Genomic DNA, 57,671 nt, shown 5'->3' with positions numbered 1-57,671 from the left:
ATCGATCGACGGTCCCAGGTGCTGCTGTGTGCCGACATGCTGACGTCCTTGTCTGGTCGAGTGCGGCTACGGCTCGCACGCCCGGTGCCCGAGGGCCGAAGGGGGTGTGGTGCGGGACGCTAACCTTCGCCTAAGGCTTCGGCAAGGGGTTGGACGAAGTGCGCGCGAGTTGTTGCCCGTCGTTCGGGATCGCGAACACCCTTGTCGCACAAGGGAGATGGAGTGCGGCGCGACCGACGGCGCCCGGCTACGGCACGGAAGCCGCCGGACCGGGGGAGCGGCCCGGCGCCACGGGCCGTGTCATGCCGGCGGCGCCGTGCGGCTGCCCGCCCGCGGGTTCCGCACCGTCCGCTGCCCGACCGACCGCAGCGCCCCCTCCAGGGCGAACGTGGCAGCGCCGAGGGACACCGGGTCGGTGGGGATCGGGGAGAGGACGATCTCGGTGGCGGCCAGCGGCCGGCGAAGCGCGTGCCGGGCGACCGCCCGGCGGACCTCGTCGAGCAGCGGCTCGCCCAGCCGGGCGGCCACCCAGCTGCTGAGCACGACCACTTCGGGGTTGAGCAGATTGATCAGGTCGGCGATGCCCGCGCCGAGGTAACGGGCGGTGTCCTGGACCACCTTGAGCGCCACCGGGTCCCGCCCGGCGACCGCGCGGGCCAGCGCGTCGATGGTGGCCGTCTGGTCCTTCGGGTGCAACAGCCCGGAGCCCGGGTCGAGTTCGCTCAGGTTCCGCATGATGCCGGGCGCCCCGACGTACGTCTCCACACAGCCGTGGTTGCCGCAGTGGCACGGCCGGCCGTCCAGGACGAGCGTGGTGTGCCCCCACTCGCCGGCGCTGTTGCTCACCCCCCGGTGCAGCCCGCCGCCGAGCGCGAGCCCGGCGCCGACCCCGGTCCCGAGATTGACCACCACGGCGTCCCCGCGGCCCCGCGCCGCCCCGAACCACAGCTCGGCCACCGCGCAGGCTCGCAGCGGATTGTCCAAGTGGAGCGGGTAGGCGATGTGCTCGGCGAGCAGATCGAGCAACGGCACGTCGTGCCAGTCCCAGTTGGGCGCGTACTCGGCGACCCCCGAGTCCCGGTCCACCTGGCCCGGCACGCTCACCCCGACGCCGAGCACCCGGGCCGCCTCGACGCCCGCCTGGGCGACCACCGAGCCGACGGCGGCGGCGACGTGCCCCACCACCTGCTCGGGCCGGCTCTCCCCGGGCCGCATCTCCTCGTCGGCCCGGGCCAGCACGTTCAGCGCCAGGTCGAACAGCTCCACGTGGACGTACGTCTCCGCGATGTCCACACCGATCAGCGCGCCGCCCGAGGCGTTCACGGCGACCAGCCCCCGGGGACGGCCACCGGCCGAGTCCTCGAACCCCACCTCGGTGATCATGCGCAGGTCCAGCAGCTCGCCGACGAGCGTGGCCACCGTGGCCAGGCTCAGCCCGGTGGCCGCGGCCAGCTCCTGCCGGGAGGTGGGGGACTCGGCGATGATCTGGCGCAGCACCTCGTAGCGGTTCGCGGTGCGGATGTCGCGCGATGTGCGCTTCACGCGGCTGCCCCTTTCTTCCCGTCCGGCCCGGCCCAGACGGCATGGCTCCGGCGCGGCGTCAGGCTATGGGGTGGATGTCGGTTCGACAAGGGGTTAGGAAAGGGGGTGGAGAAAGTGAGGCGAGAAAGCGGGGCGGCCCGCCGGGGCAGGTCACCGCGGCGGGCCGGTCTGTTCCTCGCGCCCGGTCGGTCGGCCGAGTGCCGTGGCGGGTCGGCCAGCCGACCGGTCGACCGACCGACCGACCGACTGTCGTGGCGGGCCGGCCAGCCGACCGGTCGACCGACCGGCCGACTGCGGCGGCGGGCCGGCCAGCCTGCCCTGTCACTCCCCGAAGAGGTCCCGCACGAAGCCGTTGGTGAACGTGCCCGCCGGATCCAGCGCGCGGGCCAGCGCGCGGAAGTCGGCGAGCCGCGCGTACCGGTCGCGGAGGTCCGCCGCCGGGATGCCGAACACCTTCCCCCAGTGCGGGCGCGGATCGAACGGGGCCAGCGCCTCCTCCAGCCGGCGCACCGCCGGCAGCACCGCCGACTCGTCGCGCACCCAGGTGAAGTGCAGCGCGACCGAGTCCCGGGCGTGGGCGGGACTGAGCCACTGCGCGTCGGCGGCGATCGTGCGCACCTCGCAGGTCTGGAGCACCCCGGCGACCGTCTCCCGGACGGCGTCCACCGCGTGCAGCGCGGCCGGCGCGGACGCGCGCGGCAGCAGGTACTCCGACTGGATCTCCTCGCCGCTGCTGGGCGTGAACTCGGCCCGGAAGTGCGGCAGTCGTTCGTGCCAGGGCCCCGGCACCCCCGACTGGCGCGTGCAGTTGGCGGCGGGCATACCCGGCACCGGATGCAGCGCCTCGGTCGCCGGCTCGGCCCACGGGAAGTCCACCGCCGGCTGATCGGTCCGGCGCTTGACCCACACCTGCCGGAAGCCCGGCCGCCGCCAGTCGGTGAACAGGCTGACGCTGTACGCGGCCCCGGCCACCGCCTCGAAGTCCAGCCCCTCCAGCGGCAATTCGGTGAACACATACTGTTCGACCTCGTAGGCCGGCTCCAGGTCCAGGGTGAGGGCGGTGACCACACCGAGGGCGCCGAGCGAGGTCACGGCGCCGTCGAAGCGGGCGTCCCCGCGGCCTATGGACACCGTCGAGCCGTCGGCGGTGAGCAGCTCCACCTCCCGCACGGCCACCGCGAGCGGGGCGTTGCCCACCCCCGAGCCATGGGTGCCGGTCGCCACCGAGCCGGCCACCGAGATGTGCGGCAGCGAGGCCATGTTGGGCAGGGCCAGCCCCCGGTCGTGCACCGCCTGGGCGAGTTCGGCGTACCGGACGCCCCCGGAGACCCGGACCGTACGGGCCGCGGTGTCCACGTCGATCACCGGCGGCAGACCGGCGATCGACACCAGCACCCCCTCCTCGCCGGGGTCGGCGATCCGGTTGAAGGAGTGCCCGCTGCCCAGGACCCGCACCTTCGAGCTGCCCGCCACCACCGCCCGCAGTGCCCCCACCGACCGCGGGCGGTGGAACTCCTTGACCGTGTAGGTGATGCTGCGCGCCCAGTTGGCGACCGTCTCCGTCACGTCCGTCATCCCGTCTCCCGCAAGTGGTGATCCATTGACCCTCTCATCGGCCGGGACCTACCGTAGAGAACGGTTGCTGTCCGTGCGTCACCGAGCCGGGAGGCCCCTTCCTTGACCGAGCGGCCCCGCGCCCTGTTCGCCATGACAGCCCGGAACGTGCCGGCGGTGTTCCCGCCCGAGCTGCTGGAGCGGCTGCAGGCGTGCGTGGACATCGATCCCGCCCTGGTGGCCGAGGACTTCACCGGACCCCGGGTGCGGGAAGCGCTCGCCCGGACCGAGATCCTCGTCACCGGCTGGGGCTGCCCCCGCCTGGACCGGGCCGCCCTCGACGCTGCCCCGCGCCTGCGGGCCGTGCTGCACGCGGCCGGCTCGGTCAAGGGGTTCACCACCCCCGAGGTGTGGCGGCGGGGCATCGCCGTCTCCTCGGCCGCCGAGGCCAACGCCCTGCCCGTCGCCGAGTACACCCTGGCCATGATCCTGCTCGCCGGCAAGGACGTCTTCGCGCTGCGCGACGAGACGCGCGCCCGGCGCGCCTTCCCCTACGACGGCGTCCTCCCCGGCGTCGGCAACCACGGCCGCCGCGTCGGCATCGTCGGCGCCTCCCGGGTCGGCCGCCGCCTGATCGAGCTGCTCCGCCCGCACGACCTCGACGTCACGCTCGCCGACCCGTACGTGGACGCCGTCGAGGCCGCCCGGCTCGGCGTGCGGCTGCTGCCGCTGGACGACCTGCTGCGCGCCTGCGACATCGTCAGCCTGCACGCCCCGCAGACCGCCGAGACCCGCCATCTGATCGACGCCCGCCGGCTGGGCCTGATGCGCGACGGAGCCGTGCTGATCAACACCGCGCGCGGCGCCCTGGTCGACCACGAGGCGCTGATCGCGCACCTGCGCTCCGCACGCCTGAGCGCCGTCCTGGACGTGACCGACCCGGAGCCGCTGCCCGCCGGCTCCCCGCTGTTCGACCTGCCGAACGCCTTCGTCACCCCGCACCTGGCGGGCTCGCTGGGCAACGAGGTGGCCCGCCTCGGCCGGGCGATGGTGGAGGAGGCCGAGCGCCTGACGTCCGGCGAGGCGCTGCGGCACGCGATCGACGAGACGGTACTGGACCGCACGGCGTGAGTGTCGGCACGGGCAACGGATTTAGTCGTCTGCCCAGCCGTTCGCGATGGAATCCGAAAAAAATCTGGCCGCACCCAGGCTGTTTCGATAGCTTCCCGACATGGCCACTGATGACCTCCCCTCCCGGCTCCCCGTGACCGACCGCACCCGGCACCGCCGCCTGCGCGAGCAGGGCAGCCTGGAGCGGGCCGACCTGAACGCGATCCTGGACGCCGGTTTCGTCTGCCACCTGGGCGTGGTGATCGACGGCCGGCCGCTCGTCGTGCCGACCGTGTACGGCCGGGACGAGCGGCAGCTCTATGTGCACGGGTCCGTGGCGAGCCGCAGCACGGCCGGCGGCCTCCCGGTCTGTGTGACCGTCACCCACGTCGACGGGCTGGTCCTCGCCCGGTCCGTGTTCGAGCACGGGGTGAACTACCGCAGCGCCATGATCCACGGCGACGCGCGCAGGGTCACCGACCCCGAGGAGAAACTGGAGGGGCTGCGCCGGCTCACCGAGCACGCCACCCCCGGACAGTGGTCCTACGCCCGCCGCCCCAACCGCAGGGAACTCGCCGCCACCACCGTGCTCGCCCTCTCCCTGGAAGAGGCGTCCGTCAAGATCCGCACCGGCGCCCCCGACGACGGCGACGGCCCCGACGCCGCGCTCGGCCTGTGGGCCGGTGTCCTGCCGCTGACCGGGATCTGGGGCGCCCCCGTACCCGACCCCGCGCTGCCCCCCGGCACCGCCGTCCCCGACCACATCGCGCGCCGGGCGGGGACCCGGCACGGCTGAGGCGCGGGCGGGGGCATACGGTGTGGTGCGTACGCCTGAACCGGGAGGAGACAGACGAATGGGCAGTCGTACCGCGCTGGTCGAGGATCTGATGGAGCGGTTCCCGCACGTCCCACGGGAGGCCGTCTTCAAAGAGGATCTGCTGCGGGGCGGTGTCGCCTTCGACAAGTCCGCCCTGAGCGACAATGAGGACGGGGACGTCAAGCCGAAGTCCTACTTCATCTTCTCCTTCGACCACGGCACCCTGCCCGAGCTGGGCGAGGCCGCGCTGCGCCGGCCCCCGGAGGAGATCATCCTCACCGGCGGCCCGTACGACCTGCGGCGCACGGTCGTCTCCGTACGGGTGAACCCCGCCTCGCCGTACCGGGTCGCCGCCGACGAGGAGGGGCTGCTCGGGCTCTACCTCGACGGCACGCGCATCGCCGACGTCGGCGTGCCACCGATGCCCGAGTACTACCGGCACACCCTCTCCAACGGGAAGTCCGTGATGGAGGTCGCACCGACCATCCAGTGGGGCTACCTGATCTACCTGACCGTCTTCCGGGTCTGCCAGTACTTCGGCGCCAAGGAGGAGTGCCAGTACTGCGACATCAACCACAACTGGCGCCAGCACAAGGCGGCCGGGCGGCCGTACACCGGGGTCAAGGACGTCGAGGAGGTCCTGGAGGCCCTGGAGATCATCGACCGGTACGACACCCAGAAGGCGTCCACCGCCTACACCCTCACCGGCGGCGCCATCACCTCCAAGGTGGCGGGCCGGGACGAGGCCGACTTCTACGGCCACTACGCCAAGGCCATCGAGGAGCGCTTCCCGGGCCGCTGGATCGGCAAGGTCGTCGCCCAGGCGCTGCCCAAGGCGGACGTACAGCGGTTCAAGGACTACGGCGTGCAGATCTACCACCCCAACTTCGAGGTGTGGGACCGCCGGCTGTTCGAGCTGTACTGCCCCGGCAAGGAGCGCTACGTCGGCCGGGACGAGTGGCACCGCCGCATCCTGGACTCCGCCGAGGTGTTCGGCGCGCGCAACGTCATCCCGAACTTCGTGGCCGGCGTGGAGATGGCCGAGCCCTTCGGCTTCACCACCGTGGACGAGGCCATCGCCTCCACCACCGAGGGCCTGCGCTTCTTCATGTCCCACGGCATCACACCCCGCTTCACCACCTGGTGCCCGGAGCCCACCACCCCGCTCGGCAAGGCCAACCCGCAGGGCGCGCCGCTGGAGTACCACATCCGCCTGCTGGAGGCCTACCGGCAGACCATGGACGACTTCGGCCTGTCCTCCCCGCCCGGCTACGGCCCGCCCGGCCCCGGCCGCGCCGTCTTCTCCGTCAGCTCCTTCATGGACAGCCTGCCCGCGGACGGGCCGGACGCCGGGCGGGAGCCCGAAGCGGCGACCTCCACGGCGAGTTGAGGGGCCGGAAAAAAACCCTTTGACGCACGGCCCCGCCCGCGGGCTAGAGTCGGACCACACGCCGAGGTGGCGTGCGAACGCGCGAGTGAGGACGAGGAGGTGTCGACCGATGGCTGTCACTGTGCCGGGCGCTGCCCTCATCCAGGAAGTCCTCAAGTCCACCTCCGTGGCCACCGGCTGAACCCACCGCGCGTCGTGCGCGTGTGCCCGGGGCCGCCCTTGCGTCGAAGGGTCTTTCCCTTGTCTTCCACCTCTGCTGTGTTCTCCGCGCTCGCTCCCTACGGCTGGGACGAGGACTGGGCCGCCGCGTTCGCCCCGTACGCGGCCGACGGGCTCGTGCCCGGCCGGGTCGTGCGGGTCGACCGGGGCCAGTGCGACGTCGTCACCGCGGCCGGCACCGTCCGGGCCGACACCGAGTACGTCGTGCCCCGCGACCCGATGAAGGTCGTGTGCACCGGGGACTGGGTCGCCGTCGACCCCGACGGCGACCCGCGCTATGCGCGCGCCTATCTGCCCCGTCGTACCGCCTTCGTCCGCTCCACCTCCTCCAAGCGGTCCGAGGGACAGATCCTCGCCGCCAACGTCGACCACGCCGTCGTCGCCGTGTCCCTCGCCGTGGAACTCGACCTCGGCCGCGTCGAACGGTTCCTCGCCCTGGCCTGGGAGTCCGGCGCCCAGCCCGTCGTCGTCCTCACCAAGGCCGACCTCGTGGCCGACCCGGTCACCCTCGCGCACCTCGTGCGGGACGTGGAGACCAGCGCGCCCGGCGTGCCCGTGCTCAGCGTCAGCGCCCTGCACGGCGACGGGCTCGACGTGCTCGTGGCACTCGTCGGCTCCGGTACGAGCGTGCTGCTCGGCCAGTCCGGCGCCGGCAAGTCCACCCTCGCCAACGCGCTCGTCGGCGCGGACGTCATGGACGTACAGGCCGCCCGGGACGTCGACGGCAAGGGCCGGCACACCACCACCACCCGCAACCTGCTCGCCCTGCCCACCGGCGGGGTCCTCATCGACACCCCCGGGCTGCGCGGCGTCGGCCTCTACGACGCGGAGGGCGGCGTCGGACAGGTCTTCGCCGAGATCCAGGAGCTGGCCGAAGGATGCCGGTTCCACGACTGCGCCCACGAGAGCGAGCCGGGGTGCGCGGTGCGCGCCGCCGTGGCCGACGGCCGGCTTCCCGAGCGGCGACTGGACAGCTACCGCAAGCTGATGCGGGAGAACCAGTGGATCGCGGCCAAGACCGACGCCCGGGTCCGCGCGGAACTCCGCCGGGACTGGAAGCGGAAGGGCGCCGAGGGCAGGGCGGCGATGGAGGCCAAGCGCGGTCGCTGGAGCTAGGCGGTCGCTGGAACCAGGTGTCCGATTCCCGCTGGCCCCGGCCTTCCCGTGCGGCCCACACTGGGACATGTGAAGGACGAAGACAGCAGGTACGAGGCGGTGCGCAGCCGGGACGCGCGGTTCGACGGGGTGTTCTTCTTCGCCGTCGAGACCACCGGCATCTACTGCCGTCCCAGCTGCCCGGCCGTGCCGCCGAAACGGCACAACGTGCGGTTCTTCCCGACGGCCGCCGCCGCACAGCGCTCCGGTTTCCGGGCCTGCCGGCGGTGCCGGCCGGACGCCGTGCCCGGCTCGGCCGAGTGGAACGTCCGCGCGGACGTCACCGGCCGGGCCATGCGCCTGATCGCCGACGGCGTCGTGGACCGGGAGGGCGTCGCCGGGCTCGCCGCGCGGCTCGGCTACAGCGCCCGGCAGGTGCAGCGCCAGCTCACCGCCGAACTGGGGGCCGGGCCCGTGGCGCTCGCCCGGACCCAGCGCGCGCACACCGCGCGCGTGCTGCTCCAGACCACCGGCCTGCCGGTCACCGAGATCGCTTTCGCGGCCGGGTTCAACAGTTTGCGGCAATTCAACGACACCATCCGCGAGGTGTACGCCGCGACCCCGACCGAGCTGCGGGCCGCCGCCGGGGACCGGGCCGCCCGCCGGGCCACACCGGGCACGGGCATCCCGCTCCGGCTCGCCCACCGCGGCCCCTACCAGGCGGCGGCCGTCTTCGACCAGCTCGCCCGGGAGGCCGTCCCCGGCGTCGAGGAGGTGACCGGCGCACCCGGCGCCCGCACCTACCGGCGCACCCTGCGGCTGCCCTACGGCACCGGTATCGCCGCCGTCCGGGAACGCGTCCACTGCGGCCGGTCCCGCGGCGGCACCCACCCGGGCGGCTGGCTCGAGGCCCGGCTGCGCCTCACCGACCCCAGGGACCTCACCACCGCCGTGCAGCGGCTGCGCCGGCTGTTCGACCTGGACGCCGACCCGTACGCCGTCGACGAACGGCTCGGCGCCGACCCCCGGCTCGCCCCGCTGGTCGCCGCCCGCCCCGGGCTGCGCTCGCCCGGCGCCGTGGACCCGCTGGAGCCCGCCGTGCGCGCCCTGGCCGGCACCGAGGGCGCCGGGGAACTGGTGCGCCGGTACGGCAAACCGCTCGACGCGCCGCACGGCGGCCTCACCCACCTCTTCCCCGAGCCCGCCGTCCTCGCCGAGGCCGAGCCCGGCGGCCCGCTGGGCGCGCTCGCCGCCGCCCTCGCCGACGGCACGGTACGGCTGGACCCGGGCGCCGACCGGCACGCCGCCGAGGAGGCCCTGCTCGCCCTGCCCGGCATGGACCCGGACACCGTCGCCACCCTCCGCGTCCGCGCCCTCGGCGACCCCGACGTCGCCCCGCCCGGCACCGCCCTCCCCGGCACCTGGCGGCCCTGGCGGTCGTACGCCGTCCGGCACCTGCGGGTGGCGGGCGAGCGGCCCCCCTGAGCGCCCGGCCCACCCGGGACGCGCCCCGTCACCCACTCCCTCACGAAGCGAGGAGCACCGGTCCGATGACCACCGTGTACTACACCCACCTGGACGCCCCCGTCGGGCCGCTGCTGCTCACCGCGGACCCGGACGGCGCGCTCACCTCGCTGTCCGTGCCCGGGCAGAAGGGCGGGCGCGGCGTGCGCGACGACTGGCGGGCCGACCCCGGTCCGTTCCGGGCCGCCGCCGAGCAGCTCGCCGCGTACTTCGCCGGCGAGCGCACGGAGTTCCGGCTGCCGCTGCGGGCGTCCGGCACCGAGTTCCGGCGGGCGGTGTGGGCCGCCCTGGACGAGGTGCCCTACGGCACCACCGTCACCTACGGGGAGATCGCCGCCCGGATCGGCGCGGCCCGCGCCGCCGTGCGCGCCGTCGGCGGGGCGATCGGCGCCAACCCGCTGCTCATCCTGCGCCCCTGCCATCGGGTGATCGGCGCGAACGGCGCGCTGACCGGATACGCGGGCGGACTCGAACGCAAGCTCCGGCTGCTCACCCTGGAAGGCGCCCTCCACCCCCGGACGCCCGTACACCCGGTAGGGGCGCCGGCCGGTCCCGCGGAGTAGCCCCCCGGTCCTGCGGAGTAGCCCTCCGGACCCGCCCCGGCCGCGGCGGCCCCGCCGCGTGCGCGTGGGGCCGTCAGTCCAGCGCGCGCGCCACCAGTCGCGCCAGACCCGCGACGCCTCGCCCGATCCACCCGGGCAGCCCTGTGTCCACCGCGACTCCGGCGACGTCCGCGGCCGTGCCCGCCCGGTCCCACCCGGAGTCGCACCGGGAACAGGACCGGGGCCAGCGGCGCTTTCGCTCCCCGCACCTCTTGCACACCGCCATCGCCGCGTTCTCCCCTCCCAGGACACCGGCGGCAGCGCGCCGCAAGCGTCGAACGCCCATCCGATCGTGCGCCAAAGGTAACTGGACCGGGCGGCGAACCCGCTGAACGAATCATGAACGCGCCGGGCTCCCCGTTGCGCCGAACGGGTGGATGTGGGGGCGATGGACGGCGTGTCGGTCCGGGTTGTGGCACCTTCGCTGCGAAGGGCGTCCTCCCCGGGCGTGCTTGAAGGGCGGGCACACATGGCCAAGGTCGTACGGGTTCTCGCGGTTCTCCTTCCGCTGCTGCCGGCGGCCCTCATGACACCGGCCACCGCCCAGCCGGCCCCGCTGCCCTGGACCGGCAGCTGGGAGACGGCGCCCTCCGGCACCGCCGCCCCGCTGCCCGGCGCCGCCTTCCGCAACGTCGTCCACCTCAGCGTCGGCGGCACGGCCGTCCGGGTCCGGCTCAGCAACCGGCTCGGCACCCGGCCGCTCCGCCTCGGCGCCGTCACCGTCGCGCTGCGCCGGGCGGCCGGTCCCGATGCCCTCCCCGGCAGCCTGCGCACCGCCACCTTCCACGGCGCCCCCGAGGTGACCGTCCCGCCGGGCGCGGACGCCGTCAGCGACACGGTGCCGCTGCCCGTGCCGCCCGCAGCCGACCTGCTCGTCACCGTCTACACCCCGGACGACTCCGGCCCCGCCACCTACCACCGCACCGCCCTCCAGACCAGCTACCTGGCCCCGGTGGGCGCCGGCCGGGCCGCCGACGAGGACGGCACCGCGTACGCGCTGACCACCAGCCACTGGTACTACGTCACCGGTGTCGACGTCCGCGGGCCCGCCGCCGGCAGCGTCGTCGCCTTCGGGGACTCGCTCACCGACGGCAACGGCTCCACCCCCGACACCAACCGCCGCTGGCCCGACCGGCTCGCCCAGCGGCTGCGCGGACACCGGCTCGGCGTCCTGAACGCCGGCATCTCCGGCAACCGCCTGCTGCGCGACGGCACCGGACCGAGCGCCCTCGCCCGCCTGGACGCCGACGCCCTGGACCGGGCCGGAGTGCGGGCCCTGGTCGTCTTCGAGGGCATCAACGACATCAAGGGCACCCCGCAGGCGCACGACCCGGCCGCCTACGCGGACGCCTACCGCACCCTGGTGGCCCGCGCCCACGCCCGCGGCATCCCGGTCGTCGGCGTCACCCTCACTCCGTACGGCGGTTATCCCGCCTGGACCCCGGCCGGCGAGGACGTACGGCTGCGGGTGAACGCCTTCATCCGCACCGGCGGCGCCTTCGACGCCGTGGCCGACGCGGACGCCGCCGTACGCGACCCGGCCGACCCGACGCGCATCCGGCCCGCCTACGACCCCGGCGACCACCTGCACTTCAACGACGCCGGGATGTCCGCCGTGGCCGACACCGTCAGCGACGCCTTGGCCCGCACTCGTCACTCCGTCGCGGTTTTCCCGCACCTCTCCGAGCCCATCACCACGTCGAAGACCACCGGGTAACGGGTGATCTGCTCGTTCGGTCCCGGCCGGGAGGCGCAGATCCGCCACGCCGCGAGGTCGTCCACCCGGCGGCCCTGACCACTCGCGTCCTCGAAGGTCATCTCCAGTGTGGAGCCCATCTGTTCGTACGCCCGCCCGGCGTTGCCGCCGATGACGTCGGGCATGGTGGCGGTGACCGGCCGGGCGTTCGCCGGGCGGTGCGTCCCGGCGGGCGCCGAGCCGGTCGGGGCGCTCGCCGGGCCGGTCGAGGTGTCCGCCGGGCCGTCCGGCACCGACGACGCGCCGCAAGCGGTGATCGAGGCCAGGAGCACGGCGGCGAGGGCGGGTCTCAGGAACTCGGTGACGGTCATGTTCTCCCCAACGTGACGACGGTCGGCACAGTATTCACGACTCAGGGCGGGAGGGCAGCAAGGGCCGCCGGTGACGGCCGGGGCGGGGGCCGGGTCAGCGGTGTTCCTCCCGGGTCACCCAGCCCCGTTCCCAGGCGTGCCAGCCCAGTTGCATCCGGGTGGTCACCCCCGCCAGTTCCATCAGCCGCCGCACCCGGCGCTGCACGGTCCGCAGCCCCACGTCGAGCTGTTTGGCCACGCTCGCGTCGGTCAGCCCGGCCAGCAGCAGCGAGAGCACCTCCAGATCGGTGGCGTCGGGCCCGCCCGGCGGCTCCTCGGTCACCCCTTCGGCGCCCAGCCGCAGCGGCAGCGCGTCCCGCCACACCGACTCGAACAGCCCGGCGAGCAGCTCCAGCAGCCCGCTGGCGTGCACCACCAGCGCGGCCGGCTCGGCGGACTTCGGGGTCAGCGGCACCAGCGCGAGCGAACGGTCGGCCACCACCAGCTTCGTCGGCACCCGGTCCACCACCCGGACCCGTTCGTCCCGGCCGAGTGCCGCCCGCAGTTCGGTCAGCCCGTGCGGCCGGTCCAGCACCGCGCGCTCCACCACCACCCGGTAGCGCACCCCGCGCCCGGCCGCCTGCTCCTCCGCCTCGTTCTCCATCCCGGACACCACCATCGGGTCGCCGGTCACCAGCGCGCACACCTCCTCGCTCGCGCCCAGCTGGAGCTGGAGGAAGCGCTGGGTGACCGCCGAGGCGCCGGTCACCACCTCCACCAGGTCGTGCACCGCCGGTTCCGCCGCCGTCCCCCGGTACTCCTCCGCGAGCAGCGCCGCCGTCAGCTCCGCCTGCTCCAGCTCGTGCCGCCGCTGGGTGAGCAGGGCGGCCAGCGCCACCCCGGGCGGTGCCGCGACCCAACGCCCCGGCCGGGCCGGGGACTGGGCCGCCAGGCCGTGCCGTTCCAGCCGGCGCAGCGCCCGCTCGGCGTCCTGCTCGGGCAGCGTCAGACGCCGTGCCAGATCGGCCACGTCGGCCGCGCCCACGGACACCAGCGCCCGGTAGGCCGCCTCGTGCGTCTCGTCCAGGCCTATCGCTGCCAGCATTGCCCCGCGTTCCTCCCTGTGCGTCAACCAAGCTGAAAACAAAGCGGCGTGGCGGAAAACGGTCACGGCGCAAACCCGCCGCCGGACATCATCGCCGTAGTGGCGGCGGGTCTGCCAAGGTGACAGCGGCCCCGGAACGCACGGCCGTTCACCTGGTTCACGGGCGCGATACCGGGGAACCCGGCCGGTGCGGTGGCCCGGGTCCGGACGTGTGCGAGCGCGTGCCAGGGGATCCGGGACCGGGCCACCTCGTACGCCGCCGGGCGGTCCTCCTGTGGGGGGTGGGGCCGCCTGGCGGCCAACACCGGCCCAACACCGGTACTCTGACCCCGAGCCCACCGCGCTCCCGCCCGCCGACCCGGACTGCCGCGTCCGGGTCTTCTTCGGCGGCGGCGGGCTGTTCCGGCTGCGGGACGGCGCCTGGCAGGACATCGAGCCATGCCTGACAGCCGACGACAGCGCCCCCGGCGCCCCGCCCGGCGACGACCGGACGGCCTCGGAAGCCGGCGCCCCCGGCCGGGTCCGTCCGACACCCGGCCGCCCCGCGAGCCGTTCCGGTTCCACGCCTCGGTAGCCCGCCCGGGTGATGTGCTGGTGCTGTGCACGCCGGGCCTGGCCGACCCGCTGCGCGACACCGAGGCCCTGCGCGCGCGCCTGGCCCGCCGCTGGTCCGGCGGCACCCCGCCCGGCCTCGCCGCCTTCCTCGCCGACGCCCGGGTCCGGGTGAAGGGGTACGCCGACGACCGTACGGCGGCGGCCGTGTGGGAGGCGTAACCCCGGCCCCTGTGGATTGATGGAAACGGCAGGGCTGTATTCCGGGAGCGAAGGGGCACAAGCGAGCCATGGCCAAACAGAACGTCGCCGAGCAGTTCGTCGACATCCTCGTCCGCGCGGGAGTGCGCCGCCTCTACGGTGTCGTCGGCGACAGCCTCAACCCGGTCGTGGACGCCGTCCGCCGCAACGCCGCCATCGACTGGATCCACGTACGCCACGAGGAGACCGCCGCCTTCGCCGCCGGCGCCGAGGCCCAGATCACCGGCAAGCTCGCCGCCTGCGCCGGTTCCTGCGGGCCCGGCAACCTGCACCTGATCAACGGCCTGTACGACGCCCACCGCTCCATGGCCCCGGTGCTCGCGCTCGCCTCCCACATCCCCTCCAGCGAGATCGGCCTCGGCTACTTCCAGGAGACCCACCCCGACCGGCTGTTCCAGGAGTGCAGCCACTACAGCGAGCTGATCTCCAGCCCGAAGCAGATGCCCCGGCTGCTGCAGACCGCCATCCAGCACGCGGTCGGGCAGCAGGGGGTGAGCGTGGTGTCGCTGCCCGGGGACATCGCCGCCGAGCCCGCCCCGGAGAAGGCGGCGCAGAGCGCGCTCGTCACCTCCCGGCCCACCGTGCGGCCCGGGGACGCCGAGATCGACCGGCTGGCGGAGATGATCGACGCGGCCGGCAAGGTCACCCTGTTCTGCGGCAGCGGCACGGCCGGGGCGCATGCGGAGGTGATGGAGTTCGCCGGGAAGATCAAGTCACCGGTGGGCCACGCGCTCAGGGGAAAGGAGTACATCCAGTACGACAACCCCTTCGACGTCGGGATGAGCGGGCTGCTCGGCTACGGCGCCGCCTACGAGGCCACCCACGAGTGCGACCTGCTGATCCTGCTCGGCACCGACTTCCCGTACAACGCCTTCCTGCCCGACGACGTGCGCATCGCGCAGGTCGACGTGCGGCCCGAGGTGCTCGGCCGCCGCTCCCGGCTCGACCTCGCCGTCTGGGGCGACGTGCGCGAGACGCTGCGGTGCCTGATCCCGCGGGTGAGGGAGAAGACGGACCGGCGCTTCCTCGACCGGATGCTGAAGAAGCACGCCGACGCGCTGGAGGGCGTGGTCAAGGCCTACACCCGCAAGGTCGACAAGCACGTCCCGATCCACCCCGAGTACGTGGCCGCCGTACTGGACGAAGTCGCCGACAACGATGCCGTGTTCACCGTCGACACCGGGATGTGCAACGTCTGGGCGGCCCGCTACATCACGCCCAACGGCCGCCGCCGGATCATCGGTTCGTTCTCGCACGGGTCCATGGCGAACGCGCTGCCGATGGCGATCGGCGCCCAGTTCACCGACCGGCGCCGGCAGGTGGTGGCGATGTCCGGGGACGGCGGCTTCTCCATGCTGATGGGCGACTTCCTCACGCTCGTGCAGTACGACCTGCCGGTGAAGGTGGTGCTGTTCAACAACTCCTCGCTCGGCATGGTCGAGTTGGAGATGCTGGTCGCGGGCCTGCCGTCGTACGGCACCGCCAACACCAACCCGGACTTCGCCGCCGTGGCCCGGGCCTGCGGCGCCCACGGCGTGCGGGTGGAGAAGCCCAAGCAGCTCGCCGGGGCGCTCAAGGAGGCCTTCAAGCACAAGGGTCCCGCCCTGGTGGACATCGTCACCGACCCCAACGCCCTGTCCATCCCACCGAAGATCAGTGCCGAGATGGTCACCGGGTTCGCGCTGTCCGCCTCCAAGATCGTGCTGGACGGCGGGGTCGGCCGGATGCTCCAGATGGCCCGCTCCAACCTGCGGAACGTGCCACGCCCGTGAGCGCCCCCACGGGGGAGCGTATTTCGGCCAGTTTCACCGGGTGTGACGGCGTACCGACCGCGGGTGCCGGGCGGGGCCCGGCCGCCGTCACGGGGCCTCGGTGGCGTCCTGCGGCGTCCGTGGCGCCCGGTGCGTGGCGGCGCAGCGGTGCCCCGGGCGGCCGGGGCGCTGTGCGGACATGGCCGAACCGCCGGTCATCGGGCATACGTCAGGACTGCCCCGGTGTCCGCTGGGCAAGCATCCCCCGTGAACGTGTTCGACCAGGAGGGGCAGGGACCGGCGGCGTGCGGGCGGGGGTCATGAACAGGCAGGCACGAGGGGGCGGCCCGATGACCGTCGAGGCCTACTCGGCGACAGCGGGGGACCAGACGGACACCATCACCGACGACGTGCGACGGCTCCGGCGCAGGCTGGACCGGGCGGACCTCAGAGCGGTGCCGGAGGCTCGCCGGGCGCTGCGCGAACTGCTACGGCACTGGGGCAAACCGGGCCGCTCGGACATAGCCGAACTGCTCACCAGCGAACTCGTCACCAACGCGATCGTCCACACCGACCACGACGCCGTCCTGACGGCCGTGCTGGAACGGGACGGACTGCGCGTGGAGGTACGGGACTTCGTGGCCCGCGGACCCGAGCGGCACACCCCGGCCACGGACGACGACACCCACGGCCGGGGCCTGGTGCTGGTCGAGTCCCTGGCCGACGCCTGGGGCGTACGGCCGCACGGGGTGGGCAAGTCGGTGTGGTTCGAACTGGGCGCCGAGGCGGCGTGACCCACGGGGCGGGACGGGACCGGCGCGGTCAGACCTCGATCCCCGTGGGCCGGTGGGGTCATGCCGCTTTCCTGGTCGGCTAGGGCCGGGTGCGGTCGTGCCTTGGTTCCCGTGGGTTGGTGGGGTCATGCCGCCGGTCTTGTCGGGCGGAGCCGGTGCGGTCACGCCGCCTTCCTGGTCGGCTGAGGCTGGGTGCGGTCACCCCCCGGCTCCCGTGGGCCGGTGACGTCAGGCCCCCGGTTCGCCCGGGCAGGGCCGGCGGTGGTCATGTCCCGGCTCCTGCCGGCCGGTAGGTCACGCCCCGGCCCCGTCGAGCACGGCCGTCGGCCAGGGCCGGTGCGGCACGCCCCGGTTCCGTGGCCCCGGCCGGTGGTCAGCCGAGCTGCTGTTCCAGGTCCTTGAGCTTGCGCTCCAGGGAGTCCAGCCGCGGCAGGGCCATGGTGTCGTCCTCGGCCGTCAGGTCGACCGTCAGCGGTTCAGCGGCGCCGCGGACCGGCTGGAGAGAAGGCCGGGCGCGGACGGGCAGCGGCTCCGGGGTGGATATGGCGGGCTCCGCGGTCGCCGCCGGCGCGGACGCGCGCTCCACCGGCTGCACCTCGACCTGCCGGCCGGTGCCCCGGCCGGCGAAGCCGGGCCGGCCCCGGCTGATCGCCTTCAGCCGGGCCCGCTCCATGCGCCGCTGGTCGCGCCTGCGCCGCCGGGCCTCCTCCTTCTGCCGCCTGTCCTCGCGGACCTCCTCCACCGCCTCGTCCAGGCTGCGCACGCCCTCCAGGAGCATCAGCGACCAGGCCCGGTAGGTCTCGCGGGGCGCCCGCACCCAGCGCACGATCCGGATCTGCGGCAGCGGGCGCGGCACCAGGCCCTGTTCGCGCAGCGCTGCCCGGCGGGTCTGCTTCAGCGCCCGGTCGAACAGCACGGCGGCCGACAGGGACATGCCGGAGAAGAACTGCGGGGCGCCGGCGTGACCCGCGCCGCGCGGCGCGTGCACCCAGTTGAACCAGGCCGCCGCCGCCGCGAACAGCCACACGAGCAGCCGGGAGCCGAGGGCCGCGTCACCGTGGCTCGCCTCGCGCACGGCGAGGACGGAGCAGAACATCGCCGCGCCGTCCAGCCCGAACGGCACCAGGTACTGCCAGCCGCCGCTCAGCCCGAGGTTCTGTTCGCCGAAGCCGACCAGGCCGTGGAAGGACAGGGCCGCCGCCACCGCCGCACAGCAGAACAGCAGCACGTAGGAGGCCGTGCCGTAGAGGGCCTCCTTGCGCCGGCGGCGCTCCTCGCTGCGCTCCCAGGAGTCGTCCGCGCCCGCGTCCTCCCCGGAGGAGCGCTTGCCGCGCGCGAGCACCGCCACTGCCACCAGCATGCCCAGGAGCAGGACGGCGCCCGGAAGCAGCCAGTTCAGCGATATGTCGGTCAGTCTCATCAGGGTCCCTTGCATGGGGATAGGGCGTAACGCCCGCCATAGTGGCCCAGTCCCGACGGCCCTCAGGGGGTTTCGGGGCAAGAGGACGCCAAGGGAGTGCGCGAGGGGTGCCCGGAGCGACGTTCTGCTCGAACTACCGATTGAATGGCGGGAGTTGAGTTCGAACAGACCACCCGTACGGGTGGTCGTGGAGAAGTTTCCGCGCCGGGTGGGGCGGCTGTGCCGGGACGGAACGATTCCTCAGCCGGCCGCGGCCGCCGTGAGCTTGGCGATCCTCTCGCCGTCCCGGGTGCGCGGACACGTCACACAGGTGTCCTGCGGGCGAACGGTGTAGAACATGCAGCAGCTCGCCCGGTCCCGGGTGGGCAGCCGGGTGCCGTCCGGGGCGGTCAGCGCCCGGAACCCGGCCGAGCCGGCGTACGGCGGGGTCGTCCCCGGCAGCAGCAGCTCCAGCTCCCGCACGGCCCGGGCCGCCTCCTCGGCCCCGGACAGCCCGGCGACGTACCACAGCCCCTCCACGGCCTCGTCCGTCGCCATGCCCCACAGCGCGCGCCCGCGCCGCCGCATCCGGGGCCCGAAGGCCGCGAGCACCGGCTCCAGGTGCTCGGCCACGGCCGCGCGCACCTCGGCCCGCAGCGCCTCCTCGTCCGGTACGACGACCGTGCCGGGCAGCGCCGCGGCGGGGTCGCCCGGCAGACAGGCGACGGACACCGGGTGGCGTACGGCCATCCGGCCGGCCGCGCGGTCGTAGCGGACGTGGGTCACGGGCAGCCGGGGCACCCGGCGGTGCCAGAACCACGGGGCGGTGATCAGCAGGCAGGCGGCAAAGGCGTAGCGGTGCAGGCCGAAGCTCGCGACCACGTCCGGGCGGGCCGGGCCGCCGTAGTCCCGCTCCACCTGCGCCGCGTCCCACGCCAGGAAGGCGTCCAGCGCCGCGCCGCCCGCGGCGAGTTCCGCGGCGTCGACCCAGCCGGGGCCGCCGGGTGCCGGGTCCTCCGGGCCCAGTTCGGTCACGGTCAGCCCCGGGAAGGCCGCGCCGAGGCGGTCGTAGGCGGCGGTGAGCGGCGAGGCCGCAGCGGGCATGGCGGAACCACCGATCCTTGGACGCGTCCGCGAGAGCGGACCGAGCTGTACAGGTAAGCCTTACCTTACTCAGATATGGCGGAGTTTGAACTGCCGCCCGGTGCGCCTAAGGTCTTGACGGACAACCGACAACCCGTCGTCAATGACCCCAAGTACCGACAAGCCGCCAGGAGGACCCGTGAAGCAGGGCGTGCAGGGCTCCCCGGGCCGGCCGGTCGCGGCCTTGGACGGGCCGGACCCCGCCGGGCGGCCGCTTCCGGTCCAGCGCTCCTCGGTGCGCGGGCAGATCCTGGACGCGTTGCGCACCGCGCTGGTCACCGGCGAGCTGCGGCCGGGCGAGGTGTACTCGGCGCCGGTGCTCGGGGAGCGCTTCGGCGTCTCGGCCACCCCGGTGCGGGAGGCCATGCAGCAGCTCGTGCTGGAGGGCGCCGTCGAGGTCGTGCCCAACCGCGGCTTCCGGGTGGTCGAGCGCGGGGCGCGGGAGCTGGCCGAGCTGGCGGAGGTGCGCGCGCTCATCGAGGTACCGGTGATGGTACGGCTCGCCCGTACGGTGCCGGCCGAGCGGTGGGCCGGGCTGCGGCCGCTCGCGGAGGAGACGGTGCGGGCGGCGGCCACGGGCTGCCCGGCGGCGTACGCCGAGTCCGACCGCGCCTTCCACGGGGCGCTGCTCGCGCTGGCGGGCAACGAGCAGCTGGTCCGGATCGCCGAGGACCTGCACCGGCGGGCGCAGTGGCCCCCGGTCCGGCGGGGCAGGGCCGCCCTGGTCGCCGACGCGGCCGAACACGTGGCCCTGCTGGACGCGTTGGCGGCGGGGGACGTGGACGGGGTTCGGTCGCTGGTGCGCCGCCATTTCGCAGGCGTGGGCTGAGCCCTCGCGGGCGGTGCGGTCGGGCTGAGCCCTCGCGGGCGGTGCGGTCGGGCCGCGGGCTGTGACGGTGGGGTGCGGACCGGCTGCCGGGTGCAGGTCCGTCGTGGCCGGTCGCGCAGTTCCCCGCGCCCCTTTCGGGGCGCGTCGGCGGCGACGTCCCAGGGGCGCGGGGAACTGCGCGGCCAGGCCCCACGCACCCGCACCCGGCAACGCCCCCGAACCACCCCGCCCCCGCCCCGTCGGCCGCCCCTATGCCGTGGCCACCCCCGGTGCCGGCGGGGCCAGTTGGCGTGCCAGCCAGGTCGGGACGCCGCCCAGGAGCCGGAACAGCCGCCGCGCCTCCTCCCGCAACCGGGACGCCTCCGGTTCCTCCTCGGTGTCGGCCAGGGACACCAGCGCCGGCGCCGTGCCCACCAGATAGCCCAGCTCCTCCCGGATCCGCAGGGACTCGGCGAAGCCGTGCCGCGCGTCGGCCAACTCCCCGTCCCGCAGGGCGAGTCCGGCCAGATGGCGCCAGGTGAACGACAGCAGCAGCGCGTCGGAGTGCGCCCCCGCCGCCGCGTGCGCCCGGCGGTACGCGGCGCGGGCCGCCTGCGGGGAGCGGGTCAGGTTCTCGGCGACCAGCCCCCGGCGGAAGTCCAGCAGCGCCCGCCCCCGCGACCCCGGAGGGAGCAGCGCCGCCGCCCGGCCCAGCGCGGCCCGCGCCTCGTCCGCGCGGTCCCGGACGCCGTGCAGCGTGGCCGTGTAGGCGAGCTGGCCCCGCTCGCAGGCGGCGGCGCCCCGTTCCTCGTCGGTGTGCGCCAGCGCCTCCGCCGTGCGCAGCGCGTCCTCCGCCTCGGCCCAGCCCCGCTCGGTGTACAGACACCGTTCGACCAGCAGCGCGGCCCGCTGGAGGGCAGGGGCGGCCCGGTCGGCCGGCAGCAGGGCCGCCGCGTCGGCCCAGCAGGCCCGGCTGCGCAGCCGCCATACCGCGGTCTGGACAGGATCGTCATCGGTCGTTCCATCACCAGACATGGCGGTATGCGCCACGTTGCCCTCCCCATGCACGCCATCGAGCTGTTGAGTGGTGGCGGCATTCCAGCACCAATCGCCGGGCCCGGCCAAGAGGATGGGTGAAAAATTTCACAAAGTAGGGGGGCGCGGGCGGGGCCGGGCAGGCCGCCGCGCGCCCCCCGCCGGCCTCAGCTCATGCGCAGGGCGAGGAAGAAGTCCAGCTTGTCCTCCAGCCGGGACAGGTCCCGTCCCGTCAACTGCTCGATCCGCCCGACCCGGTAGCGCAGCGTGTTGACGTGCAGGTGGAGACGGGTGGCACAGCGGGTCCAGGAGCCGTCGCAGTCCAGGAACGCCTCCAGGGTCGGGATCAGCTCGGCCCGGTGCCGCCGGTCGTAGTCCTTCAGCGGGTCCAGCAGCCGCGCGGTGAAGGCGCGGCGGACGTCGTCCGGGACGAAGGGAAGCAGCAGCACATGGCTGGCCAGTTCCTGGTGGCCGGCCGCGCACACCCGGCCGGTGCGGGCGGCGGCGACCCGGCGGGCGTGCCGGGCCTCCTCCAGGGCGCCGCGCAGGCCCTCCGCCGAGTGCACGGCCGCGCTGACGCCGAGGGTGAGCCGGCCGTCGTCGTCCAGGCCCGCCGACAGCGGCTCGCGCACCGCCTGGAGCAGGGAGTCGGCGAGCAGCCCGGCCTCCGAGCCGTCGTGCTCGGCGGTGACCGAGGGCAGCGGGACCAGGGCGACCGCCTCGTCCCCGGTGTGCGCGACGGCGATCCGGTCGGACGGCTCCGGGCCGGTCGCCAGCGGGTCGACCAGCACCTCCTCCAGCAACGACTGGGCGACCTGGCCGCCGTCGACCTGGTGGCCGTCCTCCCACTCCACGCGGGCCACCACGACCTGCCAGTGCGGGGCCGCGCCGAGCCCGGGCAACAGCACCGGCGCCGCCACCCGGAGCCGGGCGGCTATCTCGGCGGGCGCGGCGCCGGTCTGCACCAGTTCCAGCACCTCCTGGGCGAGCCGGCGCCGGACCGTGCGGGCCGCGTCCCTGCGGTCGCGTTCGACGGCGATCAGCTGGGTGACGCCCTGGAGCAGGTCCAGCCGCTCCCCGGGCCAGTCGCCCGCGTCCGCCTCCACGGCCAGCAGCCAGTCCGACAGCACCGTCTCCCGCACGTCGCGGGCGGCCTGCGGGGAGCGGCCGGAGGAGCGGATGGGGAACAGGGAGTAGGTCGTGCCGTGCAGCTGGACCCGGTGCGGGCCGCGGCGGCCGGTGCGGCTGGCCGCCAGGTGCTCGGCGGCCAGCCGGGCGCAGGTCTCGGCGGGCAGCGCCGGGCCCGCCACCTTGGCGCCGGCGATCAGCCGGCCGGTGGGGGAGAGCACCCAGGCGCGCAGGTCCAGGTCGGAACCGAGCAGGTCCAGGACCACGTCCGGGCCGCCGCCCGCCGGGCCCGAGGTCATCATCCGCCGGTGCCGGTCCACCACCGCGGCCAGGTCCCCGGCCCGCTCGCCGGAGACCTGCCGGACCACGTGCTCGGTGATCGTGGCGAACGCCACCGACTCGTGCACCGCGAACAGCGGCAGCCGGTGCCGGGCGCAGGCCAGCACCAGGTCCTCCGGCACATCGCCCAGCTCCGCCTCGCCGGCCGCGAGCGCCGCCACCCCCGCCTGGGCGAGGATGCGGACGAAAGGCTCGGAGTCCGCGGCGTCCCTCCGCCAGGCCAGGCCCGTCAGCACGAGCTCGCCGCCGGAGAGGTAGCGGCTCGGGTCGCGCAGGTCGGTGGTCATGACCCCGCGTACCGCGCGGTCCAGCTCGTCCTCGCCGCCGAGCAGCCGCAGGCCCAGCGCATCGGTGTCCAGCAGTGCGCGCAGCCGCATCTCGTCGCCGCCGTTCTTTGTCTCGAAACCTACGATGAATCTTGGAAGGTGGGCCCGGGGCCGTCCCGGGGCACCCGGAACCGGACGCCCGGGGAGGCGTGGTGCGGTCCTCCGCGCTGTTTCCCGCGTTTCCCCAGGAAATCGGAGAGGTTACCGATGGCCTCCGTTCATACGAATCTACAAGATGCCTGCCCTGGCCAGCCAACTCCTTCATGGTTTCGGTGACTGACCGGGCCGGAGCGCCGGGCGGTCTACTGAGTCCACTCCGCGTGAACAGCACATGAACGAGCCGCGCCCGCCGCACACGGATTGGCTCGATCCGCACGACTCACGAGACGAAGAAGAGAGCCGGTCATGGACTTCCTTCGCCCCGCCAGCCGGGAGGAGGCGCTCGCCGCCAAGGCCGAGCACCCCACCGCTGCGCCGATCGCGGGCGGCACCGATGTCATGGTCGAGACCGACTTCGGCCACCGGCGGCCCGGGCGCCCGCTCGGCCTGAACCGGGTCGGCGATCTCCACGAGCGGGAGACCGGCGAGCAGGGCGTGCGGCTGGGCGCCTCCGTCCCGTACGGCGCGATCACGCGGAGTCTCCGTGCCGGGCTGCCGGGCCTCGCGCTCGCCTCGCACACGGTCGCCTCCCCGCGGATCCGCAACCGCGGCGGCGCCGGCGGCAGCCCCGGCACGGCCTCGCCGGCCGGCGACGCCCACCCCGCGCTCCCCGCCGCCGGCGCCGGGGCCGAGGTGGCGTCGGCGGCCCGCGGGACCCGGATGATCCCGGTCGGCGCGTTCCGCACGGGCGTCGAGCGCGACGCGCTCCGCCCGGACGAGCCGGTCCCCACCGTCCTCGACACGCCGGCCGTGCCGGTCGGCGTGCCCGAACTCGCCGACGAGCACGCCCCGTACGGGCCGCGCGGCGCCGGCGAGGCCCCGGCCCTGTCGTCCACCCCGGCCCTGTCGTCCGCCCCGGCCGTCCTCGCGGCGATCCGGGACGCGACGGGTCCCGAGCCCAACCGCACGCCGGTACGTCCCGGGCACCTCACGGGAACCGCGTAACCCCCAGGGGTCGCGACCGGCGCTTTTCCGGGGGGACTCGCGCTCCCCGGCCCCCACTGTTCGTCTCGGGCCGTCCCCCGGGTCGTCTATCCCAAATCCCGTGCCGCACAGGCGTGCACGGGTGTCCCTATGAACCTTGGGAGTTGGCCCATGACCCACCAGTCAGTGGAGCCCAGGACCGCCGCCGAGGACGCGGGCGAAGGCAGCCGCGTCCCCGCAGGCCGGTCCTGGCTCGACCGGTACTTCCACATAACCAGAAGAGGATCCACGGTCGCGCGGGAAGTGCGCGGCGGCATCACCACCTTCATGGCGATGGCGTACATCCTCCTGCTCAACCCCCTCATCCTGTCCGGCAAGGACGCGGCGGGGGACACGCTCGGCCAGAAGGCGCTGATCACCGCGACCGCGTTCGCGGCGGCCTTCACCACACTGCTCATGGGCTTCGTCGGCAAGGTACCGCTCGCCCTCGCCGCCGGCCTCTCCGTCTCCGGCGTCCTGTCCACCCAGGTCGCCCCCGAGATGACCTGGCCACAGGCCATGGGCATGTGTGTGATGTACGGCGTGGTCATCATGCTGCTCGTCGTCACCGGCCTGCGCGAAATGATCATGAACGCGATCCCGCTCGCGCTCAAGCACGGCATCACGATGGGCATCGGCCTGTTCATCGCGTTCATCGGCTTCTACAAGGCCGGCTTCGTCCACCAGGGCAAGGGCGGCCCCGTCACCCTCGGACCCGCCGGCGAACTCACCGGCTGGCCGGTCCTGTTGTTCGCCGGCACCCTGCTGCTGATCTTCATGCTCCAGGCCCGGAACTTCCCCGGCGCCATCCTCATCGGCATCATCAGCGGCACCGTCGTCGCCCTGATCCTGAACGCCGCCGGTGTCATCGACCCCAAGCAGTGGGCCAACGGCACGCCCGAGCTGCACGGCAGCGCGGTCTCCATGCCTGACTTCTCGCTCTTCGGCGACGTCGAGTTCGGCGGCTGGGGCGAGGTCGGCGCGATGACCGTCGGGATGATCGTCTTCACCCTGGTGCTGGCCGGCTTCTTCGACGCGATGGCCACCATCATCGGTGTCGGCACCGAGGCCAACCTCGCCGACGACAAGGGGCGGATGCCGGGCCTGTCCAAGGCGCTGTTCATCGACGGCGCCGGCGGTGCCGTCGGCGGTGTGGCGGGCGGCTCCGGCCAGACGGTGTTCGTGGAGTCGGCCACCGGTGTCGGCGAGGGCGCCCGCACCGGGCTGGCCTCGGTCGTCACCGGCCTGTTCTTCGCGGCCTGCCTGTTCTTCACCCCGGTCACCGCGATCGTGCCGCAGGAGGTCGCCTCCGCCGCCCTGGTCGTCATCGGCGCCATGATGATGATGAACGCCCGGCACGTGGACTGGGCCGACCGCGCCACCGCCATCCCGGTCTTCCTGACCGTCGTGCTGATGCCGTTCACGTACACCATCACCACCGGTGTCGCCGCGGGCGTCATCTCCTACGTCGCCATCAAGGTGGCCCAGGGCAAGGCACGGGAGATCGGGGCCTTCATGTGGGGGCTCACGGTGGTGTTCCTCGTCTACTTCGCCCTCAACCCCATCGAGGGCTGGCTGGGAGTCCACTAGCCCGCCCAGGCCCCCACGCCCCTCGGCGGACCGGCGGTCGCCGCATCGCCGGGGAACCCGACCGGCCCGGCGGCCGGCTCGGTCTGCCGAGGGGTGCGTGGGGCGCCGTACACGCGCTGTGCCGGCAGGCGCCGACGGACGGGCAGGACCGTCCTGAGGCGCTTCCGGTACGGCGACGAGGATGCCCTCGCCACCGGCCTGACCCGTGGCGGCGACAACGGCATCCTCGTCACACCGGCCGGGCGGACGGTCCCGCCCGGCCGGTGTGCGCGACCGCGCCGGCCGTCGCCGCCCATGGGGAGGCGGCGACGGCCGCGCGGATCGCCGAGGCCACGCACCGGGCCCTCCCCCCGAGGCCGCGCATCCGCCGCCCGAGGACCTGTGCCCGAACTCCCGCCGTCCGCTGGGCGGACGGGCTACGTGGTGTCGGGTGCGTACGGCCGTCCCGGGCCGGGGCGGCCGCTCAGGGGCGTTGGAGCAGCCGGTCCGCCGCGCGGCCGAACAGCAGGCGGGAGGCGCCTCGCAAGGCTCCGTCGGAGAACCGGGGCAGGAAGCCGACCCGCAGTTCCTCCCGCCACACCACCCGGCTGCCGCCCCCGGGGCCGGGCCGGACCTCGATCTCCGCCCAGCCCAGGACCACCCGCCCCCGCTTCTCCAGCCGGCACATCCCGCCCGCGTCCCCGGCCGGCGGGCGCCAGAGCGTCACCTCCATCACGTCGTCCACGGCGAACGGGCCGACCCCGGACCGGGCGACGAACCGCGTGCCCACGTGGGTCGGCGGGGGCGTGAGCACCCTGACCCGGGTCAGCGGGACGGCGCCGGCGTGACGCGGCCACTCGGTGAGCCGGCGCCACGCCTCGTCCGGCGGGAGGGGCACCGTACGCGTGAGGGAGAAAGGGGGCACGGCACGATCGTAGGCACCACCGGTCCGCCGTGCCCCGGCGCCGCCGCCGTAGGGGCTACGGGCGGTACACCTTGCCGGGCTCCGCCTTGCCGGGTGCCAGCAGCTGGGGGACCGTCACGAAGACGTAGCCGCGCTGCTTCAGCGCGTCGATGATGCCGGGCACGGCCGGCACGGTCCCGTCGTAGATGTCGTGCAGCAGGATGATGCCGTCCCGGGACGACTGCTCCAGGACGCGCTTGGTGATGAGCGCCGAGTCGTTGGTCTTGTAGTCCTTGGCGGTCACGCTCCACAGCACCTCCGCCAGGCCCAGCTCCTTGCAGATCTCGTGCACGTTGGAGTCGGTGCGGCCCTGCGGCGGGCGCATCAGGGTCGGCTTGTGCCCGATGAGCTTCTCGATCGCCTCGTTGGGCCGGTTCAGCTCCTCGCGTATCTCCTTGTCCGAGATCTTGGTGAGGATCTTGTGGTCCCAGGTGTGGCTGGCGACCTCGTGGCCCTCCGCCGCCATCCGCTTGACCAGCTCCGGGTACTTCTCGATGTGCCGCTTGCCGAGCAGGAAGAAGGTGGCCGGGACCTTCTTCTCCTTCAGGATGTCGAGCAGCCGCGCCGAGTTCTCGCTGGGCCCGGCGTCGAAGGTGAGCGCGATGCACTTGGCCTTGCGGCAGTCGGCGCTGCCGAACTTGGCCGGCGCGCCCTGTGCCGCCTCGGCGCGGACGGTGCTCGGGGCGGTCGTGTCGACCTGGGCGCAGCCGGCCAGGGTCAGCGTCAGGCCGGCCGCGGCCGCCGCGGAGGCGAGGGCCCGGCGACGCAACCTCCGGCCCGTTCCGTGCATCTTCCTGGGCGCGTGCGGCGGCGTGGCGATCGTGTCGGTCAAGAGAGGCATGCCCGGACTATACACTGCGTGTATAGCGCAACAGTTCGAACCCCCTCGGGTGATACCGGGCAAAGTCCCCGTGCACACCAGTAGTACCGACCGGGTACTCCGAGTAACCTCAGGGACCATGACGCGCACGGGGGAGCGAGTCGGCACGGCACGGTTACGGACACCCGCCTGGATCGCGCGCATCGAGACGCCGGACGGGCGGGTCCTCGGCGCGGGGGTGCTGCTCGCCCCCGAACGGGTCCTCACCGCCGCCCACGTCGTCCGGCCCGGCCACCACTACACCGTCCGCCTGGTCGGCGTGCCCGGCCTCGGCCCCGTCACCGCCACCGTCCGCCCCGACGAGTACGTGCCCCAGCGCCAGGACACCTTCGGGGACCGCAGCGGCGACCTCGCCCTGCTGCGCCTGGCACCGCCCCTGCCCGCCGGACACACCACCCGGCTCCACCGCCTCGCCGCCCCGCACGGACCCGTCAGCATGTACGGCTTCCCGGACGGCGACGACGGCGGGCGCTGGCACGGCGCCACCCTGGTCGCCGCCCGCGGCCGGGACAGCCAGGTGCAACTGCGCCCCCTCACCCCCGGCGAACTGGCAGCACCCGGCTTCAGCGGCGGCGGAGTCGTGGACCACGCCACCGACCGGGTCATCGGCATCGTCCTCAGCGTCGACGAGGGGCCGGGCTCCGCGTTCAGCTACATGAGCCCCACCGAGACCATCCTCAGCCACCTGCCCCAGGTCGATGCCTGGTCCGACGGCCCCGAGGCCGTCGACCCCCGGTTGCGCACCGGCACCGGCCCCGCCGCCGGCCGGCTCGACGTGCCCTTCGCCACCGAACTCGCCACCTGGTTCCGCGGCGAGGGCTGGCCGGTGCTCGTCACCGTCGTCCCCGCCGGCGGCGACCGCGCCTTCACCCTCCAGCGCGCCGTCACCCTCGCCGACCGCGAACTGCGCACCCACCGCAACACCAGCGCCGTCAGCCACGACCCGCCCGAGACCGTGCCGCCCGCCGGCGCCCACGACCTCGCGCTCGACGTCGAGGACCTGACCACCGCCCAGGTCATGGACCGGATCGCCGAGCGCCTCGGCATCCGCGACGACCCCCGCCCGGAACGGCTCGGCACCCTGCGCCTGCCGCTCGCCGCCGTGCTGGCCGGCGTCGACGAGGCGGCCGACCCCGACGCTCTGCTCGCCCTGCTGGACCGGCTCGCCCGGCAGGGCGCCCGGCTGCTGCTGGCCTTCCGCAGTCCCGGTGAGCGCGCCGCCCGCGCTTCCGACCTGCTCGTCCACCGCCCGCTGCGCGACCGCTGGGCCCGGCTGCACACCGAACTCGACCGCATCACCGACGACTTGGGCCCGGCCCTGGACACCCGCCGGGACCGCGTCCTGCCCGGACCCGGCACCCGCCCGCTGCTGGACCGGGCCGAGGCCGGCGTACGGCGCACCCGGATGCTGCGCGCCTGGGTCGCCCACACCCCCGACCCGGAGCGCGACCCCGCCGCGGCCGGCCTGCTGTTCACCTTCGAGGACGCCGTCGCCCGCCGCCGGCGGCGCCTGGAGAACGCCATCGGCCTGCTCGACGCCCGGCTGCGCCGCCGCGCCGAACTCCTCGGCCGCGTCGGCGCCGAATGGCCGCTGTGCCGGCAGCGGGCCGCCGCGCACGGCGACCGGGTCATGACGGCGTACCGGCTCTACGAGGAGGCGCTGTCACTGCTGCGGCACACCCCCTGCGACATCGAGCGGGCCGAGACCGCCGTCGAACGGTTCGTCGGCTTCTGCTCCACCACCGCACCGGAGGAGGAGGGCGCCTCGTGACCTCGTGCGTCCGGCCCGGCTGCGCGGGCCGCATCATGGCCACCGGCTACTGCGACACCTGTGGCCACCGGCACGCCGAACCCCGCACCGGACCGCACCCCGGCCTCAGCACCGGACCGCACCCCGGCCCCCGCACCGGACCGCACCCCGGCCCCCAAACCGGACCGCCCGCGCGGCCCACGGGCGCGACCGCCGCCGAGGAGCCGCCCGGACCGGCGGCCGTGCACGCCGTCGCCGGACTCGGCGAACTCGACCAGCACGGACTGGTCGTCCTGCCCGAGGTCCCCGCCCCCGACGACGTCCTCCTCACCGACCCCCGGCCGCCCACCGGGGGCCGCCGCTGCGGCGCCGGCGGCTGCACCATGACCATCGGCGTCGGCTACGGCGGCCAGCCCGCCCGCGCCACCGGCCGCTGCCCCCGCTGCGGCACCCCCTACTCGTTGCTGCCCCAGCTCGCCCCCGGCGACGTCGTCGCCGACCACTACAAGGTGCTCGGCTGCCTCGCCCACGGCGGCCTCGGCTGGATCTACCTCGCCGAGGACACCCGCGCCGACGGCCACCGCGTCGTCCTCAAGGGCCAGATCAACGTCCACGACGTCCTCGCCCGCCACACCGCCGTCGAGGAACGCCGCTCCCTCACCGCCCTGCACCACCCCGACATCGTCCGCATCGTCACCTACGCCGAACACCGAAGCGCCGGCCACCCCGCCACCGGCTACCTCGTCATGGACTACATCGGCGGACGCTCCCTGCAACAGCTCATGGACGCCGACGACATCGAACGGATCTTCCACGGCCGTCCCCGCCTCGACCACGTCCTCACCTACGGCTGCAAGATCCTCGGCGCCCTCCAGTACATGCACGAACGCGGCCTGCTCTACTGCGACATGAAGCCCGCCAACGTCATCCACTTCGGCCGGGCCGTCAAGGTCGTCGACCTCGGTGCCGTCCGCGCCATCGGCGACCGCGCCTCCGCCTACGTCTACACGCCCGGCTTCGCCCCGCCCAAGGAGGAGGTCGACCGCCGTGGCTGGCACGTCGACAGCGACCTCTACACCGTCGGCATGACCCTCCAGGCCCTGGCCCGCGGCACCGAACCCGCCCGCGGCCTCGCCTCCGACTCCTTCCGCCGCGTCATCGCCCGCGCCACCCACGCCGAACCCCGCGCCCGGTTCCGCTCCGCCGCCGAGATGTCCCGCCAGCTCTGGGAGGTGCTGCGCGAGTTCCGCGCGCTCCGGTTCGGCGAACAGCTTCCCGAGAGCTCCACCCTGTTCCGCCCCTCGGGCGCAGGCCTCGACGCCGGGCTCGGCGCCATCCCCGCCCTCGGCCACTGGACCCGCCGCGCCGACGGCCGGCCCGCCGCCCTCGACGTCTCCCCGCCCCACCCCGTCGAGGTGGCCGGCGCCCTGCCCGAGCCCCTACCCGACCCCGAGGACGGCGCCGCGCTGCTGCTCGACTCCTTCCCGCCCGACGCCCCCGACCGGGTCGCCCGGCAGTGGCCCCGCGAATCCCGCCTCGGCACCCCCGAGACCGCCCTGTGGCTGTGCCGCGCCTATCTGCGCAAGGGCGAGCAGCGAGCGGCGGAGAGCTGGCTCGCCGAGGCCGAGACCCTGCTCGGCGAACGCGCCGCCGCCCACGACTGGCGCATCGCCTGGCACCACGGCGTACTGCACCTCAGCAAGGGCGAGGTAGACCTGGCCGGCGTCCGCTTCGACGCCGTCCACCAGGCGCTGCCCGGCGAGTACGTGCCCAAGCTCGCCCTCGGCCACTGCGCCGAGCACACCGCGGGCACCCGCCCGGCCCGCGCCATGCGGTACTACGAGGCCGTCTGGAGACGGGACTTCGCGCACACCGCCGCCGCGTTCGGCCTGGCCCGCGGCCACCTCGCGGCCGGCGACCGGGACGCCGCCGTGCACGTCCTCGACGAGGTCCCCGCCACCTCCCGGCACCACGACGCCGCCCGCATCGCCGCCGTCCGCGTCCGCGCCGGCATCCTGCACGGCACCCCGCCCACCGCGGCCGGCCTGCGCGACGCCGCCCGGCGACTGCCGGAACTGCGCCTGGACGGCGGCGCCGCCGACGGCGAGTCCCGGGCCCGGCTGATCGCCGAGGTCCGCGAGAACGCCCTGCACAGCCGACCCGCCCAGGGCTGGGGACGGGACTTCCCGGCCGGGGACCTGCTGGGCGACGGGGACGAGGACGGGCTGCGCGCCCGGCTGGAGCAGTCCTTCCGGCAGCTCGCCGCGCAGGCCCGCACCGCCGGGGAACACGGCCGGCTGCTCGACCTCGCCCACGCCGTCCGGCCGATGACCACCTTCTGACCCACCCACCAGCTCCGGGAGAGACAGCGATGACCGTGGCCGAGGAGACCGAGGTGACGCTGGAGGTCGGCCAGCGGACGGAACTGCCCGCCCTGCCCGACCCGGCCGGGCACCACCGCGAACGCGAGATGCACGCCATCCTGGAGATCGGGGTCCGCGGCCCGGCGGGCGCGCCGCACGCCACCCCCGCGCCCGGCACCGGACCCGCCCTCGCCGAGGTGCTGATCGTCGACACCTCCCGCTCGATGCTCCACCCGCCGGCGAAACTCCACGCGGCCAAGGACGCCACCGCGGCCGCCGTCCGGATGCTGCCCTTCGGCACCGCCTTCGCCGTCCTCGCCGGACGGTTCGACGCCACCGTGGTGCACCCCGGCCCCGGCAGCCAGGTGCTCGCCGTCGCCCGGCCCGGCGAACGCGAGGCCGCCGAACGCGCGGTCCGCCTCCTGGACGCGGACGGCGGCACCGCCATCGGCGCCTGGCTCGACCTCGCCCGGCGGCTGCTCAAGGACCAGCCCGCGCCCGTCAAACACGTCCTGCTGCTCACCGACGGCCGCAACGAGCACGACCACCGCTCCCACCGGCCGCTTCAGTCCGTGCTCGACGCCTGCGCGGGCCAGTTCGTCTGTGATGCCTGGGGCATCGGCGACGACTGGGACGCCGAACTGCTGCTGGCCATCACCCGGCGGCTGCACGGCCGCGCCCGGGCCGTCCGCCGGGAGTCCGAACTCACCGCCGCCTACGAGGAATTGATCGCCGGGCTGCTCGGCACGGCGGTGCCCGAACTGCGCATCCGGCTCACCCCGACCACCCCCGGCACGGTGATCCGCCAGGTCAAGCAGGTGGTGCCGAACGAACAGGAGCTGCGACCCGTCCCGGCCAGCCCCGGTGGACGGGCCGCGGAGTACGTCACCCGGGCCTGGGGCGACGAGGTACGGCACTTCCAGGTCGTCCTGACCGCCGACCCCACCGGCCGGGAGAGCGGCGAGGAACTCCAGCTGGCCGCCGTGGAGATCGACGTACCCGGCGTCCGGCGCCCGCTGCGGCTGCCGCCGCCCCGGCCCATCCTGGTGCGCTGGACCGACGATCCGCTCGACGCCTCCCGGCAGCACCCCGGGGTCCGGCGGCACGAGCTGTACCAGCGGGCGAGCGCCGCCGTCGCCCAGGCGTACCGGGCCTGGCTGCGCGGCGCGGACGGCCGGGAGACGGCGGACCGCGAACTCGCCCGCGCCCTCGCCCTGGCCGCCGAGCTGGGCGACGCCCAACTGCTCGGCGCGCTCCGCCTCATCGAGTCCGCACCGGGCACCGGCCGCATCCGACCCGGCCTGAAGGACGTCGACTGGCAGCACCTCATCCTCTCCAGCGCCCTGACGACTCCGCCGGAGCGGTACTCGGGGGAGGGCGGCGGCAGGGCGTCTTCGGGTGCGGGGCGTGGGGGTGTCGGAGGGGCGGGGAGTGCGGCAGGGGTGCCGGAACCGGTGGGGGCCGCGGTTCCCGGGAGCCGTGACGACGGCGGCGCGGTTCCGGCCGACGCGGACCCGGGCGACCCTGCGGCGGGCGACCTCGTGCCGGGCCATGCGGCGCCGGGGCACGCGGCTCCGGGTCACGCGGCGCCGGGCAGCGGAAGTCCAGGAGGCGCGCCGCCCGTCCGCCCGGACGGACTGATCGAGTGCCCCGACTGCCGCTGGCTGGGACCGGCCGACTCCCTGTACTGCGGAGGCGACTGCGGGCGCCTGCTGAGAGGGGCACCGGCATGAACCCGGGCAACGCGGGAACACCCGGCGCGGGCGGGCGCGGCACGGCTCCGGGCGCACCCACCGGCTCACCCGTCCACCCACCGTCCCAGCCGCCCCCCGCCTCCCCGCAGTCCCCGTCCTCCCCGCAGTCCTCGTCCTCCCCGCAGTCCCCGTCCTCCCGGCAGCCCCGGTCCGGCCGCCGTACGCCCGGCCGATGGGCGGGCCGCCTCGCCCGGCTCGTCTCCCGGCCGGTCTCCTGGGCCACCGGGGCCGGAACCCGGCCCGCCGACGGCGGCAGCACCACCGCGCGCGACCTGGCCCTCCGGCACCGCCTGCTGCTGGCCCTGTCGGCCCTGCTCACCCTGTCGCTGTTCGTGTCGTACCAGGGCGTGCACGACGGCGCGGACCCGCTGCGCTCCTCCACCGCCCCGGCCGTGCTGTCCCTGGACACCGCGCTGTACGCGCTCGGCCAGGCCCAGCGGGCCGCCGCCCAGCCGGCTCCGACGAGCGACTTCCAGAAGCAGATCTCGGTCGCCGTGCAGAGCCTCGCCGCCGCCGCGGCCGACGACGACCTCGGCGGACCCGGCGGCCGGCAGGCCCTCCAGACGGTGGCCGGTCTCATCACCGTCTACGCCGTCAAGGTCCAGCAGTCCCAACTCCAGCCCGACGGCAGCGTCCTGCGCGAGGCGTACCTCAGCTACGCCACCAGCGTCCTGACCGAGAAGGGCGCCGGCATACAGGACCGGCTGAGGGCCCTGCAACGGCAGGAGCGCGCCGCCGTGCACCGGCAGACCTCCTTCGGCCCGCTGCTGTGGCTGGCCTGGAGCGTCACCCTGCTGCTCGCCCTCGCCCTGACCGCCGCGCTGCTGGAGACCCAGCGCTTCCTGCGCCACCGCTTCCGGCGCCGCTACAACCGGCAACTCATCGCCGCAGGGCTGCTGTTGCTCGCCGGTGTCACCGTCACCGTGCTGTTCACCGTGTGGACGCAAGCGGGGATGACCGACACCCGTACCCTGCTCGACCGCCCGCTGCCCGGGCGGCTCATCCCCGACGCGGGGCGGCACACCGCCTCGTACCTGTCCGGCACCGGCTTCCGCGCGGCGGCGGCGGTGTGGATCCTGATAGGAGGCGCCTTGCTGATGGCACTGGCCGAGACGGGCCTCAGGCGGCACATCAACGACTACCGGTTCAGGCCCCGGTGAGCGCGCGCCCCGGCGGCCCGGTGACGGCCGCCCCCGGCCCCCGGCCCCGCCGCTCCCGCCGTCCGGCCCGCGTCGTCACCGTGGTGGCGAGCTGCCTGGCCGTCCTGGCCGCGGTCGCCGTGGCGGGCGTACGCGCCCTCGGGCACGAGCCGTCCGTCACCCTGCTGGCCAACTGGACCGGCGGCGACGAGCGCCACTTCCGCGAGGCGGTCATCGAGCCCTTCGAACGGAAGTACCGCATCCGCGTCGACTACCAGGGCAGCAACGCCGAGAGCCAGGTGCTCGGCGCCGACGTCGAGGCCGGCACCCCGCCCGACGTGGTGGTGCTCACCGGGCCCGGCGAACTCGCCGAGTACGCACGGCAGAAGCACCTCGTGCCACTGGAAGACCTGGTGCGCCACGCGGACTTCGGACCGTCCTGGGCCACCCCGCTGACGGACGGGCACGTGTACTGGTTCCCGCTGAAGGCCGACCTGAAGAGCATCGTCTGGTACCCGGCCGGCCTCGGCGAACGGGAGTTGCGGGACGCCGTGCGCCGGCCGGCCGCGTGGTGCGTCGGCATGGGCTCCGGCGCCACGAGCGGCTGGCCCGGCACCGACTGGATCGAGGACATCCTGCTCCAGCGCCACGGCCCCGCCGCCTACGAACGCTGGGCGCGCGGCGATCTGCCCTGGCGTTCCCCGCAGGTGAGGTCGGCCTGGACGGCCTGGGGCGACCTCGTTGGCGCCGGCGGCGACCCGGACCTCGTCCGGCGGGCCCTGAAGACCCCGTACCAGTCGGCGTCGGACCCGGTCAGCGCCCGCCCGCGCGGCTGCGTGCTGGAACACCAGGCGTCGTTCATCCGCGGCCGGCCCGCCTGGCGGCAGACCGACGGTCGTTACGTCTCCTCCGCCGAGCTGCTCTTCGGGGCCGCCCCGCGCGCCTGGGAGGTCTCCGGGGACCTCGTCGCCCTGCTGCACGACACCCCGCAGGCGCGGAAGCTGATCCGCCACCTGGCCTCGGCCGGCGCCCAACGGGCCTGGAGCGAGGGGGAGTCCGGCTTCTCCGTGCACGCCGGTCTGCCGCCCGCCGTCGGCGGCTCCGGCTCCGCCTGGCACCGCTCGCTCGCCGCCGCCCTGCGCGACGAGAAGGCGGCGCACTGCTTCGACGCCTCCGACGCCATGCCGCCCGCGGTGCGCGACGCGTTCGCCGAGGCGGCCATCGAATTCCTCGCCCACCCCGACCGCCTGGACCGCCTGCTCGGCTCCCTGGACACCCTCAGCGGCACCCGGGGTCTGACCTGGCTGCCGTCGGTGTGCGACCGGACGTAGCGGGGCCCCGGGGGTCCCGGGGCACTGGAAAGGGGGCGTTGCGGGCCGCTCGTGGTGGCCCGCAACGCCCCCCGGCACATCCCCGAGGGGTGCTCGGGAAGTCTTCCGGGTTACGAGTTGACCTGCGCGGTCACCAGGTCCGAGAAGGTGGTCAGCCGGGTGTAGACACCCGGGTAACCGGCCTCCGCGCACCCCTCGCCCCAGGAAGTGATCCCTGCCAGGACGCCCCCGATGAGCAGGGGACCGCCGCTGTCGCCCTGGCAGGTGTCCACGCCGCCGGAGGAGTATCCGGCGCACACCATGTCGGACTGGACGAAGTCCGACCCGTAGGAGGAACGGCAGCTGGAGTCGGACACGACCGGCACGGTCGCGGTCCGCAGCTGGTTGGAGGAGCTGCCGTTCTCCGAGGTGGTCCCCCAGCCGAGGATGCGGGCCGAGGTGCCGGCCGCGTAGACGCTCGTCTGCGAGGAGGAGACGTACTTGGCCGTGGTGTACGGCATCGACGTCGACAGGGTCAGCACGGCCACGTCGTCGCCGTTGGTGGCGTCCGTGTAACCCGGGTTGATCCAGATCTTGCTGACCCGGCTCACCGTGCCGTTGGTGCCGTTGAGGTAGGTGCGGCCCCCGACCACGCGGACGCTGCTCGTGGTCTCGCCGACCATGCAGTGCGCGGCGGTGACGACCTTGGTGGGGGACACCAGGGTGCCGCCGCAGAACTGGTTCTGGGACGCGTCCGTGACCTGCATGATGAACGGGTACGCGGTCGTCGTGGTGGTCGTACCGCCGACGATGGGCTGGGGTGCGGCGCTCGCCGTGGGGGAGGCGAGCAACGCGGTCGCCGCGGCGGCGGCGGTGGCCACCAGGGTCGCGGCGGTCTTTCTCACACGTCTGTGCCCGAACATGAGTCTCCTCAGTGGGGGTTGCACCGGTGGGGGGTCGCGCGGGTGTCGGTGGAGGGTGTGCACGGGGAGGTCGCAGGACCGACCCCGTGTGCCCGGGCGAGCGGCACGCCCTTTACGCTAGGACCCGGGACCCACGGCTCCCAATGAGGGAACCCCCTAAGGGGCTGGGTGAGGGAAAACCCTCGGTCCGGTTCAGTTAACTAGGGCCTCGCTCAGCGCGCCCGCCGAGCCGCCGCCAATCGGACGATGTCGACCCGCGACCGGATGCCCAGTTTGCGGTAGACCCGGGTCAGGGTCGCCTCCACCGTCTTCACGCTGATGAACAGCCGGGCCGCGATCTCCCGGTTGGTGGCCCCCTCCATGACCAGCGCGGCGACCTGACGCTCCATCGCGGCCAGCACCTCCAGCGCGGCCGGTGCCTCCGCCCGGCCCGGCACCGGGTCCGGCTCGGGGGCGGCGAGCGCGTCCTCCACCTGGCGCAGCCAGGGCAGCGCCCGGCAGCGCCGGAACAGCCGGGCGGCCTCGTCGAAGGCCGCCGCGCCGGGGCCCCGGCCGCGCAGCCGGGCCAGCGCGAACGCGGCCCGCGCCTCCTCCAGGCCGTAGCCGAGCTTGCCGAGCCGGTCCTGAGCGGACGTCAGCTGGGCGACGGCGGCCTCCCGGTCGCCCCGGGCGCGACGCACCAGCGCCTCGGACCGGTCCAGCACGGCGAGCACGCTCTCCCGGCCGAGCCGGAGCGCGTGCTCCCGGCTCACGTCGATGACGTCCTGCGCCTCGGCCACCTCACCGGTACGGACCAGCGCCTCGGCCAGGTCCCCCTGCCAGCGGCCCCGGGCCGGGTCGGTGATGCCGAGCCCCAGCTCCAGGCTGCGCACCCGGCGCAGCGAGCGCACCGTGCCCGCCGGGTCCCCGGCCACCAGCTGGGCGTACCCGAGGGCGCCCAGCGCCCGGGAGAGGTACATCTGGTCGCCGTCCTCCTCGGCGTGCCGCACCGCCTCCCGGGCGAGCGCCAGCGCCCGGTCGACATCGCCGCCGGAGGCCTCCGCCAGCGAGGTGAGCATCGCCGAGGCGGTCTCGCCGATGCCCGAGTCCCGGGCCAGCCGCAGGCTGTCGCGGGCCAGGTCCAAGGCGCGCCCGCAGTGCCCGGCGCGCAGCTCGGTCTCGGCGAGGCCGCGCAGGAAGTGCACCTCGCTCTCCACCGAGCCGCGCCGGCGCACCTCGCGCAGCAGCGCGGTGACGGTGGTGCGGGCCTCGGCCAGCTGGTCGCCCATCACCAGCCAGCGGAACCGGGCGCTGCCCGCGCCGTTGTGATGGCAGGCCACCCGGGGGTCCTGGGGCTCCCGCAGGGCCCGTTTGATGGTGCGCGGTGCCTCCGGATGGCCCATCAGGGTCTCGGTCTGCGCCTGGAAGGCCAGGGCGAGCAGTTCGGTGCGCCGGTCCTGGCCGCGCGCGGCCAGCTCGGCGGCGTGCGCGGCGGCCTGCCGGGCCTCGGTGAAGTCGCCCTCCACGATCAGCGCCCGCCAGGCCAGCTGGTAGTGCACCAGGGCCAGCAGCCGGGGGTCGTCCCCGGCGTCGGCGAGGGCCTGCGGGAAGACGGCGTCGACCTCGGCCATGGTGTGGCCGGCGGTGTCGATGACGATGATCCAGGCCCGCACCCGGTCGGCGGGCACACTCGCCCGGGTGAGCACCTCCCGGGCGATGTCCCGGGCCAGGTCGACCTCCCCGGCGGTGATCGCGTCCTCGGCGGCGGCGAGCCGGCGCTCCTCCGGACCCGGGCTGCCCTCGGCGGGGGTGTGCCGGGCGGCGAGCAGCCCGAGCTGGGCGGCGACCGAGGGCGCCCCGCGGTCCCGGGCGAGGGCGGCGGCCTCGGCGAGCCGGGCGGCCACCTCCGGGTCCGTGCCGGTGGTGGCCAGGGCCAGGTGCCGGGCCCGCTCTATCGGGTCGGAGGCGGCGGTGGACAGCGCCGCGTGCGCCGCCCGCCGCTCGTGCGCGGGCGCCTCCGCGTACAGCGCGGCGGAGATCAGCGGGTGCGCGAACCGTACGGCGGGGGCGTCGGGCTCGGTGGCCAGCAGCCCGAGCTCGGCGGCCTGGGCGCACTCGGCCTCGGCGTTCTCCCGGCCGGCCGCGCGCAGCAGCGCCGGGGTGGGGCGGGCGCCGGCGCTGGCCACCAGCAGGGTGCGGCGGGCCTCCACCGAGAGCATGTCCAGGCGGCTGAGCACCAGGGCGCGCAGCGAGGTCGGCACGGGCAGCGGCTCGCCGGGCCGGGGCGGGGTGGGGCTGTCGGCGAGGGCGCGGCCGAGTTCGAGGGCGAACAGCGGGTTGCCGCCGCTGGTGCGGTGGATCTCGCGGACCGTGGAGCGGGGCAGGCAGCCGTGGCCGCGGTGGTCGAGCAGCTGGGCGACCTGGGCGCGGGTGAGCGGGCCGAGCCGGACGGCGAGGGTGCCCGGCGGGCAGGAGCGCAGCTGACGGTCGTACTCCTGGCTCTCCTGGCCCTCCGTGCGCACCGCGCACAGCAGTTGCACCGGGGTGCCCTCAAGGCGCCGGGCGGCGAAGCCGAGGAGTTCGGCGCTGGCCGGGTCCAGCCACTGCAGATCGTCGGCGACGACCAGCACCGGGCCGTCGGCGGCGAGCGCGCGCAGCGCGGAGAGCACCGCCAGGCGCAGCGCGAGGCCGTCGCGCTGGAGGCTGGACTCGCCGCGGCCGGTGAGCGCCGACTCCAGGGCGGTGCGCTGGGCGGCGGGCAGCCGGGGGGAGACCTCGTCCAGGACCAGGCCGAGCAGATCGGCGAGGGCGAGGAAGGGCAGATGTGATTCGGACTCCGTCGCCGAGCACCGCAAGACCGTGCGCGCGGTGGCGCCGTATTCCTCGGCCAATGCCCGCAGAGCGGTGGATTTCCCTATTCCGGCCGGGCCGTGGAGCAGCACACTGCCCCCCGAGGCGAGTTGCCGACGGGCGCCGGCGAACAGCTCCTCGCGGCCGATGACCAGGTCGGGGCGGCACCTGGCAGACTCCTGGAAGTCCCGTCGCACGGTCACCGCTCCCCTCCTGTGTCGTGTCCGGGCCAAATTCTAGGCAACGATCCCTGAAATTCGGACGGAAGCCGTGGTGAGGGAAATAACAAACGGTCAGGCCGAAGGAAATTCAAAGCGGCGCGGGATGAATGGGCAGGTTTCCCAACCGTCTTCGGGCCACGGCGGCCCGCCCGCCCCCCGGACCGCGCTCACCGCCTCCCCTCGTGTGCGGGCGCCCGGATTCCGCGTCGCCGGACGCGGATGCCTCTCGCCCGTCTCCGGGCCGGTGCCCAACCGCCCTGCCACCGCCGCGTCGGTGGCTCCCACCCCCCAGGACAGCACGTCCGGTTCGCGTGGCGCCAGGGTCACGCCCCCGGCTCATGGCGGCGTGACCGGCGCCCCGCACCCGGCGATCGGCCCCGGTCCGGCGCTCCCGGCCACCGGCACCCGCGACACCGCGCGCGCCGCCTGCCAGACGGCACCCCGCCCGCCCGGACCGGACTCCGGCCGGCGACTCCCGCTCCTCGTCCCCCACCACCAGCGCCTGCCCCACGTCCCGCGCCACCGCCACCGCCGCGTCCAGCGACCGGTAACCGATCGGCCGGACCGGGGCCACCGCCCTGCCGCCCGGCCCGGTGCCGGAGGCCACCGGGAGCGGGCGCGGTGCCGCCCTGGCCGGGCCGCTCGGTTCGCTGACGCGGCAGTGCGGCCGGCCGGGAGCCACCGGGCCGCCGAAGGCGACGGGCGGCCCCGCGGCACGCCGCGGCCGGGCCGGCGTGTCGCGTGTCTCCGTCGCCGCCACGGCCTGTGCTGCCACCTTGACGCTCCTTCGGTGCGGTCCACCCCGTTCGGGGGTAGTGAGACCCGCATCACGGATTAGACGATGCCGGGGAGCCGCCCGGCAATGGTCCGGTACCGAGGAGGACGTGGATGACGGCGACCGAGACGTTCCGCGAAGCCAGGGACTTCCTGCTGGCGCACCGCGAGGACTACGCCACCGCTTACGAGGGCTTCCGCTGGCCCCGGCCCGGCCACTTCAACTGGGCCCTGGACTGGTTCGACGTCATCGCCGAGGGCAACGACCGCACGGCGCTGCACATCGTGGAGGAGGACGGCACCGAGACCCGGCTGTCCTTCGCCGAACTGTCCGCGCGCTCCAACCGGGTGGCCCGGTGGCTGCGCGAACGCGGGGTCGCCGCCGAGGACCGGATCCTCGTCATGCTCGGCAACCAGGCCGAGTTGTGGGAGACCGCGCTGGCCGCGATGAAGCTGCGCGCGGTCGTCATCCCGGCCACCCCGCTGCTCGGCCCCGCCGATCTGCGCGACCGGGTGGAGCGGGGCCGGGTCCGGCACGCCGTCGTCCGGGCGGAGGACACCGCCAAGTTCGACGACGTGCCCGGCGGCTACACCCGGATCAGCGTCGGCGGCCTGCTCGAGGAGGGCTGGGAGCCGTACGAGGACGCCTACGCGGCCCCCGCCGACTTCGTCCCGGACGGCCCGACCCTGGCCGACGACCCGCTGATGCTCTACTTCACCTCGGGCACGACGGCCCGCCCCAAACTGGTCGAGCACACCCACACCTCGTACCCGATCGGCCATCTGTCCACCATGTACTGGATCGGGCTCAGGCCCGGCGACGTCCACCTGAACATCTCCTCGCCCGGCTGGGCCAAGCACGCCTGGTCCAACCTGTTCGCCCCGTGGAACGCGGAGGCGACCGTCTTCGTCGTCAACTACACCCGCTTCGACGCCGGCCGGCTGATGGCCGAGATGGACCGCGCCGGCGTCACCACCTTCTGCGCCCCGCCGACGGTGTGGCGGATGCTCATCCAGGCCGACCTGACCCGGCTGGCGAACCCGCCCCGCGAGGCCGTGGCCGCCGGCGAACCGCTCAACCCCGAGGTCATCGAACGGGTCCGGCGCGCCTGGGGGGTGACCATCCGGGACGGGTTCGGCCAGACGGAGACCGCCGTGCAGGTCGCCAACACCCCCGGCCAGCCGCTGAAGACCGGTTCCATGGGCCGGCCGAGCCCCGGGTTCCGGGTGGTCCTGCTGGACCCGGTCTCCGGCGCGCCCGGTGTCACCGAGGGGGAGATCGCCCTCGATCTGGCCGAGCGCCCGGCCGGCCTGATGACCGGCTACCACGGCGACCCGGACCGCACGGCCGAGGCCATGGCGGGCGGCTACTACCGCACCGGGGACATCGCGACCCGGGACGAGGAGGGCTACCTCACCTACATCGGGCGCAGCGACGACGTGTTCAAGTCCTCCGACTACAAGGTGAGTCCGTTCGAGCTGGAGAGCGCGCTGCTGGAGCACGAGGCGGTGGCCGAGGCCGCCGTGGTGCCCGCCCCGGACGAACTGCGGCTCGCCGTGCCCAAGGCGTACGTCGTGCTCGCCGAGGGCTGGGAGCCCGGTCCCGGCACCGCGAAGGTCCTCTTCGAGCACTCCCGTGAGGTGCTCGCCCCTTACAAGCGCATCCGCCGGCTGGAGTTCGGCACCCTGCCCAAGACCGTCTCCGGCAAGATCCGCCGGATCGAGCTGCGCGAGGCCACGGCCGCGGGCTCGGCCGACGAGTACCGCGAGGAGGACTTCCGCTGACCGCGCGGGCCCCGCGCACGGTGGCGCCGGTCACCTCGCCGGTGAGTGAGCGGCGAGGTGACCGGCGGTGGTGCGGGGCGGTGGCGGGTGTCCGGGGCCCGCGCGATCATCATTCACGGCAACAGCACGAGTGAACCGGCCGTGGCGCGGGACTCGATCGCCCGATGGGCCTGCGCCGCGTCGGACAAGGCGTAGGTACCGCCGAACCGTACGCGCAGTGTGATCGCGGACAGCGCGCCGAAGACCTCGTTCGCGCGCCACAGCACCTCGTCTCGGGTACGGACGAAGTGCGGCAGCACCGGCCGGGTCACCAGCAGCGAGCCCGCTTCGGCCAGGCGTTGCAGATCGAACGGGGGCACTCGGCCGCTCACGGATCCGGACAACGCGAGTGTGCCCCGCGGCCGGAGCGAGGCGAGGCTCGCCTCGAAGGTGGCCGCACCCACGCCGTCGTAGCCGGCGCAGACGCCTTCGCCGCCCGTCAGTTCCCGGACGCGCCCGGCGAGATCGTCACCGTAACGCAGCACGTGCCAGGCCCCGGCCTCCCGGGCGGGCTTCTCCTTCCCGTCGGTGGACACGGTGGTGATCACCTTGGCGCCGCGCGCCGTGGCCCACTGCACCAGGAGCTGGCCCGTGCCGCCGGCACCCGCGTGAATCAGGACCGGCTCTTGCGGCGCCGGCCGGTACACCGACTCCAGGAGGCAGTGCGCGGTCATTCCCTGCAACAGCGCGCCCCCGGCGACCTGCCAGTCGATCCCGTCGGGCACCGGCACGCACTGGCCGGCCGGCACGGCCACGAGTTCGGCGTAGCTGCCCTTGCCTACGCCCAGGCCACTCGGTCCCCGACGGCGACCTCGGCCCCCTCGCCCGCCGCCACGACCTCGCCCGCTCCTTCGAGGCCCGGAACGGGCAGTTCGGCGGGATACTCCCCTCTGCGCACGTACACGTCGCGGTAGTTCACACCGATCGCTCTGGTCCGCACCAGCACCTCGCCCGGCCCGGGAACCGGGTCCGGCGTCCGGCGGTGACGCAGGGCGTCTGGCCGCCGGGCTCGGTCACCACTGTCGCGTGCACCAGGTCTCCCTTGCTCGCTCTCGTCGGTCCGGCCGCATCACGCCGTCCGGGCCTTGTGCCGGCGGCGGAACCGGTACAGCACCGGTTCGGTACAGCCGTTCGGCGCCGTCGCGCCCCGCAGGATCAGTTCGCGGGCCGCCTGCCACGCGAGGGAGGCTTCCCCCGCGGACAGCAGTGGCCGGTGACCCGGTTCGTCGCGGAGGCGCTCGTCCAGGACCGCCGCCGTCCGGCGCAGACCGTCGTCCACGTCCTGCTCGCTGATCACGCCGTGGCGCATCCAGTTCGCCAGCAGCTGGGTCGACATCCGTGCTGTGGCGCGGTCATGGAGCGCGCGACCGCCGGCAGGACGCCCGCGATGACGTAGCCCTCGGTGCCGACGGTGAACGTGGCCGGCGCCAGCACGTAGACCCGGGGGTTCACGCCGGCCCCGGTGCGGTGGGAACCGGCGCGGCCAGCCGCCGGCGGGCGAGGTCGTCGGCGGCCCGCGCTGTCGTGATCTCCATGCGCGCGGCCGTCTCGAACAGGCCGGTCAGGGTGTCGGCGATCGACTCGATGCGCCGGACCGCCTTCTCCGGTTCGTCGCCGAGGACTTCGCGCGAGACCGCGTTGACGACACCGCCGGCGTTGGCGATGTAGTCGGGGGCCCATCGGATCCCGCGCTCCCGCAGCAACTCCGCCACGCCGGGATCGGCCAGCTGGTTGTTCGCCGCGCCCGCGACCGCGCGGCAGCGCAGCCGGGCCACCAGGTCCCGGGTCAGCAGGCCGCCGAGCGCGGCGGGGACGAGTACGTCCACCTCGGCGGTGGCCGCCGCGCCGGGTTCGGTGAACACCGCGCCCAGTTCCGCGCCGAGCGGGCGCTTCGCCGGGTCGGCATCGCTCAGGGTCAGCTCGGCTCCCGCCGCCGCCAGCTGCCGGGCGATCTGCTCCCCGACGTGTCCCAGGCCGATCACCGCGAACCTCCGGCCCGCCAAGGCAGGCGAGCCGAACAGCGCCAGGCAGGTCGAGCGCAGCGCGGCGACGACGCCCAGGGCCGTGAACGGCGAGGGGTCACCGCTCCCGCCGGCGGCCTCCGGCCGGCAGAACACGTGCTCGGTCCGTTCGCCGATGACCGCCATGTCGGCCGGTCCGGTGCCCGCGTCGGGACCGGTCACGTAGGTGCCGCCGAGCTCCGCCACGATGTCGCCGACATCGTGCAGCGCCGCGTGGCGTTCGTCCGCGGTGATGCTCCGCCCGGCCGGCAGGACCACGACCGTCTTGCCGCCGCCGTTCGGCAGTCCGGCGGCGGCGCACTTGCGCGTCATGCCCTCCGACAGGCGCAGCGCGTCACGCAGGCCGTCCTCCCAGCTGTCGTACGCCCACATCCGGCAGCCGCCGACCGCACGGCCGAGAGCGGTGGAGTGCACGGCGACGACGATCGGCAGCCCGCTTCGCCGTCCGCGTCGCACCACGACCGATTCATGACCGAACTCCATCGGAGTCTCCACACGCCCTCCCGCGCACCCGGATGCCTGCGACGCGTCGCCGGGGACCGGGCCCCGCGGCGTCCGCTGTCCAGCCTGCCGACGCCGGGTCCGCCGGACCAGAACCGAATCCGAGAACTTCCCGCCGTTGTCTTTGCGGAGTTCACAAAGGAGCAGCGTGCGCGTTCTTGTTCGCTTATCGTCGAATGCGTGGTCGCAGCGAAGCTGCCCTGGACGCGCGAGAAGGATCACTACGGAATCCACATCGGAGGGGGCCACCGTGGAGCCCGTGACCGAGGGGACCGGGGCGCAGGCCGGCACCGCCGGGGCGTGGCAGCCCGTCGTGGAACTCTGCGAGTCACTCGCCGCGGAACTGCCCACGGTGATCCCGAAGATCGTCGACCGCATACGGCTGGAGATACCGAGCTACCGGATCGTCGACCGCGAGCAGCAGGAACGTGACGTCACCCGCCACTACCAGGGGCTGCTGACCGGGGTGGCCGCACGCCGCTCGCCCACCCGGGAGGAGATCGAGGCCGCGCACGCCCTCGGCGCCGAACGCGCCGCAACCGGTCTGCCGCTGCACGCCCTCGTCGAGGCCTACCACGTCGGCTACCGCGAGATGTGGAACGTGCTGCTCGCCCGCGCCCAGTCGCACGACCCCCGGGCCGTCGCGCAGCTCGTCTCGATCGTCGGGATGGTCTGGACGTGGGTGCAGCATTCCAGCAGCGCGGCCGCCGAAGCGTACGGCGCCGCCGTCCGCGCCGCCGACGCCACGCTGCTGCGGCTGACCCACCAGTTCCTCGACGGCCTGGCCACCGCCGCGCCCGCGGGCGTCGACCTGGAGCAACTGGCCGCCGCCCTCACCTTCGACCCGGCCGGCGAGTTCCAGGCGCTGTGCTCACCGGCCGAGGACTGGCCCGACGAGCGCATGATGGAGCTGCGGCACCACCGGTGGCCGGGCACGCTGCGCTGCGCGACACGCGGCAACCTCATGATCACCCTGGTCCAGGACATCCCGCCGCGGGCCGTGGTCGACGCGGCCCGGCGGCAGAACCCCGAGGGAAGCTTCGGCATCGGCCTGCCGCGGACCGGGCTGCCCGGCGCCGCGATGAGCATGGCGGACGCGAGGGCGGCGCTGCCCCTGGCGGAACCGGGCCAGGTGAAACACTTCGCCGACCACTGGCTGCTCGCCACCCTGGCGCCCACCGCGCAACGCTTCGCGGTGCTGCTGGAGCCGTGCCGCCAGGTCGCGCGGCACCACCCCGACCTGGCGGAGACGGTGCTCAGGTTCGCCGAGAACGGCTTCTCGCTCTCGGCGACCGCCCGGGTCCTGCACGTGCATCCGAACACCGTGAAGTACCGCCTCCAGCGCTGGCAGCAACTCACCGACTGGGACGTACGCACCTGGCAGGGGCTGTCGTCCACCCTCGTCGCGCTCGGCCTGCCCACCCTCTGAGACGGTCCGCCCGACGCCCCCTCCGCCAGGGCCGCCCGTGCCGCACGGGCGGCCCCTTCGTGCTTTCCGGGGGCTGGACGGCTCTTGACGACCTTCGTCCACCCGCTTACATTGCTTCCAGATAGTAGAAGTTACATTCCGCAATACGGAAAAGATTGCGGAGATTGACAATCGGGAGACTGTGCTCACCGCGGGGCGCGACGGGAGTACGCATCCGAGAGGCCGAAGCAGGAGTACTCGATGGCTCGTATGACCGCTGCCCGCGCGGCAGTTGAGATCCTCAAGCGCGAGGGCGTCACCGACGCCTTCGGTGTGCCGGGCGCGGCGATCAACCCGTTCTACAAGGCCCTCAAGGAGGGCGGCGGCATCAACCACACCCTCGCCCGCCACGTCGAGGGCGCCTCGCACATGGCCGAGGGCTACACCCGTACCAAGCCGGGCAACATCGGCGTGTGCATCGGCACCTCCGGTCCGGCCGGCACCGACATGATCACCGGCCTGTACTCCGCCATCGGCGACTCCATCCCGATCCTGTGCATCACGGGCCAGGCGCCGACGAACGTCATCCACAAGGAGGACTTCCAGGCCGTCGACATCGCCTCGATCGCCAAGCCGGTCACCAAGATGGCGGTGACCGTCCTGGAGGCCGCGCAGGTCCCCGGCGTCTTCCAGCAGGCCTTCCACCTGATGCGCTCCGGCCGTCCCGGCCCGGTCCTGATCGACCTGCCGATCGACGTCCAGCTCACCGAGATCGAGTTCGACCCGGAGACCTACGAGCCGCTGCCGGTCTACAAGCCCACCGCCACCCGCGCCCAGATCGAGAAGGCCATCACCTTCCTCCTGGAGTCGGAGCGCCCGGTCATCGTGGCCGGCGGCGGCATCATCGGCGCCGACGCCTCCGACCTCCTGGTGGAGTTCGCCGAGCTGACCCAGACCCCGGTCATCCCCACCCTGATGGGCTGGGGCGCGCTGCCCGACGACCACGAGCTGAACGCCGGCATGGTCGGCGTGCAGACCTCGCACCGCTACGGCAACGCCAACTTCCTGGAGTCCGACTTCGTCCTCGGCATCGGCAACCGCTGGGCCAACCGCCACACCGGCTACAAGCTCGACGTCTACCGCCAGGGCCGCAAGTTCGTCCACGTCGACATCGAGCCCACCCAGATCGGCAAGATCTTCCCGCCGGACTACGGCGTCGTCTCCGACGCCAAGGCCGCCCTGGAGCTGTTCGTCGAGGTCGCCAAGGAGCTGAAGGCGGCCGGCAAGCTGCCCGACCGCGGCGCCTGGGTGGCCTCCACGCAGGAGCGCAAGGCCACCCTGCTGCGCCGTACGCACTTCGACAACGTGCCGATGAAGCCGCAGCGCGTGTACGAGGAGATGAACAAGGCCTTCGGACCGGAGACCCGGTACGTCACCACCATCGGCCTGTCCCAGATCGCCGGCGCGCAGATGCTGCACGTCTACAAGCCGCGCCACTGGATCAACTGCGGCCAGGCCGGCCCGCTCGGCTGGACCATCCCGGCCGCGATCGGCGTCGCCAAGGCCGACCCGGACTCCCCGGTCGTCGCGCTCTCCGGCGACTACGACTTCCAGTTCCTGATCGAGGAGCTGGCGGTCGCCGCCCAGCACAAGATCCCGTACGTGCACGTCCTGGTGAACAACGCCTACCTGGGCCTGATCCGTCAGGCGCAGATCGGCCTGGACATCAACTTCCAGGTCAACCTGGAGTTCGAGAACATCAACACCCCGGAGCTCGGCGTCTACGGCGTGGACCACGTCAAGGTCGCCGAGGGGCTCGGCTGCAAGGCCATCCGGGTCACCGAGCCGGACCAGCTGGGCGCCGCGTTCGAGCAGGCCAAGAAGCTCGCCGCGGAGTACCAGGTGCCGGTCGTCGTGGAGGCGATCCTGGAGCGGATCACCAACATCTCGATGAGCCGCACCATGGACATCAGCGACATCTCCGAGTTCGAGGACCTGGCCACCGAGCCCGGCCACGCGCCGACCTCGATCAAGACGCTGAAGGTCTGACAGGTCTGACAGGAAAGATCCGACAGGTCTGACAGGACCGGCACAAGCCAGGGGCGGCCCGCCCGGGGGGACGGGCCGCCCCTTCGTCATGCCCTCGGCCGGACCCACCGCCGTGGCCGTGACCGGCCCCGCCCGCGTCTCCCGTGGGTGCCGCATCGGTGCGCCTCACGGCCGGTCGCGGTCCTGCGCGGCGTGCTTGCCTGGGCAGGTGCGGTGCCGGCACGGCGACGGTCACGGCGCAGCGGTCGCGCTCCCCCCCGTAGCAGCGCGACCGCGCTCCGGTCCGGCGCGGCGGGCGCCGGCGCCGCACGGCCGTGAGGCCCCCGTACGGGGCCCGCCACCCCCGTGCCGGCGGGCCCCGTGTGTCGGTAGCCTGCCCGGCCCGAGCGGCCCTCGAAGCCTCATCCGCCCTGTTCAGAGCTTGATTTGAGGATTGCGTAGCCGGACTACGACCCCTGCGGCAGGCGGCGCCGTCAGATGTCGTACTCGCCCAGTCCGGGCCAGTCGTCCGGGCCGCCGCCCTGCCATTCGATCAGGTCGCTCTCCTCCACTTCGATCCGGTCCAGGTCGGCCAGCCGCAGGATCTCCACGACGTCGTCCAGGTGCGAGGCGATCCCCAGCGTCACGTCCCCCTCGGTGACCCGCCGGGAGCCGTCCAGGGCGGGGGAGTGGACCACGATGTGCGGGTGCTGTGTCGGGTTGCCCATGCCTTCAGCGTGCTGCGGATGCCGGGGACGCGCACGCCGGGCACCCGGTCGCGGACAGCACGAAAGCGCCCCCTCCGGACCGGAGGGAGCGCTGTGCGCACCGTATGGTGACCGTCCGACGGCGCGAGGCTGGGCGCGACAGGTCATTCGCGCCGCCGGACGGGGCTGGAGTACCTCCGGGGTGGCGGAGGTGGGGCTGGGACCGCGGTGGCCACGACGGAGTCGGACGTCCCTTCCCTCTGGTCGAGAAGGGGGCCCGGGTCTCCTTCACCACCGCACTGGCTCGCAGGCCACCGCGGTCCTCGCCCTGCCCGCCGCACCGGGTGATCACCCCTCATCCGGATCACCCGTGGCGGCGGGGCCTTCGCGTCCGGGGCCCGACCTCCCCGTCGGTCCCGGACGCAGCCTTGGGACTCAGTCCTCGCGCAGGGCGCGGACCGCCTCCTCCACGCGCTTGCCGTACTCGGGGTCGGCGGCGTGGAAGTGGGCCAGGTTCTTCTCGATCACGTCGTCGCGGGAGACCTGCGAGAGGCCGCCGGCGATGTTCGCGACGAGACGGGACTTCTCCTCCTCCGACATCAGCCGGTACAGCTCGCCGGCCTGGAAGAAGTCGTCGTCCTTGGTGTGCGCCGGGGCGACGTGGCTGCCGGTGTACCCGGCCACCGCGAGCGGGGCGGACAGCGGGCGGCCGGTCTCCACCGGGCCGTCGTAGGAGTTCGGCTCGTAGTTCTTGGCGTGCCGGCCCTGGCCGTTGACCGCCATGAAGCCGTCGCGGCCGTAGTTCTGGGCACCGCCCGGGACCGCCTTCGGCGCGTTCACCGCGAGCAGGGTGTGGTTGACACCGAGGCGGTAGCGGTGAGCGTCGGCGTAGGCGAACAGCCGGCCCTGGAGCATCTTGTCCGGGGACGGGCCGATGCCGGGCACGAAGTTGTTCGGGGAGAACGCGGCCTGCTCGACCTCGGCGAACACGTTGTCCGGGTTGCGGTCGAGGACCAGGCGGCCCACGCGCTGGAGCGGGTAGTCCTTGTGCGGCCAGACCTTGGTCAGGTCGAACGGGTTGAAGCGGTAGTCCGCCGCCTCGGCCGCCGGCATGATCTGGACGTACAGCGTCCAGGACGGGTGCACGCCGCGCTCGATCGCCTGGAGCAGGTCGGTCTGGTGCGAGTTGGGGTCCTTGCCCGCCAGCTCCTGTGCCTGCTCGGTGGACAGGCAGCGGATGCCCTGGTTGGTCTTGAAGTGGTACTTGACGAAGAAGGCCTCGCCCTTGGCGTTCGTCCACTGGTAGGTGTGCGAGCCGTAGCCGTTCATGTGGCGGTACGACGCCGGGATGCCCCGGTCACCCATGAGCCAGGTCACCTGGTGCGTGGCCTCGGGGGCGTGCGCCCAGAAGTCCCAGACGTTGTCGGGCTCCTGCTTGCCGGTGAACGGGTCGCGCTTCTGCGAGTGGATGAAGTCGGGGAACTTCAGCGGGTCCTTGATGAAGAACACCGGGGTGTTGTTGCCGACGAGGTCGTAGTTGCCCTCTTCGGTGTAGAACTTCACCGCGAAGCCGCGGGGGTCGCGGACCGCGTCGGCGCCACCGAGGTTGTCGGCGACCGTGGAGAAGCGCACGAAGACCTCGGTACGCTTGCCGATCTCGCCGAGGAAGTCGGCGTGGGTGTAACCGGTGACGTCGTCGGTCACCTCGAAGTGGCCGTACGCGCCGGAGCCACGGGCGTGCACGACACGCTCCGGGATCCGCTCGCGGTTGAAGCGCGCGAGCTTCTCCAGGAGGTGCTGGTCCTGGATCAGGAGCGGGCCGCCGACGCCGGCGGAGGCGGAATTCTGGTTGTCGGCGACCGGTGCGCCGGACTCTGTCGTGAGCACGCGCTTCGACATCGTGGACCTTCCGTGCGGGTGTCAGCGGAAAACTGTTTCCGCTTTGTGGAGCCTAGAAGTGGGGCGATCTGAGCGTCAACAGTTTGTTGAAGCCGATTCCGGACCGCGGCGCCGCCTGGGCGCGACAGGACAGGTGTCAGCGGCGCCGCGGCCCGGAAGTGTGAGGGACCGTCAGACCTGGGCGCCGGAGAGGCGCTCGACGGCCCGCAGCAGGGCCGAGTGGTCCAGGCCGCCGTCGCCCTGGGCGCGCAGGCTGGCGACCAGCTGGGCGACCACGGCGCCGACCGGGAGGGCCGCGCCGACGTTGCGGGCGGCGTCGGTGACGATGCCCATGTCCTTGTGGTGCAGGTCGATGCGGAAGCCGGGCTTGAAGTCGCGGTTGAGGAAGTTGTCCTTCTTCCGCGTCAGCACGGTGGAGCCGGCCAGGCCGCCGTTGAGGACGTCCAGGGCGGCCTTGAGGTCCACGCCCGACTTCTCCAGGAAGACCACGGCCTCGGCGCACGCCTGGATGTTCACGGCGACGATCAGCTGGTTGGCGGCCTTCACCGTCTGGCCCGAGCCGTGCGGACCGCACAGCACGATGGTCTTGCCGAGTGCCTCGAAGATCGGCTTGGCCTGCTCGAAGTCGGCCTGCTCACCACCGACCATGATCGAGAGCACCGCTTCGATGGCGCCGGCCTCACCACCGGACACCGGGGCGTCCAGCACCCGGACGCCCTTGTCCTTGGCGGCCTTGGCCAGGTCCACGGAGGTCTGCGGGGTGATCGAGGACATGTCGATCAGCAGGGCGCCGGACCTGGCGTTCTCCAGGATGCCGTCCGGGCCGTAGGCGATGGCCTCGACCTGCGGGGAGGCGGGCACCATCGTGATGATCACGTCGGCGTCCCGGACGGCCTCGGCGATGGAGCCGGCCGCGGTGCCGCCGGCGGCGGCCAGGCGGTCCAGCTTCTCCTTCTCCAGGGTGTAACCGGTGACCTGGTAGCCCGCCTTGACCAGGTTCTCGGACATGGGGGAGCCCATGATGCCGAGGCCGATCCAGGCGATCTTGGGAAGGTTGCTCATGGTTGAGGGTGCCTCTCTTGCTGCGCGGTACGTCTGTGAAGGGGCGGCCGATGCGCGGGGCCGGCGGCTCAGCGGGCCGCGCGGGCCTCGCGCGGGAGCCAATCGAACGCCTCGGCGCTCGGGCGGTCGCCCGGCTTGTACTCCAGGCCGACCCAGCCGTCGTAACCGGCCTTCCGCAGCCGGCCGAGCAGCTCCTCCAGGGGGAGCGAACCGGTACCGGGGGCGCCGCGGCCGGGGTTGTCGGCGATCTGCACGTGCCCGGTCTTCGCCGCGTAGGCGTCGATGACCGCGGGCAGGTCCTCGCCGTTCATGGACAGGTGGTACAGGTCCATCAGGAACTTGGCGTTCCCGAGGCCCGTCGTCGCGTTCACCTTGTCGACGACCTCGATCGCGGCCGGCGCCGACACCAGCGGGTACAGCGGCGACTCGGGCTTGTTCAGCGCCTCGATCAGCAGGATGGCGCCGATCCGGTCGGCCGCCCGGGCCGCGAGGGCGAGGTTCTCCAGGGCGAGCGCGTCCTGCTCGGCCGGGTCCACGCCCTCGACGCGGTTGCCGTACAGCGCGTTGAGCGCCGTGCAGCCGAGGGAGGCCGCGAAGTCGGCGGCCACGTCGATGTTGGCGCGGAACTTCTCCGACTCCTCGCCCGGCAGCGACAGGGCGCCGCGGTCCGGGCCCGGCAGCCGCCCGGCGTAGAAGTTCAGGCCCGTGAGACGGACCCCCGCGTCCTCGATCGCCTTCTTCAGGGCGTCCAGCTCGGACCGGGCCGGAGTGGGGGAGTCGATCCAGGGCCACCACAGCTCGACCGCGGAGAAGCCCGCCGCGGCGGCGGCCGCGGGGCGCTCCAGGAGCGGGAGTTCCGTGAAGAGGATCGACAGGTTGACGTTGAAGCGCTGGTCTGCGGCGGTGCTCCACTCGAAACCTGGCATTCGGGCCGCGCTCCCTTCCGTTGGTCGAGATTCCGTATTACGGAAGTTCGTTTCTGCGTAATGGAAGATTGCCGTCGGGTGTCGCCGCTTGTCAAGGGGTGTCCGCAACAGCCGCCCGCCAAGGCCCCCTCGCGCGTTAGGTTGACCGGGTGCGATTGAGAGTGGAGTTCACGACCGAGCCCTTCGACCTGGACGAAGCGCCCGCGCACGCCCTGGTGGCGCGCGAGGTCATCGAGACCGCCGAGCTGGACGCCGTGGACGTCGGGCCGTTCGGCAACACCGCCGAGGGCGGCGCCGACCGCGTGCTCGGCGCGGTGGACGCGCTGCTGCGCAAGGCCCTCCAGGCCGGCGCCACCCGGGTCTCGCTCCAGGTCAACGTGATCGGCGACGAGGCTGGGGAGGGTGATAGGTGACCGGGGACGAGCCCTTCATCGCGGCGGTGAAGCCGCTGGTCGACGCCATGGGCGGGACGATGCTCCCGCCCGACGAGGCCGGCCCCGAGGACGTCGTCCTCGCCTGGGAGGGCGCCGACGTCGTCGCCGTACGCCTGCCCCAGCTCGCCGACTCCCTCGACCGCATCCTGGCCGCCATGGAGCGCAAGGAGGGCCGGCCGCTGGCCGACCTGGACCGCAGGGCCAAGCAGGAGGTCGTACGCATCCTGGAGGCGCGCGGCGCGTTCGCCGTGCGGCACGGGGTGGAGACCGTGGCGGGCGCACTGGGCGTCAGCCGCTTCACGGTCTACAACTACCTCAACCGCGAGAAGGGTCTCTGACCGGGGCGGGAGTGAGGGCGCAAGGGCCGTTCGGTCCCCAACCCGGCTTGTTACGCGGAATTTTCAACAAACTGTTGACGTGGTGTTTCCGAGGGCGTTAGCTATCCGCAGCCCGTTCAGCACAACGGCCCGAAGCGGCCACGGAGGCTCCCGTGACTACCACTTCCACGCCCCCGGGCCTGTCCCGGTTCAACGATCTGGAGGAGCGCGAGGCCCTCGCGGCCCTCCTAGAGGCGTGCGCCTCCACCGAGTGGGCCCGGCGACTGCTCGCCGCCCGCCCGTACGCCACCCCGGAGGACCTGTACACCGCCGGCGACGCCGCCATGGCCGAGCTGACCCCCGCGGACCTGGCGGAGGCGATGGCCGGACATCCGCCGATCGGGCGGCCCAAGCCCGGCGACCCGACCTCCGCCCGCGAACAGCGTGGCATGGCCGGTGCCTCCGAGGAGCTCAAGGCGGAGATGCTCGAACTCAACCTGGCCTACCAGGAGAAGTTCGGGCATGTCTTCCTCATCTGCGCCACCGGCCGGACCGGCGAGCAGATGCGCGACGCGGTCAGGGAGCGGATCGGCAACTCGCCCGAGCAGGAGCGGGAGATCATCCGCACCGAACTGGGCAAGATCAACCGCATCCGACTGGCCCGACTCGTCGAAGAGGACGCCTGACACCATGAGCACCAGCACCACCGCCTCCGTGTCCACGCACATCCTGGACACATCGATCGGCCGCCCCGCCGAGGGCGTCGCCGTCCACCTCTCCGCCCGCTCGGGGCGCGAGGCGGACTGGCAGGCGCTCGGCGGCTCGGCGACCGACGCCGACGGCCGGTGCAAGGACCTGCCGGCCCTGCCGGAAGGTACCACCCACGTACGGCTGGACTTTGCTGTCGAGCCATACTTCGAAATTTCTGCGAAGAAGCAAGCCGATGCGCAGCAGGACGCCCCCGCGAATCGGGACAGCGGTGCCGCGTTCTTCCCCGAGGTGGCGATCACCTTCGCCGTGGTGCCCGGGGAGCACTACCACGTACCGCTGCTGCTCAACCCGTTCGGCTACTCCGTTTACCGAGGGAGCTAGCTACATGCCGACCATCCTGGGACAGAACCAGTACGGCAAGGCCGAGAACCGAGTCGTCAAGATCACGCGGGACGGCGCCACCCATCACATCAAGGACCTCAACGTATCCATCGCGCTGAGCGGCGACATGGAAGAGGTCCACTACTCCGGCTCCAACGCCAACGTCCTGCCGACCGACACCACCAAGAACACGGTGTTCGCGTTCGCCAAGGAATACGGCATCGAGTCCGCCGAGCAGTTCGGCATCCACCTCGCCCGGCACTTCGTCACCACGCAGGAGCCGATCCACAAGGCGCGCATCCGCATCGAGGAGTACGCCTGGGAGCGGATCGAGACCTCGGACGCCAACAGCAAGTTCATCGGCGCGGACGACGTCAAGCACTCCTTCGTCCGCAAGGGCCAGGAGGTCCGCCTCACCCAGATCACCTTCGACGGTGAGAAGTGGGAGGTCATCTCCGGTCTGAAGGACCTGATCGTGATGAACTCGACCAACTCCGAGTTCTGGGGCTACGTCAAGGACAAGTACACCACCCTCCAGGAGGCGTACGACCGCATCCTCGCCACCCAGGTCTCCGGCCGCTGGCGGTTCAACTGGACCGACGACGCGCAGAAGATGCCCAACTGGGAGAAGTCCTACGAGCAGGTCAAGAAGCACATGCTGCACGCCTTCGCCGAGACCTACTCGCTCTCGCTGCAGCAGACGATGTACCAGATGGGCTCGCGCATCATCAACAACCGCAGCGAGATCGACGAGGTCCGCTTCTCGCTGCCCAACAAGCACCACTTCCTCGTGGACCTGGAGCCGTTCGGACTCAAGAACGACAACGAGGTCTACTTCGCCGCCGACCGCCCCTACGGCCTCATCGAGGCCACCATCCTGCGGGACGGCTGTGAGGCCCGTATCCCGGTCGACATGACCAACCTCTGACGCGGGACGCCCGCCCCCGGCCCGGCCTGACGGGCCGGGGGCGCGCTACACCGGAGGGAACAAAATGGCACAGCCTGCAAAGGGGCCGGCGAAAGCCCCGTGTTCCACCCCGCCGGTGCACATAGAGGACGCCGTCACGTCCGTGCACCCGGTGGACGAGAAGCTCCACCCCACGCGGCTCGTCCCCGCCGCGCTCCAGCACATCGCCGCTATGTACGCAGGCGTTGTCACTCCTCCGCTCATCATCGGTCAGGCCTGCGGGCTCGACATCGGGGCCCGTACCCGGCTCATCGCCGCGAGCCTGCTCATCGCGGGTATCGCGACCATCCTGCAGACCATCGGCGTCAAGGGCTTCGTCGGCAACCGGCTGCCCTTCGTCAACGCCGCCTCCTCCGCCGGCATCGCCCCCATCCTCGCGATCGCCGAGACCAACGGCCAAGGACACCAACTCCCCGCGATCTACGGCGCGGTGATGGTGGCCGGCGCCTTCTGCCTGGTACTCGGACCGTTCTTCGGACGGCTGCTGCGCTTCTTCCCGCCCCTGGTCACCGGCGTGGTCATCACCCTGATCGGCGTCACGCTGATGCCCGTCCCGGTGGGCTGGGCCCAAGGCGGCGACAAGACCGCCACCGACTTCGGCGACATGCGCTATCTGGCGCTCGCCGGGTTCACCCTCGCCGTCATCCTGCTGATCCAGCGCTTCGGCCGGGGCTTCGTCAAGCAGGTTGCCCTGCTGTTCGGACTGCTCATCGGCACCCTGGCCGCGATCCCCTTCGGCATGGCCGACTTCAGCGGCATCAAGTCCGCGCCCGTGGCCGCGCTGCCCACCCCGTTCGCCTTCGGCTCCCCCGAGTTCCAGCCCGCCGCGATCCTCTCGCTGTGCATCGTGATGCTGGTGCTGATGACCGAGTCCAGCGCCGGCATGCTCGCCCTCGGCGAGATCTGCGACCGCCGCGCCGACGCGAAGACCATCACCCGGGGCCTGCGCACCGACGGCCTCGCCACCCTGATCGGGCCCGTCTTCGGCGGCTTCCCCACCTCCGCCTTCGCCCAGAACGTCGGTGTCGTCTCCCTCACCCGGGTGCGCAGCCGGTACGTCGTCGCCGTCGCCGGCGGCAGCCTGATCGTCCTCGGTGCCTTCCCGGTCCTCGGCGCGGTCGTCTCCCTGGTCCCCATGCCGGTGCTCGGCGGCGCGGGCATCGTCCTCTTCGGCTCCATCGCCGTCAGCGGCATCCGGACGCTCTCCGAGGCGGGCCTGGACGACAGCTCCAACATCATCCTGGTGGCCGTGGCACTCGGCGCCGGCATCATCCCGCTGGCCGCGCCGACCTTCTACGCCGACTTCCCGGCGTGGGCGCAGACCGTGCTCGGTTCCGGCATCAGCGCCGGCGCGCTCGTCGCCGTCCTGCTGAACCTGTTCTTCCACCATCTCGGCACCCGGCGCCGACAGGCGGCCCCGGCACTCGAATCCTCCTAGGGTCCTGCCGTGCCCATCCCGTGGCTCCCCCCTGGTCCACGGGCCGCCATTCGAAAGACAAGGAAGCAGATGGCACCATCGGCAGCCCACCGCGTCGTCATCGAGAACTGCGCGATCGCGACCGTGGACGCGGATGACACCGAGTACGCCTCCGGGTACCTCGTCCTCGCCGGCAACCGGATCGAGGCGGTCGGCGCGGGCGAGGCCCCCGGGCGACTGGAGAACGTGGTGCGCCGGATCGACGGGCGCGGCCACCTGGCCACCCCCGGTCTGGTCAACACCCACCACCACTTCTACCAGTGGATCACCCGGGGCCTGGCCACCGACCACAACCTGTTCGACTGGCTGGTCGCGCTCTACCCGGTCTGGGCGCGGATCGACGAGCGGATGACGTACGCGGCGGCGCAGGGCTCCCTCGCCATGATGGCCCGGGGCGGTGTCACCACCGCCATGGACCACCACTACGTCTACCCGCGCGGCTCCGGCGACCTGTCCGGCTCGATCATCCGGGCCGCCGCCGAGATGGGGGTGCGCTTCACGCTGGCCCGCGGCTCGATGGACCGCGGCGCGAAGGACGGCGGGCTGCCCCCGGACTTCGCCGTGGAGACGCTCCAGGGCGCGCTCCGGGCGACCGAGGAGACCGTCGAGCGGTACCACGACGCCTCCTTCGACGCCATGACCCAGGTGGCGGTCGCCCCCTGCTCCCCGTTCTCGGTCTCCACCGAACTGCTGCGCGAGGCAGCCGAGTTGGCGCGCCGGCTGGGGGTGCGGCTGCACACCCACGGCTCGGAGACGGTGGAGGAGGAGAAGTTCTGCCACGAGTTGTTCGGCATGGGCCCCACCGACTACTTCGAGTCCACCGGCTGGCTCGGTGCGGACGTGTGGATGGCGCACTGCGTCCACATGAAC

General features: G+C 73.6%; 46 protein-coding genes and 3 pseudogenes (2 of these 49 cut by a window edge). 28 read left to right on the top strand and 21 right to left on the bottom strand.

From position 1 onward, the window contains the following. From Srubr_RS21090 to Srubr_RS21080, 3 genes are all read right to left on the bottom strand, one after another. Positions 1-38, bottom strand: the start of a protein-coding gene (locus tag Srubr_RS21090; protein ID WP_189990304.1) for an ABC transporter substrate-binding protein. Its footprint begins 1,225 nt before the window's first position; 38 of the gene's 1,263 nt are visible here — the first part of the coding sequence; the start codon lies at positions 36-38; its stop codon lies beyond the left edge, outside the window. 262 nt (positions 39-300) lie between these two features. After that, positions 301-1,542 carry an ROK family transcriptional regulator gene (locus Srubr_RS21085; protein WP_189990306.1) on the bottom strand — a complete coding sequence of 414 codons (1,242 nt, stop codon included), beginning with the start codon at positions 1,540-1,542 and terminating at the stop codon, positions 301-303. Positions 1,543-1,863: 321 nt separating this feature from the next. Further along, positions 1,864-3,117, bottom strand: coding sequence for an FAD-binding protein (locus Srubr_RS21080; RefSeq protein WP_189990308.1), 1,254 nt, complete (start codon positions 3,115-3,117; stop codon positions 1,864-1,866). A gap of 102 nt (positions 3,118-3,219) precedes the next feature. On the opposite strand from Srubr_RS21080, the gene Srubr_RS21075 reads away from it, so the two are divergent. From Srubr_RS21075 to Srubr_RS21045, 7 genes are all read left to right on the top strand, one after another. Beyond that, the gene (locus tag Srubr_RS21075) at positions 3,220-4,227 is read left to right on the top strand and encodes a hydroxyacid dehydrogenase (RefSeq protein ID WP_189990310.1); all 1,008 of its coding nucleotides are present in this window, start codon (positions 3,220-3,222) and stop codon (positions 4,225-4,227) included. A gap of 100 nt (positions 4,228-4,327) precedes the next feature. Next, positions 4,328-5,002: a pyridoxamine 5'-phosphate oxidase family protein gene (locus Srubr_RS21070; RefSeq protein WP_189990312.1), complete on the top strand. Its 675-nt coding sequence runs from the start codon at positions 4,328-4,330 to the stop codon at positions 5,000-5,002. Between the two features lie 58 nt (positions 5,003-5,060). Beyond that, positions 5,061-6,413 (top strand): radical SAM protein, encoded by a 1,353-nt coding sequence (locus Srubr_RS21065; protein WP_189990314.1) that lies wholly within the window; start codon positions 5,061-5,063, stop codon positions 6,411-6,413. Positions 6,414-6,653: 240 nt separating this feature from the next. After that, a complete protein-coding gene (gene rsgA / locus Srubr_RS21060) occupies positions 6,654-7,748 on the top strand; it encodes a ribosome small subunit-dependent GTPase A (protein ID WP_189990316.1) in 1,095 nt (364 codons plus the stop codon). A gap of 69 nt (positions 7,749-7,817) precedes the next feature. After that, a complete protein-coding gene (locus Srubr_RS21055) occupies positions 7,818-9,212 on the top strand; it encodes a DNA-3-methyladenine glycosylase 2 family protein (protein WP_189990318.1) in 1,395 nt (464 codons plus the stop codon). Between the two features lie 65 nt (positions 9,213-9,277). After that, positions 9,278-9,814 (top strand): methylated-DNA--[protein]-cysteine S-methyltransferase, encoded by a 537-nt coding sequence (locus tag Srubr_RS21050; RefSeq protein ID WP_189990320.1) that lies wholly within the window; start codon positions 9,278-9,280, stop codon positions 9,812-9,814. A 508-nt stretch (positions 9,815-10,322) separates the two neighbouring features. Continuing rightward, positions 10,323-11,570, top strand: coding sequence for an SGNH/GDSL hydrolase family protein (locus Srubr_RS21045; RefSeq protein WP_189990322.1), 1,248 nt, complete (start codon positions 10,323-10,325; stop codon positions 11,568-11,570). Here the strand turns inward: Srubr_RS21045 and Srubr_RS21040 are convergent. Together Srubr_RS21040 and Srubr_RS21035 are read right to left on the bottom strand one after the other, a co-directional pair. Beyond that, entirely contained in the window at positions 11,507-11,920 is a 414-nt protein-coding gene (locus Srubr_RS21040) for a hypothetical protein (RefSeq protein ID WP_189990324.1), read from the bottom strand. The two genes, Srubr_RS21045 and Srubr_RS21040, sit on opposite strands and share 64 nt — an antisense overlap. Positions 11,921-12,014: 94 nt before the next feature. After that, on the bottom strand, positions 12,015-13,004 hold the full coding sequence (locus Srubr_RS21035) for a helix-turn-helix transcriptional regulator (protein ID WP_189990326.1): 990 nt from the start codon (positions 13,002-13,004) through the stop codon (positions 12,015-12,017). Positions 13,005-13,347: 343 nt separating this feature from the next. Between Srubr_RS21035 and Srubr_RS21030 the strand changes: the two are divergent. The 3 genes and pseudogenes from Srubr_RS21030 to Srubr_RS21020 all read left to right on the top strand — a co-directional run. Then, positions 13,348-13,778 (top strand): annotated as a pseudogene (locus Srubr_RS21030) (protein phosphatase 2C domain-containing protein); the annotation flags it as partial. 68 nt (positions 13,779-13,846) lie between these two features. Continuing rightward, the gene (locus Srubr_RS21025; RefSeq protein WP_189990328.1) at positions 13,847-15,589 is read left to right on the top strand and encodes a pyruvate dehydrogenase; all 1,743 of its coding nucleotides are present in this window, start codon (positions 13,847-13,849) and stop codon (positions 15,587-15,589) included. A 329-nt stretch (positions 15,590-15,918) separates the two neighbouring features. Continuing rightward, on the top strand, positions 15,919-16,362 hold the full coding sequence (locus Srubr_RS21020; RefSeq protein ID WP_189990330.1) for an ATP-binding protein: 444 nt from the start codon (positions 15,919-15,921) through the stop codon (positions 16,360-16,362). Between the two features lie 373 nt (positions 16,363-16,735). Here Srubr_RS21020 and Srubr_RS21015 read toward each other — a convergent pair whose 3' ends face one another. Continuing rightward, on the bottom strand, positions 16,736-17,782 hold the full coding sequence (locus Srubr_RS21015; RefSeq protein WP_189990332.1) for a DUF2637 domain-containing protein: 1,047 nt from the start codon (positions 17,780-17,782) through the stop codon (positions 16,736-16,738). A gap of 240 nt (positions 17,783-18,022) precedes the next feature. Continuing rightward, positions 18,023-18,865: a (2Fe-2S)-binding protein gene (locus Srubr_RS21010; RefSeq protein WP_189990334.1), complete on the bottom strand. Its 843-nt coding sequence runs from the start codon at positions 18,863-18,865 to the stop codon at positions 18,023-18,025. A 178-nt stretch (positions 18,866-19,043) separates the two neighbouring features. Between Srubr_RS21010 and Srubr_RS21005 the strand changes: the two genes are divergently transcribed. Next, positions 19,044-19,733, top strand: a complete 690-nt coding sequence (locus Srubr_RS21005; protein ID WP_229926448.1) for a GntR family transcriptional regulator — start codon at positions 19,044-19,046, stop codon at positions 19,731-19,733. A 249-nt stretch (positions 19,734-19,982) separates the two neighbouring features. Here the strand turns inward: Srubr_RS21005 and Srubr_RS21000 are convergent, their stop codons facing one another. Both Srubr_RS21000 and Srubr_RS20995 read right to left on the bottom strand, forming a co-directional pair. After that, complete coding sequence (locus Srubr_RS21000; protein WP_189990337.1) at positions 19,983-20,747, bottom strand: hypothetical protein; 765 nt, start codon at positions 20,745-20,747, stop codon at positions 19,983-19,985. Positions 20,748-20,914: 167 nt separating this feature from the next. Beyond that, entirely contained in the window at positions 20,915-22,591 is a 1,677-nt protein-coding gene (locus tag Srubr_RS20995; RefSeq protein ID WP_189990340.1) for a PucR family transcriptional regulator, read from the bottom strand. A gap of 354 nt (positions 22,592-22,945) precedes the next feature. On the opposite strand from Srubr_RS20995, the pseudogene Srubr_RS20990 reads away from it, so the two are divergent. After that, a pseudogene (locus Srubr_RS20990) lies at positions 22,946-23,434 on the top strand (FAD binding domain-containing protein); the annotation flags it as partial. A gap of 360 nt (positions 23,435-23,794) precedes the next feature. Beyond that, positions 23,795-25,252: an NCS2 family permease gene (locus Srubr_RS20985; RefSeq protein WP_189990343.1), complete on the top strand. Its 1,458-nt coding sequence runs from the start codon at positions 23,795-23,797 to the stop codon at positions 25,250-25,252. A 463-nt stretch (positions 25,253-25,715) separates the two neighbouring features. Here the strand turns inward: Srubr_RS20985 and Srubr_RS20980 are convergent, their stop codons facing one another. Next, positions 25,716-26,156: an SRPBCC family protein gene (locus Srubr_RS20980; protein ID WP_189990345.1), complete on the bottom strand. Its 441-nt coding sequence runs from the start codon at positions 26,154-26,156 to the stop codon at positions 25,716-25,718. Positions 26,157-26,211: 55 nt separating this feature from the next. After that, positions 26,212-26,985, bottom strand: a complete 774-nt coding sequence (locus Srubr_RS20975; RefSeq protein WP_229926484.1) for a polysaccharide deacetylase family protein — start codon at positions 26,983-26,985, stop codon at positions 26,212-26,214. 169 nt (positions 26,986-27,154) lie between these two features. On the opposite strand from Srubr_RS20975, the gene Srubr_RS20970 reads away from it, so the two are divergent. Genes Srubr_RS20970 through Srubr_RS20950 form a run of 5 tightly spaced genes read left to right on the top strand, consistent with a single transcriptional unit; the run spans position 27,155 to position 35,412 of the window. Then, positions 27,155-28,846, top strand: a complete 1,692-nt coding sequence (locus tag Srubr_RS20970) for a trypsin-like peptidase domain-containing protein (protein ID WP_189990349.1) — start codon at positions 27,155-27,157, stop codon at positions 28,844-28,846. Continuing rightward, on the top strand, positions 28,843-31,167 hold the full coding sequence (locus Srubr_RS20965; RefSeq protein WP_189990351.1) for a serine/threonine-protein kinase: 2,325 nt from the start codon (positions 28,843-28,845) through the stop codon (positions 31,165-31,167). The genes Srubr_RS20970 and Srubr_RS20965 overlap by 4 nt, the downstream gene beginning before the upstream one ends. 29 nt (positions 31,168-31,196) lie before the next feature. Beyond that, positions 31,197-32,921 (top strand): VWA domain-containing protein, encoded by a 1,725-nt coding sequence (locus Srubr_RS20960; protein ID WP_189990353.1) that lies wholly within the window; start codon positions 31,197-31,199, stop codon positions 32,919-32,921. Next, the gene (locus Srubr_RS20955) at positions 32,918-34,102 is read left to right on the top strand and encodes a hypothetical protein (RefSeq protein WP_229926449.1); all 1,185 of its coding nucleotides are present in this window, start codon (positions 32,918-32,920) and stop codon (positions 34,100-34,102) included. Before Srubr_RS20960 ends, Srubr_RS20955 begins: the two co-directional genes overlap by 4 nt. Next, on the top strand, positions 34,099-35,412 hold the full coding sequence (locus Srubr_RS20950) for an ABC transporter substrate-binding protein (protein WP_189990354.1): 1,314 nt from the start codon (positions 34,099-34,101) through the stop codon (positions 35,410-35,412). The genes Srubr_RS20955 and Srubr_RS20950 overlap by 4 nt, the downstream gene beginning before the upstream one ends. Positions 35,413-35,522: 110 nt before the next feature. Here Srubr_RS20950 and Srubr_RS20945 read toward each other — a convergent pair whose 3' ends face one another. Further along, positions 35,523-36,314, bottom strand: a complete 792-nt coding sequence (locus tag Srubr_RS20945) for a S1 family peptidase (RefSeq protein WP_189990356.1) — start codon at positions 36,312-36,314, stop codon at positions 35,523-35,525. 212 nt (positions 36,315-36,526) lie between these two features. After that, the gene (locus Srubr_RS20940) at positions 36,527-39,346 is read right to left on the bottom strand and encodes an ATP-binding protein (protein ID WP_189990358.1); all 2,820 of its coding nucleotides are present in this window, start codon (positions 39,344-39,346) and stop codon (positions 36,527-36,529) included. Between the two features lie 906 nt (positions 39,347-40,252). Between Srubr_RS20940 and Srubr_RS20935 the strand changes: the two genes are divergently transcribed. Then, the gene (locus Srubr_RS20935; RefSeq protein ID WP_189990360.1) at positions 40,253-41,923 is read left to right on the top strand and encodes an AMP-binding protein; all 1,671 of its coding nucleotides are present in this window, start codon (positions 40,253-40,255) and stop codon (positions 41,921-41,923) included. Positions 41,924-42,036: 113 nt separating this feature from the next. Here the strand turns inward: Srubr_RS20935 and Srubr_RS20930 are convergent, their stop codons facing one another. The 4 genes and pseudogenes from Srubr_RS20930 to Srubr_RS20920 all read right to left on the bottom strand — a co-directional run bounded on the left by Srubr_RS20930 (position 42,037) and on the right by Srubr_RS20920 (position 44,478). Next, on the bottom strand, positions 42,037-42,717 hold the full coding sequence (locus Srubr_RS20930) for a zinc-binding dehydrogenase (protein WP_229926450.1): 681 nt from the start codon (positions 42,715-42,717) through the stop codon (positions 42,037-42,039). A gap of 23 nt (positions 42,718-42,740) precedes the next feature. After that, positions 42,741-42,902 (bottom strand): alcohol dehydrogenase catalytic domain-containing protein, encoded by a 162-nt coding sequence (locus Srubr_RS40930; RefSeq protein ID WP_229926451.1) that lies wholly within the window; start codon positions 42,900-42,902, stop codon positions 42,741-42,743. 129 nt (positions 42,903-43,031) lie between these two features. After that, positions 43,032-43,307, bottom strand: a pseudogene (locus tag Srubr_RS20925) (hypothetical protein); the annotation flags it as partial. A 103-nt stretch (positions 43,308-43,410) separates the two neighbouring features. Further along, positions 43,411-44,478, bottom strand: coding sequence for a Glu/Leu/Phe/Val dehydrogenase family protein (locus Srubr_RS20920; protein WP_203855045.1), 1,068 nt, complete (start codon positions 44,476-44,478; stop codon positions 43,411-43,413). Between the two features lie 265 nt (positions 44,479-44,743). Between Srubr_RS20920 and Srubr_RS20915 the strand changes: the two genes are divergently transcribed. Then, positions 44,744-45,913 (top strand): PucR family transcriptional regulator, encoded by a 1,170-nt coding sequence (locus Srubr_RS20915; RefSeq protein WP_189990363.1) that lies wholly within the window; start codon positions 44,744-44,746, stop codon positions 45,911-45,913. 240 nt (positions 45,914-46,153) lie between these two features. Continuing rightward, positions 46,154-47,941, top strand: coding sequence for a glyoxylate carboligase (gene gcl, locus Srubr_RS20910; protein ID WP_189990365.1), 1,788 nt, complete (start codon positions 46,154-46,156; stop codon positions 47,939-47,941). A 473-nt stretch (positions 47,942-48,414) separates the two neighbouring features. On the opposite strand, the gene Srubr_RS20905 is transcribed toward gcl, so the two are convergent. The 4 genes from Srubr_RS20905 to Srubr_RS20890 all read right to left on the bottom strand — a co-directional run bounded on the left by Srubr_RS20905 (position 48,415) and on the right by Srubr_RS20890 (position 52,514). Continuing rightward, a complete protein-coding gene (locus Srubr_RS20905; protein WP_030777988.1) occupies positions 48,415-48,648 on the bottom strand; it encodes a hypothetical protein in 234 nt (77 codons plus the stop codon). A 414-nt stretch (positions 48,649-49,062) separates the two neighbouring features. After that, positions 49,063-50,526 carry a catalase gene (locus Srubr_RS20900; RefSeq protein ID WP_189990367.1) on the bottom strand — a complete coding sequence of 488 codons (1,464 nt, stop codon included), beginning with the start codon at positions 50,524-50,526 and terminating at the stop codon, positions 49,063-49,065. Between the two features lie 171 nt (positions 50,527-50,697). Further along, the gene (locus tag Srubr_RS20895; protein ID WP_189990368.1) at positions 50,698-51,588 is read right to left on the bottom strand and encodes a 2-hydroxy-3-oxopropionate reductase; all 891 of its coding nucleotides are present in this window, start codon (positions 51,586-51,588) and stop codon (positions 50,698-50,700) included. Positions 51,589-51,656: 68 nt separating this feature from the next. Continuing rightward, a complete protein-coding gene (locus tag Srubr_RS20890; RefSeq protein WP_189990371.1) occupies positions 51,657-52,514 on the bottom strand; it encodes a TIM barrel protein in 858 nt (285 codons plus the stop codon). A 149-nt stretch (positions 52,515-52,663) separates the two neighbouring features. Between Srubr_RS20890 and Srubr_RS20885 the strand changes: the two genes are divergently transcribed. From Srubr_RS20885 to Srubr_RS20855, 7 genes are all read left to right on the top strand, one after another. Beyond that, positions 52,664-52,927: a YkoF family thiamine-binding protein gene (locus tag Srubr_RS20885; protein ID WP_189990373.1), complete on the top strand. Its 264-nt coding sequence runs from the start codon at positions 52,664-52,666 to the stop codon at positions 52,925-52,927. Then, positions 52,924-53,286 carry a helix-turn-helix domain-containing protein gene (locus Srubr_RS20880; RefSeq protein WP_189990375.1) on the top strand — a complete coding sequence of 121 codons (363 nt, stop codon included), beginning with the start codon at positions 52,924-52,926 and terminating at the stop codon, positions 53,284-53,286. The genes Srubr_RS20885 and Srubr_RS20880 overlap by 4 nt, the downstream gene beginning before the upstream one ends. A 152-nt stretch (positions 53,287-53,438) precedes the next feature. Further along, the gene (uraD, locus tag Srubr_RS20875; protein ID WP_189990377.1) at positions 53,439-53,951 is read left to right on the top strand and encodes a 2-oxo-4-hydroxy-4-carboxy-5-ureidoimidazoline decarboxylase; all 513 of its coding nucleotides are present in this window, start codon (positions 53,439-53,441) and stop codon (positions 53,949-53,951) included. Positions 53,952-53,955: 4 nt separating this feature from the next. Next, on the top strand, positions 53,956-54,357 hold the full coding sequence (gene uraH, locus Srubr_RS20870; RefSeq protein ID WP_189990379.1) for a hydroxyisourate hydrolase: 402 nt from the start codon (positions 53,956-53,958) through the stop codon (positions 54,355-54,357). Between the two features lie 4 nt (positions 54,358-54,361). Further along, on the top strand, positions 54,362-55,285 hold the full coding sequence (gene pucL / locus Srubr_RS20865) for a factor-independent urate hydroxylase (protein ID WP_189990380.1): 924 nt from the start codon (positions 54,362-54,364) through the stop codon (positions 55,283-55,285). Positions 55,286-55,349: 64 nt separating this feature from the next. Then, positions 55,350-56,762: a nucleobase:cation symporter-2 family protein gene (locus Srubr_RS20860; protein WP_189990383.1), complete on the top strand. Its 1,413-nt coding sequence runs from the start codon at positions 55,350-55,352 to the stop codon at positions 56,760-56,762. A gap of 69 nt (positions 56,763-56,831) precedes the next feature. Further along, positions 56,832-57,671, top strand: the 5' portion of a protein-coding gene (locus tag Srubr_RS20855) for an 8-oxoguanine deaminase (protein WP_189990385.1). The gene runs 546 nt beyond the window's last position; 840 of the gene's 1,386 nt are visible here — the first part of the coding sequence; the start codon lies at positions 56,832-56,834; its stop codon lies beyond the right edge, outside the window.

It is taken from the genome of Streptomyces rubradiris, assembly GCF_016860525.1.
GTDB lineage: Bacteria > Actinomycetota > Actinomycetes > Streptomycetales > Streptomycetaceae > Streptomyces > Streptomyces rubradiris.
This window is presented reverse-complemented; position numbering and strand designations above follow the sequence as displayed.

Bases quoted from the DNA above. Each gene is read 5' to 3' on its own strand.
- Srubr_RS21080 (WP_189990308.1), bottom strand. From the start codon at position 3,117: ATGACGGACGTGACGGAGACGGTCGCCAACTGGGCGCGCAGCATCACC.
- Srubr_RS21070 (WP_189990312.1), top strand. From the start codon at position 4,328: ATGGCCACTGATGACCTCCCCTCCCGGCTCCCCGTGACCGACCGCACC.
- Srubr_RS21065 (WP_189990314.1), top strand. From the start codon at position 5,061: ATGGGCAGTCGTACCGCGCTGGTCGAGGATCTGATGGAGCGGTTCCCG.
- Srubr_RS21050 (WP_189990320.1), top strand. From the start codon at position 9,278: ATGACCACCGTGTACTACACCCACCTGGACGCCCCCGTCGGGCCGCTG.
- Srubr_RS21045 (WP_189990322.1), top strand. From the start codon at position 10,323: ATGGCCAAGGTCGTACGGGTTCTCGCGGTTCTCCTTCCGCTGCTGCCG.
- Srubr_RS21040 (WP_189990324.1), bottom strand. From the start codon at position 11,920: ATGACCGTCACCGAGTTCCTGAGACCCGCCCTCGCCGCCGTGCTCCTG.
- Srubr_RS21035 (WP_189990326.1), bottom strand. From the start codon at position 13,004: ATGCTGGCAGCGATAGGCCTGGACGAGACGCACGAGGCGGCCTACCGG.
- Srubr_RS21025 (WP_189990328.1), top strand. From the start codon at position 13,847: ATGGCCAAACAGAACGTCGCCGAGCAGTTCGTCGACATCCTCGTCCGC.
- Srubr_RS21020 (WP_189990330.1), top strand. From the start codon at position 15,919: ATGACCGTCGAGGCCTACTCGGCGACAGCGGGGGACCAGACGGACACC.
- Srubr_RS21015 (WP_189990332.1), bottom strand. From the start codon at position 17,782: ATGAGACTGACCGACATATCGCTGAACTGGCTGCTTCCGGGCGCCGTC.
- Srubr_RS21010 (WP_189990334.1), bottom strand. From the start codon at position 18,865: ATGCCCGCTGCGGCCTCGCCGCTCACCGCCGCCTACGACCGCCTCGGC.
- Srubr_RS21000 (WP_189990337.1), bottom strand. From the start codon at position 20,747: ATGTCTGGTGATGGAACGACCGATGACGATCCTGTCCAGACCGCGGTA.
- Srubr_RS20995 (WP_189990340.1), bottom strand. From the start codon at position 22,591: ATGCGGCTGCGCGCACTGCTGGACACCGATGCGCTGGGCCTGCGGCTG.
- Srubr_RS20985 (WP_189990343.1), top strand. From the start codon at position 23,795: ATGACCCACCAGTCAGTGGAGCCCAGGACCGCCGCCGAGGACGCGGGC.
- Srubr_RS20975 (WP_229926484.1), bottom strand. From the start codon at position 26,985: ATGCACGGAACGGGCCGGAGGTTGCGTCGCCGGGCCCTCGCCTCCGCG.
- Srubr_RS20970 (WP_189990349.1), top strand. From the start codon at position 27,155: ATGACGCGCACGGGGGAGCGAGTCGGCACGGCACGGTTACGGACACCC.
- Srubr_RS20960 (WP_189990353.1), top strand. From the start codon at position 31,197: ATGACCGTGGCCGAGGAGACCGAGGTGACGCTGGAGGTCGGCCAGCGG.
- Srubr_RS20955 (WP_229926449.1), top strand. From the start codon at position 32,918: ATGAACCCGGGCAACGCGGGAACACCCGGCGCGGGCGGGCGCGGCACG.
- Srubr_RS20945 (WP_189990356.1), bottom strand. From the start codon at position 36,314: ATGTTCGGGCACAGACGTGTGAGAAAGACCGCCGCGACCCTGGTGGCC.
- Srubr_RS20935 (WP_189990360.1), top strand. From the start codon at position 40,253: ATGACGGCGACCGAGACGTTCCGCGAAGCCAGGGACTTCCTGCTGGCG.
- gcl (WP_189990365.1), top strand. From the start codon at position 46,154: ATGGCTCGTATGACCGCTGCCCGCGCGGCAGTTGAGATCCTCAAGCGC.
- Srubr_RS20905 (WP_030777988.1), bottom strand. From the start codon at position 48,648: ATGGGCAACCCGACACAGCACCCGCACATCGTGGTCCACTCCCCCGCC.
- Srubr_RS20900 (WP_189990367.1), bottom strand. From the start codon at position 50,526: ATGTCGAAGCGCGTGCTCACGACAGAGTCCGGCGCACCGGTCGCCGAC.
- Srubr_RS20895 (WP_189990368.1), bottom strand. From the start codon at position 51,588: ATGAGCAACCTTCCCAAGATCGCCTGGATCGGCCTCGGCATCATGGGC.
- Srubr_RS20890 (WP_189990371.1), bottom strand. From the start codon at position 52,514: ATGCCAGGTTTCGAGTGGAGCACCGCCGCAGACCAGCGCTTCAACGTC.
- uraH (WP_189990379.1), top strand. From the start codon at position 53,956: ATGAGCACCAGCACCACCGCCTCCGTGTCCACGCACATCCTGGACACA.
- pucL (WP_189990380.1), top strand. From the start codon at position 54,362: ATGCCGACCATCCTGGGACAGAACCAGTACGGCAAGGCCGAGAACCGA.
- Srubr_RS20860 (WP_189990383.1), top strand. From the start codon at position 55,350: ATGGCACAGCCTGCAAAGGGGCCGGCGAAAGCCCCGTGTTCCACCCCG.